We start from the raw sequence: 54,284 nt of genomic DNA, 5'->3' as shown, positions 1-54,284 counted from the left end.
AGCGGCCTCGAACCGTCGAACGGCCGGAATGTCGGCGATTGCGAACTTATCCGTCGCGCCACGCTGTGGCTACCAGCTCTTCGAGAACCTGCAGGTCCAAGTCCTCGAGCCGCTTGATATAAAGGCAACCGACACCGCGTTCGTGCTTTCCAAGCCGGTCAAGGATCGGTCGATGGCGGTCGAGGTCGCAGGAAAGGTAAAGAACTGTCGCTGCCTTGCGCGGGCTAAAACCGACGCGACAGATGTCGCCCTCGCGCCCGCTCGCATAGCGATAATGGTGGATGCCGAAGCCGACGATCGAACTGCCCCACATCACCGGCGGTTGACAGGTGACCTTGGCAATCAAATGGCAAATGCGCTGGGCATCGTTGCGCCTTGCGGCGGGGACGACACCTTCGAGAAAGTCGGCGACAGACGCCTCGGTCGGCTTGGTTTTATTCTCGGCCATGGTGCGTTTTTTATCAAATCGCGGACAGCCCGAAAATCCCCGGAATCATCAGAGTGGCCTTACCGCCGGCTTGTTTTATCTCTGCGTAGGCAGGCCAATGCTTTCCGTATCTGCGTCAGCCCATTTCCGCCAAGCCCGGTATTCGGCCGTGGCGGACGTTCTCTCGTCTTCTGACTTTCGACCAACTCGAGATATGGATGGGCGGCCGCTTTTCGCAGACGCCAAGAGCGCCTTGTCGGCTCGAACGCCATGACCGCGACCATACCGTTCGCTCACTCAGTCCCGCTCGCCGTTCTCTTCCTCACGGACAGCGACAGCGCGGCAGCCGAGATCGCGAAATACACCGCGCCCACCGCAGCATAGCCCGCAACGCTCGTCACGCTCGGTCGCGTCGCAGCGTCGAACCCCATTTTGACGAAGAACGCTCCGGCGAGCGCAGACTGAGCACCGCTGAGAATCATCGGCCACTGCGCGCCGGCAGTCTTCCATCGGCGCAGGGCGGTCGCAAGTTGCAGGATGCCCGTGAGCGACGCCCAGATGCCAATTATGCCGATCACCGCGTGAAAATCGCGGGCGACCGTGGCGCCGACAGCGACGGTAACCAGGGCGCTGACGAAGACATTCAAGCGCTGCGAAGGGTTGGCCCGCAAGCCGCCGCTACGCATGGCATCGAAGTAGTTGGCGAGACAGTCCCAGGCTGGATAGACCACGATCAGCACGGCCGAGACCGCCGGATGGGCACTCCCCACCGTATAGGCCAGAAGGACCCACAGTAGCGAGAATACGGCGCGTCCAGCATAGTAGTTCCGAAGCCAGGTGTCGTTCGTGCGTTCAGCGGCAGTGGCAGGGCTCATTGTGGTCTCTCTTCATCAATTGGACGGGGAATGCGGCTGCCGTGCCCGCTCGCGGGCAAGCATCGTGCAACGTCTTGTGGAGCGGGATGAGGCGGCCTCGACGCCGCCGGGCGCGGCGCGCTGTTAGAGGCGGAACCTTCGGGGCAAGAGCCACCGCGCCGCCGCGGTCACCGCACCGCATCCCACGAGGTACCAGACGGCGATATAGAGGGGATCGTTCATGGGACAGCAGGAGGCGAAGATCAGCGCGCCGCAGCTTGCGGCTGCGAGCCCGGAAGCCAGTGCGCTGCGTTTCGGATGAATTGGCGCGGCGCGTCGCATCATGGCGCCCAGCAAGGCCATCAGGGGCAATGACAGGACGACAATGGCCGTCGCGCAGATAAGTCCATGTTCCGGCATCAAGCGGTCGAAGAGGGCCCCGGCGTCTTCGGGCATGCGAACGAGGAACAATCCTGCGATCAAGGCTGCTGCCACGAGAGCGAACGCACCGGTCAGTCCGCGCCGCGGCCATCCCATCGGTGCGAAAGAGCGCAGCGCGATGGCACCGCAAGCAGCGGCAAGCACCACCAGGCTCCCGAGTTTCCAGACCATGAAGCCAGAACCGATCACCTGGGGCATGTCGGGGCGTATCAGACCCAAGGCGAGGAGCACGCCAAATTCCGCCAGGACGAGCGACACCAGCAAGGCAGCCTCGCGCAATAGGCTCCGCCGCCGCACCGGAACGAGATCGGCCGACAGGCTGAGAATCAGGGTGTCATTCGACGTCATGGCTCTGCTCGATTGTCTTGGTGAGGCGGGCGAGACCGCGGTGGACGTTCATCTTGGCGGCGGAGGGCGACTGACCGGTCTGGCGGCACGCCTCTTCGATGCTGTAACCCTGCAGCTTGACGAGCATGATCATACGCGCCTGAGCGGGGCGAAGCTCCACTAGGAGGCCGGTTAGGACAGAAGCGCTGATCACCGCCGTCTCGTGGTCGCCGGTGGCGATTTCGTCCGTCAGCGGATCGGACGAATGACGGCCGAGCATGCGCAGCTGGTCGATCCACTTGTATTTCGCGATCGCGGCCAACCAGGGTCCGAACGGTTGGCGCGGATCGTAGGTGTGCCGTCGCCGATGAATGGCGAGCAGGGTTTCCTGAACCGCATCGTCGACTTCGCCGCTGGGGAGCCGGCGGGCGAAATAACGCTTCAGCCAGCCTGAGACCTCGGCCAGCAACCGCTGATATGCGCCGCCGTTGCCATCCTGAGCAGCCGCCATCAGCCCGGCCCATTCGCCGGACGACTCTTCCCGGTGCACGGACCTTGTACCGCCTCGGCTTGGCCGGCTCACCAGGGAAGGAATCGAATGCAGACGCATGATTCCTTATTCGCCGAGCGCGCCACTTTGGTCACCAGGGCGAGCAGAATATTTGCCGCGGTCACTCACCAGCGATGGACGGGTCGCTGCACGCGGAGCCGATGGTTCGAGCCCAAAGACGCCGGATACTGGAGACTGCTGAGACCCATTCGACCGGCCGCTATGCCGGCGAAATCCCCTGGCCCATCGGTGGTGTAGCCAGGGGACCTTAGATACCCTTGACCCAGGTCGCTAATGACCAAGGACGTCGAGCGCTCAGCAGCAACGAGATTCCTATTCGAGAAAGGCGCGCATGGCTCGCGACCGGCTCGGGTGCTTGAGCTTGCGCAGCGCCTTGGCCTCGATCTGGCGGATGCGTTCGCGCGTGACCGAGAACTGCTGGCCGACTTCCTCGAGCGTGTGATCGGTGTTCATGCCGATGCCGAAGCGCATGCGCAGCACACGCTCCTCGCGCGGGGTCAGCGAAGCCAGGACGCGCGTAATCATCTCCTTGAGGTTCGCGTGGATCGCCGCGTCGACCGGGATGATGGCATTGGCATCCTGGATGAACTGGCCAAGATTGCTGTCCTCCTCGTCGCCGACCGGCGTCTCGAGGCTGATCGGCTCCTTGGCGATCTTCAGAACCCGCTGCACCTTCTCGAGCGGCATCGACAGACGCTCGGCCATTTCCTCGGGCGTGGCCTCGCGGCCCTCTTCGTGAAGGAACTTGCGGCTCGTGCGGACCAGCTTGTTGATCGTCTCGATCATGTGGACCGGAATACGGATCGTGCGCGCCTGATCGGCGATCGAGCGGGTGATCGCCTGACGGATCCACCAGGTGGCATAGGTCGAGAACTTGTAGCCGCGGCGGTACTGGAACTTGTCGACCGCCTTCATCAGGCCGATGTTGCCCTCCTGGATGAGATCCAGGAACTGCAGGCCGCGGTTCGTGTACTTCTTGGCGATCGAGATCACGAGGCGCAGGTTGGCCTCGACCATCTCCTTCTTCGCGATACGCGCCTCGCGCTCGCCCTTCTGCACCATGTTGACGATGCGGCGGAACTCGGGAAGCGACATGCCCGTGGCCGAGGCGATGTCCGACACTTCCGCGCGGATGCGCTCGACGGCCTCGGCCTCGTTGTCGGCGAAGGCGCCCCACTTCTTGTCCTTCCTGGACATGTCCTTGAGCCAGTTGTCGTCGAGCTCGCGCCCGAGGTAGCTGTCGAGGAAGTCCTTGCGGTTGACCTTGTGGCGTTCGGCGAGGCGCAGCATCTGGCCGCCAAGCGTGGTCAGGCGCCGGTTGAAGGCATAGAGGTTGTCGACCAGGAATTCGATCTTGGTCGCGTGGAACTGCACGGACTCGACCTGCGCGGTGAGGTCTTCGCGCAGCTGCTGGTACGACTTTTCCTTGGCCGCGGGGAAATCGTTGCCCAGGCCCATCGCGTCGAGGCGATCGCCCTGGATCTTCTCGAACTTGCGGAACAGGTCGGTGATGCTGGCGAACTTCTCGAGCGCTTCGGGCTTGAGCTGCGCTTCCATCTGCGCGAGGCTGAGGGTGTTGTCCTCTTCCTCTTCCTCGACCGGGCGACGCGCGCGGCGTTCGATGCCGTCCTCGTCCTCGTCGGCGGCGGGCTCTTCCTCGGGCTCTTCCTCTTCCTTGTAGGACGGGCCGGCCGTGGCTTCGCTGATCTCGCCGTTGTCTTCCTCGCCGTCCTCGGTGAGGTTCTCGGGCTTAGGCTCCTTCGAGAGCATCGCGTCGAGATCGAGGATCTCGCGCAGCTGCATCTCGCCGTTGTTGAGCGCTTCGGACCACTGGATGATCGCGTGGAACGTGATCGGGCTCTCGCAGAGGCCCAGGATCATCGTGTCGCGACCGCACTCGATGCGCTTGGCTATCGCTGCCTCACCCTCGCGGCTGAGCACCTCGGCCGCGCCCATCTCCTGCAGGTACATGCGTACTGGATCGTCGGAACGGCCAGCAGTCTCCGCCTTCTTGCTGCCCCCACGCGCCGCGATCGCCTCGTCGTCAGCTCCACCGCGATCCTGCTCCGCATCATCATCGGAATCACTGTCACCGGACGGATCAGCATCGGGATCTGTCTCATCGTCATTCTCGACGATGTTGATGCCCATCTCGGAAATCGCCGCCATCACGTCTTCGATTTGGTCGGTCGACATCTGCTCACGTGGCAGCGCAGCATCGAGCTCTTTGGCCGATATAACGCCGCGGTGCTTCGCACGCGCGATCAGCCGCTGAATCGAGCCCTTGTCGAGATCGATAACCGGCATGTCCTCATCCGCACCGTAATCGTTGCTAGTCATAAGCCCGCTATTTTCCTGAAACGTGTCGTATGGCGGCGAGGCCGCAACGACAAAAACGCGATTTCGGCGGCCCCTTGCCCGACCAAGCTCCCAAGCGCCAGCAAACTATGATGCTACGCCCACTTCCATCGAAGGTACGGCGTCGCTGTTCGGCGACTGGACGTCGGACGACGGAGGCGTCGCTTGCAGCCGTCGGGCGAAAATCAAGGCCTTCGGGTCTGTCAGACCTGGCCTCGATTTCGTCCTGCAAACCTCAGGAAGTCTGCGGTCCGAAAACCGTCGAGAAACTGCTGATCCGGTCCTGCCGCCAACAGATCCCGATCGAGCGCACCTTTGAGCAGCGTGATACTCTCTCCTGAATTCGCCGCGATCTTCTGGGCAAGGTCCTGGCAGCGCGCCGCGACATCGTCATCGAGAAGATCGACCAGGCCGATACGCGCCGCCTCCTGGGCATCGATGGTTTCTGCGCTGTACAACAGACGAGCGGCCTGCCCTGGACCCACGAGCCTGGCGAGTCGGCGAATGTCACCGCTCGGATGGGAGATTCCGAATTTTGCAGGTGGGATCGAGAATGTCGCGCGCGGACCTGCTACCCGAATATCGCAAGCCATAGCGATCGCAACGCCGGCGCCATGGCAAGGTCCCGCAATGGCGGCCAAGGTAACCATCGGTCCCGCGCCGAGTTGCTGCATCACCCGCTGCATCGCGATCGCAAAAGGAGCGGCATCGCCTGGCTCTTTGCTAAAAGCTTCGACTTCGACGAGATCCGAACCAGCAGAGAAAACCTCCGGGTCCAACGACTCGATAATCAACGCTTGGACTCCCGCCTTCGAGATCACCTCGAGCATGTCGGACAGCTTTGCCCAGTCCGTCATCCGCAGCGCATTACGCTTGCTAGATCGACAGAACGCGAGATGGCCAACCTTGTCCGACCGCCTCCAGCGCACCGCGTGATCCATAATTCCTCGACTCCCACTCGACTTCAGCACGTCTCTCGCCCAGCGACGGCTAACAATCGCCAGTCGATGAAGCGCTCGCGGCCAATCGTGTAAGTCAGTGAGTGCCTTGGCTTCCACAGAAAACAAGAAAAGCTTCTGGGATCATGTCAGGGATCGAACGCGACGTCGGACGCCAACTTCAAGCGATCAAACCATCCGCCGGACGCCGGGATTCTACATTGCCCCCTCTCCGACGTGCGGTCCTAATGGGGTGGAGCGACCCAAGCGCCCATCGCGTGTGAACGCTATGCCGATCGTGTCGGCCGCGGCAGATCGCGGAGAGACATCGTCACGGTCAGGCCCGGACGATTGTCGTCGAGCTCGACCGTGCCGCCGTGGAGATGCGCGACGGCGCTCACCAGCGAAAGGCCCAATCCGGAACCGGGCAGATGGCGCGCAGGATCGAGTCGACCGAAGCGGGTCAGGGCCTCTTCGCGCTGTTCGGGCGCGATTCCCGGGCCGTCGTCGGCCACTTCCAGCAGCAAGGTGCCGCGCCGCTCGCGCGCGGTCAGGACGATTCGCCTGCCACCCGCGGCATATTTGAGCGCATTCTCGATCAGGTTGCCCAGCGCCTGGCTGACGAATTCGCGATGCAGCATGACCTGCAGACCTGCCGGCGCTTCCGCCGCCAGCGTGAAGCCTTCGTCCTCGGCCAGCGGCCCGTAGATTTCGACGAGATCCTCGAGCAGGCCGGGGAGGTCGACCGCGGTGAACCGCTCGCGGCCGATACCGGCCTCGGCGCGGCTGATCTGAAGCGCGGTGGAGAGCATCGCCAGCAGCGCTTCGGCCTCCTGCGCTACGCGATCGAGCGAGACCAGCGCCTCGGGATCGCGGGTATCGACGATCGCCCGCTCGATCAGCGACTTCATGCGTGTGACGGGCGAGCGCAGATCGTGGGCAAGGCCATCGGTGATCAGGCGCAGCTGCGAAACCAGCGCCTCGATGCGATCGAGCATGGCGTTGATCGAATTACCGAGGACGTCGAAGGCGTCGCCACTGCCGCTGGTTTCCACTCGCGCGGCCAGAGCGCCCTCGCCGACCGCATGAGCGGTGGCGGCGATCGTCTCGATCCGGCGCGACAGCGCGCGGCCGATGATCAGCGCGCCGAGCAGCGCCATGACCAGGCTGGCCGCGAGCGCGGCCAGCATCGCCTCGCGATTGACCCGCGCGATCAGCAGGTTGGCTTCGATGACGTGGCCGGTCAGCAAACGGCTGCCGTCAGCCAGGCGGATCGCGGTCACGCCCATGCGTTCGGGCTGGTCGCTGCCGGTGCGGTAAAGGTCGATCGTGCGCCAAGACGTCGTCGGCGCGATCACCGTGGGCCAGGCGCTGAGATTGCCGGCGATCGGCGTGCCGTCGGCCCGGGCATAGAGGATCACCGCGACCGCGCCGTGGGTGGCTTCGAGGCGGTCCTCGATCAGGCCGCGCAGTTCGGCACTTCCACCAACACGCCAAGCGGCTGCGAGTTCATCGCGCAGTTCGTCGATCGACTCGCGCTGCTCGGCCGCGAGCGCACGCTGGCTCGCCTGCTGGACGAAAACGAGCACCCCACCCGTGACCGTGAACTGCAGCGCGAAAGCCAGCAGGATGATACGCGCGGTGATCGACCGGATCGGAATGCCCCAGCGCACGATGGTCAGGCCGAACTGCCAAGGCGATAGCCGGCACCGCGCACCGTATGAAGAAGCGGATGGTCGGCGCCGTCATCGATCTTGCGGCGCAGGCGGCTGATATGGACGTCGATCACGTTGGTTCCGGGATCGAAATGATAGTCCCACACGCCCTCGAGCAGCATGGTGCGGGTGACGACCTGGTCGACGTGGCGCAACAGGTATTCGAGCAGGCGAAACTCGCGCGGCTGCAATTCGACCGGTTTGCCGCTGCGGCGAACCTTGCGCGAGAGCAAGTCCATCTCGAGATCGTCGCACGAGAGCGTAGTGATAACCGCCGGTCCCGGCCCGCGCTTGCGCATGAGCAGGCGGACACGCGCCAGGAGCTCGGCGAAGGCGAAAGGTTTGGTGAGATAGTCGTCCGATCCCGCCGTAAGACCGGCGACGCGATCGTCGGGCGTGCCGAGCGCTGAGAGAATGATCACTGGCGTCTCGATGCCCGCGGCGCGCAATGCGGCCAGCACGGCCATGCCATCCATGCCCGGCAGCATGCGATCGAGCACGATGGCGTCGTAGGCGCCATCGGTCGCGAGGAACAGGCCGTCGCGGCCGTTGTCGGCATGGTCTACCGAGAAGCCTTCCTCGGTCATGCCCTTGGCGATGTAAGTCGCGGTGGCCGCGTCGTCTTCGACCACCAGCAGCTTATGACCCATGCCCGTCTCCTTGGCGTCCCCGATCAGAGGGCCAGCCGAACCTCACGAAGTTCGCGACCGTGAAGTATCCGCAGCGCCACCGTGCCGGCCTTGTCCTTTTGCAGGCTGCGCCGCGCCTGATCCAGCGAGAAGATGGGCTCACCGTCGATCGCCACCACGGCATCGCCCACGGCCACGCCGCGACCCGTCGCCGGGCTGTTCGAGCGAATGCTGGTGACGACGAGCGGGCCGCGCAGGGATGAAGCGGCCTCGACGGTGAGCCCCGGCAAGATCGCGGCACCCTTGGGATGGGCAGCGCCGCGATCGAGCCAAAGGCTGCCGGCATGCGAGAGAAGCAGGAGCAACGCGACAATGGGGGAGAGGAACAACGCGAGCCATGGGGTCAAGCTCGGGCGATGGCGCTGGGGTCGGCGCAGGGGTCCTCTGGTACCGCGCATCCTTCCTCGCACGACTGGAACCATTGCGGGGGCGCAAGGGGACGCCCCCGCAAGAGGTAGGGACGGGATCAGCTGCGCTTGCTGGCCTTGGGCTTGGCGACCGCGGCGTGGTGAACCGGCGCGGCGTGGCTGTGTGCCTTGGGCGCCTTGGCCGGAGCGGCAGGTGTCGTGGTCGCGGCATTGGCGGTCGCGGCGCCACCCAGGGTCAGCGCGGCGATGAGCATCAGCGTCTTCTTGTTCATGACGATTCCTTTGTTCTTTCAGCGGCGGGTCCGACCGGAATTGGCTCCCTGCCGCTGACTTCGAAAATCGTCGGAAAGGCCGCCGCGTTCAACTTAACCTTTGGTCATGCGGCGGCCACCTTGACCGCCGCGACACAGCCCAATCACCCGCGTTTCATACGAAAAGATGATGGCGCCCGGCCGCGCGAAGGATGAACGATCGGTCATGTGCGGAGCTTGGGAGAAGGCTGTAGGATCTCTTGCCATGACGCGAAAAGGAAGAACCCGTCTCGCCCTCGCCGCGGCCGTGCTGGCCGGCTTCTCCGGCTGGCTCGGCCATATCGGCTATTTCGGCGGCGGCACCTATTTCGAGGTCCCTGCTGGACGAGCCGCGGTCGCGCTCGCTCCACCGCGTACCGTCGCCGTGCTGTTCTCGGGCGACATGGGCTTCCGCGTCGGCATGGGACCGAAAATCGCTGACCGGCTCGCCGCCGACGGGGTTCCCGTGCTCGGCGTCAGCTCGCTGGTCGAATTCCGTCGCAAGCACAGCCCGGGCGAAGTCCAGGCCTTCATCGCCCGCTCTATCCGGCGGGGCCTCGCCTTTGCGCAAGCCGATCGCGTGATCCTGATCGGGCAGTCGTTCGGCGCCGACATGCTGCAGGTGGGCGCCACCGGCCTGCCCGAAGATCTGCGCCGGCGCGTGCAGATGGTCGCCCTGGTCGTGCCCGGTGATACCGTGATCTTCCGCGCCTCGCCCGCCGAGCTGTTCAACTGGGCCAGGCCCGACGCGCAGGCGCTGCCGACGGCGCGCCAGCTCACCTGGGCGCCGGTGATCTGCATCCAGGGCCGCGAGGAGGAAGACAGCCTCTGCCCGCACCTGCGCCAGGCCAATGTCGAGCGCGTGGCCCTGCCCGGTGGCCATCCGCTGCACTGGGACGCCGATGCGCTCTATGCCGCCCTGCGCCGCAAGATCGCGGAGACCGGTCCGCAGCCTGCCGACATTACCAAAAGTTCGCGATCGAGCCATCGGGGCGAAAGCCTGCGTGCAGCACAGGCCGGTCCAGACCGGACTGGAGGATAGCGATGACCCGGACGTTTCCGACCTTGGCCGCGGCGGCCATGACCCTGCTTGCGACCAACGGCGAGGCCACGCCAATGCCGACGGTCGGCTTCGAGGCGATCGGCACCTGGATCAATCCGCACGGTTCGGTGAAGGTCCAGACCGGCCCATGCCCCGCAGGCGCCATCGGCCAACTCTGCGGCTGGGTGGTCTGGGCCGCGCCACAGGCCGAGGCCGACGCCCGCGATGGCGGCACCGGGCGGCTGATCGGAACCGAACTGCTGCGCGGCTATCGCGCGACCGGCCGCGGGCTCTACCGCGGCGAGGTCTATGTGCCCGACATGGGCCGGACCTTCGTCTCGACGATCGAGCAGCGCGGCGCGAACGACCTCAAGATCAGCGGCTGCATCCTCGGTGGCATCATCTGCAAATCGCAGGACTGGCACCGCGTGTGAGCGGGCGCGCGAAAGGACCAAGATGACCTTCCTGACCCGGCATCGCCGTTCGCTCGAACTGCTCGCGGTGCTCGCGGTCGGGCTGCTGACACTCGCCGCGCTGCACGCGCTCGTCGAGGAGGTCCACCTCGCCGACATCCGTCGCGCCTTGGCCGCGCTCGCCGGCTGGCAGATCGCCGCGGCCCTCGCACTCACCGCGACGAGCTATTTCCTGCTGACGCTCTACGACGTGCTGGCGCTGCGCATGATCGGCCGCCCCCTGCCCTATCGCACCGCCGCGCTCGCCTCGCTGACCTCCTATACGCTCAGCCACAACCTGGGCTTCGCGCTGCTGACCGGCGGCTCGGCGCGCTATCGCGTCTACACGGCCGCAGGGCTCGAACCTGCCGACATCTTGCGCGTGATCGCGATCACCAGCCTGACCTTCTGGAGCGGCGTGATCGCCATGGCCGCGACCGCGCTGCTGATCCACCCGACTGCGCTGGAAATGGCGGGCTGGTCGCTCGATCCCGCAGTGCAGCGTGCGATCGGCGGCCTATTGCTGGCGCTACTCGCTGGTGCGATCGTCTGGATTGGGCGCCGCGGCGGCGGCACGATCACGCTCTGGCGCTGGAGCTTCCCGCGCCCCAGCCCGCGCCAGGCGGCGGTGCAGCCGCTGCTCGCCGCGCTCGATCTCGCCGCCGCCAGCGCCGCGCTCTACGTGCTGGTCGGCGGGGCTACGCCCGATCAGTTCCCCGCCTTCTTCCTAGGTTATGCGCTGGCGATGATCGTCGCGCTGCTCTCGCACCTGCCAGGCGGCCTGGGCGTGTTCGAGGCGGTCATGGTCGCCGCGCTGCCGGGGATCGAACCGGCCCGACTGCTGGCCGCGCTGATCCTCTATCGCGTGATCTACTACCTGCTGCCGCTGGCGATCGCCGCGGTATTGCTGGGGCTGCACGAACGACGCCGGCTGCGCGCGCCGCTCGATGCGATGCATATGGTCCTGCGCGGCATCTCGCCTGCCTTCCTCGCGGCGATGGCCTTCCTCGGCGGCGGCGTGCTGCTGATCTCGGGCTCGCTGCCCGCCATTCCCACACGCCTGCACGCCTTGCGCCATGTCCTGCCACTGCCGTTCGTCGAAGCCTCGCACATCGCCGCAAGCCTGGCCGGCACCGGCCTGCTGCTGCTTGCCCCCGCGCTGTTCCGCCGCGTCGACGCCGCCTTCGTGCTGACCCGCGCGCTGCTCCTGGCCGGCGCCGGCTTCTCGCTGGCCAAGGGCTTCGACTATGAGGAAGCGACAATCCTGCTGGTCATGGCCGGGGTGCTGCAGATGGCGCGGCCAGCGTTCTATCGTCGCACCGTGCTCTCGGCCGCGCTGCGCTATCCTGGGCCGATCGCCGCGGTCGCGACCTGCCTCGCGCTGACCGTCTGGATCGGCTTCTTCGCCTATCGCCATGTCGACTATCAGAACGACCTCTGGTGGGAATTCGCCTGGAACGGCGACGCCTCGCGCTTCCTGCGCGCGACCTTCGGCATCGCGGTCATGCTCGTCTGCTTCGGCGCGACCTGGCTGTTCGGCCACGCGCGGCCGCAGGCGCTGGCGGGCGACATGGACGTCGCCGCCAGCGCCGCGGCGATCGCGCGCAGTCCGCGCAGCGAGGCGCTGCTGGCGCTGACCGGCGACAAGCGCTTCCTGCGCTCGCCTTCGGGCGAGGCGGTGCTGATGTACCAGATCCAGGGGCAGAGCTGGATCGTCATGGGCGATCCGCTGGGCCCCAGGGACGAATGGGCCGACCTGCTCTGGCGCATCCGCGAGATGGCCGACCAGGCGCAGGGGCGGCTGCTGCTCTACCAGATCGGCATCGAGGCCATGCCGATCGCCGTCGACCTCGGCCTGCAGCTGCTCAAGTACGGCGAGGAGGCGCGCGTGCCGCTGGCCGGCTTCTCGCTCGATGGACCGGGGATGAAGGACCTGCGCCACGCCGAGCGGCGTGCCGAGCGGGAGGGCGGCAGCTTCGCCATCGTCGCCGCGGCCGAGGTGCCGCTGCTGATGGACGAATTGCGCGCGCTGTCCGACGGCTGGCTGGCGATCAAGGGCCAGACCGAGAAAGCCTTTTCGGTCGGCCGCTTCGATCCCGCCTATATCGCGCGCTTCGACTGCGCGGTGGTGCGGCAGCAGGGACGCATCGTCGCTTTCGCCAACATCTGGGCCACGAGCGACCGCGAGGAACTGTCGGTCGACCTGATGCGCCATGCCGAGGCCATGCCCTATGGGACGATGGACTATCTGTTCGTCCAGCTGATGAAATGGGGCAAGGACCAGGGTTTCCACTGGTTCAACCTGGGCCTCGCGCCGCTGTCGGGACTCGAGGCGCGCCGCCTGGCGCCGATCTGGGCGCGGCTCGGCGGGCTGATCTACCGCCATGCCGGCGGGCTCTACCGCTTCGAGGGGCTGCGCGCCTACAAGGAGAAATTCGCACCCGTCTGGCAGCCGCGCTACATCGCCGCGCCCTATGGCCTGGGCCTGGCGCGCGCGCTGATCGACCTGCAGACCCTGGTCGGCGGCGGCCGGATGAGTGCGGCCCGCCCACGCAAATTGCCGCGTCCGCTGGCGGTCGCCTGATCAGACCAGGCCGCGCCGCACCGCCTCGCGCGTGGCTTCGGCACGGCTCGATATGCCCAGCTTCTGGTAGATCAGCTTGACGTAGCCGGCGACGGTATTGGTCGAGAGGCCGAGCTTGCCCGCCGCCTCGGACACGGTCAGCCCGCGCGCGATCAGCGCCAGGGTCTCGGTCTCGCGCGCGCTGAGGCCCGCCTCGTTGGCGCTCGGCGCTGCCGGCGCGCGGAACAGCGCGAGGATGCGCTGGGCGATCGAGGGCGAAAGCGGCGGCTCGCCGCGCTCGATCCGCTGGAGCGTCGCGACGATCTGATCGCGGTTCTCTTCCTTCAGGATGTAGCCCTGCGCACCCGCGGTGATCGCCTCGATCAGGTGTGCGTCATCGCCGTAGATGGTCGCGACGACGCATTGGGTCGCAGGCGACGTCGCGATCACGGCCCTGACGATCTCGATGCCGCGGCCATCGGGCAGGCCGAGATCGACGATCGCCAGCCAGGGGGCCCTTCGCGTGCGCTCGGGCGCGTGGAGCCATTGCAGCGCGCCTTTCACCGTAACCTGCTCAACCACGGTCACCGGGGTAAAGGCCAGCTCGATGGCTTCTCTCAGCCAGGCGCGCGTCGCCGCCTGATCCTCGACCAGCAAGCACAGCCGCGCGTCGATCTGTTCCCCCATCGCGCCAGATTAGCACATCCAACATATTGAACATCCCCGATTTGGGGGGTTTCTCTCGGCGGATTACGGCGTAGCCTCCGAGACGGGCAAGAACACGCATGGGGGTGCGGGTGATACGGAGATTGACACCAGGCGACCGCATGATCGGCGTGGTCGCGATAGGACTACTGTGCGCCTGCGCGGTGCTCTATTTCGCGGTCTCGCAACCCTGGCTCGGGCTCAAGCTGGCCGTCGACGGGCATGGGTCCACCGTCGCGGCACGCGTCCAAGGGCCTTCGCGCGCAGTGCCACTCGGCGCCCACCTGACAGCGATCGGTGACGGCACCAGCCGGATCGATCTGACCGCCGGCGACCTGCTGATCGAGCCCGACGGCAACCTGCCGCGCTTTGCCGATTACGAGACCTTCCTTGCCCGGCAGGACGCGTTGGCGGCGGTGATGCGCGCGCCGCGGGTGGAGCTGTTCGGGGCGCAAGAGGGCATCTGGGCGGTGACACCGCTGCCCCAGCGACCGATCGGCGACCTGCCCACCGAATTCTGGGTGGCGCTCTTCGTCGGGCTCGTTGCCTGGCTGATCGCGGGGTCGATCTGGGTCTTCCGCAGCGAGCTGCGCAGCGCGCGCTACCTGCTGCTCAGCGGTGCTAGCACCTTGGTCTTCTCCCCCTTCGCCGCGGTCTACGGCACGCGCGAACTGGCCATGGCTTCCGCGCCGTTCCGCTTCTTCAGCGACATGAACTTCTTCGGCGGCAGCCTGTTCATCGCCGCGCTCGTCGCGCTGATGCTCTACTACCCGCGCGCGATCGCCCCAGCCTGGATCGGCCGCGCGGTGGTGGCGCTGTTCGTCGGCTGGTTCGTGGCGCAACAGGTCGGTCTGTTCGATTCGATGGTCTTCGCACGCCGCGCGCTCGTCTTCGTCGGCCTGATCGCGACCTTCGCGCTCGCCGCCGTACAATGGCGCGGAACCCGTTTCGATCCGGTCGCGCGCGCCGCGCTGCAATGGTTCCTGCTGTCCTGGCTGGTCGGCTGTTCGGCCTTCGCGGCACTGATCTTCGTGCCGCAGATGTTCGGCATCGACACCTCGAAGATGCAGGCCTTCGGCTTCCTGCTGTTCGTGCCGGTCTATGCCGGCCTCGCCTTCGGCATCATCCGCTATCGCTTGTTCGACCTCGGCGAGTGGTGGGCGCGGACGATGACCTGGATGCTGTCGCTGGTCATGCTGGTGGTGCTCGACATGCTGTTCCTGCTGGTGCTGCACCTGTCGCCGGGGCTGTCGATCGGCCTGGCGCTGCTCGTCTGCGGCCTGGTCTGGCTGCCCTTGCGCGGCCTGCTCTGGGGGCGGCTCGTGGTCCGCCGCCCGCTGGACACGCGCGGGCGGTTCCAGCGGCTCGCCGACGCGGCCTTCCAGGACGGCGCCGAGGCGCGCGGCGAGGCCTGGACCAGGTTGCTGCAAAGCATCTACGATCCGCTCGAAAGCACACTGCAAGCGGACTGTAGCGAGACTGCCGAAGCCCGCCTCGCCCAGGACGGCCTGGTCCTGATCGTTCCCGCCGCGGGCGATGTGCCGCCGCTGCGCCTGGCCAATGCCCAACGCGGCCGACACCTGTTCAATCGCGCCGATGTCGATCTTGCCAACGACCTCGCGGCGATGTTCGATCACCTCGTGCGCAACCGCGGCGCCTTCGACGCGGGGGCGGCGACCGAGCGCAAGCGCATCGCGCAGGACATCCACGATCACGTCGGCGCGACCTTGCTCGATGCGCTGCATAGCCCGCGCTCGGATCGCAAGGACCGCCTTATCCGCGACACGCTCTCGGACCTGCGCGGGATCATCAACGGTACTGGTCAGCAGGACCTGCCGATCGGCGAGGCACTTGTCCCTATCCGCCGTGAGACCGCCGAGCGGCTCGAGACCAAGGGCATCCGGCTCGACTGGCAGGCACCCTCGGCCGAAGCGGTGCTCGACGCGGCGCGACTGCACACGGTCCGCTCGATCGTGCGCGAGGCGGTGAGCAATGCGATCAAGCATGCCGAGTGCAGCCTGCTGCGGGTCTCGATCACGCTCGAGGCCGGCGAACTGTCGTTGGTAATCGAGGACGACGGCAAGGGCTTCGACCCGCACGGCCCGGCGACCGGCGCAGGGCTCGTCAACATCCGCGATCGTGCGACCGTTGCGGGCGGAGACTTCTCATGGCTGGCACCTGCAGGCGGCTTCGTCTCGCGCCTGCACGTACAATTGCCCGTCCCGGCAGGCACTTAATTGCCCACAGACCCCCTGAACGCGGGGTGACGAAGCGCGCGCGCGCGGCAAATCTGCTCTCGCGCCGGTGAACGAACCGGCGAGCGGATCGGACCGCGGGGGCAAGAACGGGCAGATCACAGGGGTATGGGCATCGCCTGCCGCGAACACTCGCGAGCGGCGCACCCGCTGTGACGGCCGAGCGAAGCCACGTCATCCATGCGGTGACGACCCGGGATTTCCACCGCGATCGTCGCTGAACGGGCGCAGCGACGGGCCGGCACCTGCGGGATCGCCGGACTTCGTACCGGACGCAAGACGCGCGTCCCTTCGCAGTTCAACAGGGGAATGACATCATGAACAGTGGCTCGCTGAGAGCGTCGATAATCGCCATGACCGTGGCGCTGGGCGCCTGCAACAACGACGGCATCAACTCCACGCCCGTTCCGACGCCGGCGCCCACGCCGGCTCCGACACCTGCGCCGACTCCGGCGCCGACGCCTACTCCGACCCCGGCACCGACGCCCACTCCGACCCCGGCACCGACGCCCACTCCGACACCAACGCCAACGCCAACGCCAACCCCTACGCCGACACCCACGCCCACGCCCACGCCGATGGCATCGGGTTCGGCCGCCATGCGGCTAGGGGCGACGGCCAACACGAGCTACAGCGCCGCGACCGCGCAATTCGCTTCGGGCGGTACGACGATCTACGGCGACCAGAAGGCCGAACGCTTCGGTGCCGGCACGACGATCGACTACAACGCCGCGAGCGACAGCTACACGTTCAAGCGCAGCGACGGCCTGAGCATCACGATGGCGCCGTCGAACATCAACCGCACGGGCACCTTCGACGGCTCGGGCGGGATTTTCGGCCAGACCATGGGTACCGGCTACGAAAAGGAAGAGGCCGGCCGCAAGCATACGATCTCGATCGTCGGCCCGGGCACCTACCAGGGCATCAAGATGTCCTACATGACGATCTCGATCTGGAACGTGCTCAGCGGCAGCGGTATCTCCACGCGCAACGAGTTGCAGTGGCAGCTCTGGGGCAACCGCACGCAGACCATGCCGACGACGGGCTCCGCGACCTACAAGCTCGACGGCGGCATCGGCGCCAACGGCTTCGAGGCCTCGGGCTTTGCGGGCACCGCCTACGATTTCCTCAAAGGGGAATCGACGGGCAACCTTTCGGTCAACTTCGGCTCGGGCAGCCTCAACCTGCTGATGAACCTGATCGGCTATGACTACGTCGCCAACAAGTCGAAGGATTTCGGCAACTTCAACGGCTCGGGCTCTATCACCAGCGGCAGTCCGAACTACAGCGGAACCTTCACGCAAGGCGGCGACTTCCACGGCGCCTTCTTCGGGCCCGCGGCGGAAGAGACCGGCTTCACCTTCTTCATCAACACGTCGACGATCGATATCACCGGTGTGGCGGTGGGCTTCAAGCAACCGTGACGGTGTGGGGTGGCCGGCCTTCGGGTCGGCCGCCCCCGCCCCGGCGTCCGAACTCTGTCCAAGGTGATCCGCCCATCGTGACCTGCGTGGCCCGCCCCGCGCTCCGTGCCCTGCGCGCCTGCTGCCTGGCCGGCGCGCTGCTGCTTCCCGTGTCCGCGGCTCGCGCGCAGGAGAGGCCTGCGAGCGCCGCTGTCGTCGGCCTGTCGCCCGCCGAACTGTTCGACTTTGCCGACCAGGCGCGCGACGCCGGCGATTTCGTCACTGCCGAAGCGGCCTATCGTGCGCTCGCCAGGCATCGCGATGTCGAAATCCGCACCGAAGCGCGGTTCCGCCTGGGGCGGATGCTGGCCGATGGCCAGCGCAAGTATCGCGAAGCCGCGATCGAATTCCGACGCATCCTCGACGAAAAGCCCGACCTGCCCGCCGTCAGGCTCGAACTCGCGCGGATGCACGCGCAGCTCGGCAACCTGCGCGCGGCCGAACGCGAATTCCGCGCGGCCTCGGCCGCCGGACTGCCACCAGAGGTCGAACAGATCGTGCGCTTCTATGCCAACGCGCTGAGCTCGCGAAAGCCGTTCGGCGGTTCGATCGAGATCGCGCTGGCGCCCGATAGCAACATCAACCGCGCCACGCGCGCGGACTCGCTCGGCACGGTTATCGGCAATTTCGCGATCAACGAGGACGCCAAGGCGCGCTCGGGGCTCGGCCTCAACCTGCGCGGCCAGACCTATTATCGCCACCGCCTCGGCGCGCGCACCGATCTGCTGGCGCGCCTGTCGGCAAGCGGCAATCTCTATCGCGACGCCGCGTTCAACGACATTATCGTGAGCGCGCAGTTCGGCCCCGAATATGCGATCGGCACCGATCGTGTCGCGCTGTCCATGGGTCCTGTCTGGCGCTGGTACGGGCAGCAGCCTTTCTCGACCGCCTGGAGCGCCGGCGCCACCTGGCAGCATCCCACGGGCAAGCGCTCGCAACTGCGCGCCGAGGGCACAGTCGCGCGCATCGACAACAAGTTCAACGACCTGCAGGATTCGCGCAGCTTCTCGCTCTCGGCCGCGCTCGACCGCGCGCTGACCCCGAAGTTCGGCGCCGGCCTGCAAATCCAGGCGACGCGCGAGACGGCGCGCGACCCCGGCTATTCGAACGTCACCGCGGGCGTTTCCGCTTATCTGTTCCGTGAGATCGGTCGCACGACGCTGGTCGCCAGCGCCGGCTACAGCCGGCTCGAAGCAGACCGGCGCCTGTCGCTGTTCCCGCGCCGTCGCGCCGAAGATCGCTACAGCGCCAGTCTCGCGGCAACCTTGCGAACGCTCCAGGTCGGTTCCTTCGCGCCTTTGGTCCGGCTTCGCTGGGAGCGCAACGTGTCGCCCGTGGAGATCTACGACTATCGGCGCGTCGCGGCGGAATTCGGCGTGACCTCGGCCTTCTAGCGCTCCTGCGAACCCCTATCCAGGTCCCACCCGAAGCGTCGCGGCGGGGCGATCAGTTGGGCGAGCGTCAGCCAGGTGTCGCGACGATCGAGCAGTTCCCGGCGCTTTGCAGGATCGTCCACGTCTGCGGCAGCGCGCTCGCAGACCTGTGCCTGCTCGAGGTAGAACTGTCGTTGGGCCTCCGACATCGCGCGCCACCTTGCGCCGCCCCGCCCGAGAGCGGAGCGGCAATCGCCTCAGACCAGGTCGGGCGAGGACTGGACCGCGGCCCGCTTGCTGAGCGGACCGCCCGCCAGCCGGACCTCGCCGGCACCGACCTTCCGCTGTTCGATATAGCGATAGGCAGCATAACCCAGGGCACCGAGAGTGAGAAGCTTGAGCATGAAATCGTCCTTTCGTTTGCTAGGGAACGGTCGATCGCCGCGGAGGCTCCCGACAAACGGCCCTAACGCCGCCTTCCCGATGTGTTGGATGTCATCGGATCGGGCTTGCGTGGCGGCTTCCAGCCCGGAGGCCGGACCGGCTTCGGCTGGCTGGTGCCGATCCCCATCGCGCCGGCCTGCTGTCGTTTGAGCCCTGACGTATCCGCCTGCGCGGCCTCTGCCGCGGTGGCGCCGCCGCGTAGCAGATTGATCTCGTCGCGCAGGCGGCGGGCTTCCTCGAAATCCTGGGCTTCTGCCGCCGCGGTCATCCGCTGCACGAGTACGTCGATTCGCCTGTCCATCCTGCTGCAACGGCGTGTCGCGTCTTGCGGTTCCGCACGCCTGCTTCCTTCTCGCTTTCTGAAGGACGCACAACGAAGCGCCCAGACAGCGTTCAACAACAAGGGCTTAGCGTGCAAGGGTCGCGGTTCTGCGTCAAACGGTGCCCCGACGTGGAACCGCGGCAACCGGATCGCCATGGAAGCCGGTTTCCGCCCCGGTCATCCGATCATAACCTCAACGCGATATGGCTGGAGCCGGTATGTCCGAATGGGTATGATGTGGGCGTGAACCTGCGTCGCCTCCGCTACTTCCTCGGCACCGCCGCCGAAGGCTCGATCAGCCGCGCGGCGCAGTCCTATGGCATCGCGCAGCCAGCACTGACCCGGCAGATTCAGTTGCTCGAAGCCGACATCGGCGCGCAACTGTTCGAACGATCGCCGCGCGGCCTGCGACTGACCGACACCGGGCAGTTCCTCAAGGACGCGCTCGAACTGCCGCTGAGCGAGATCGAAACCGCGCTGCGCAGCGCCCGATCCTACTCGACCCAGATCAAGGCCTCGCTGACGATCGGCATGCCGCCGTCGATTTCAGAACTGTTCGGTCAGCGCGTTATTGCCCGCCTGCGCGCCGAACTGCCCAACATCGCGCTGCGGATCGTCGAGGCGGATTCGAGCAAGCTCGCGCTCGATCTCTCGCGACGGCTGATCGACACGGCAGTGCTGGTTTCGATCATTCCCGAACAGCGCGTATCGCGCGCGCAAGTGCTGACGGAACCACTGATGCTCGTCGGCGCGCCGAACTCGCAGCCGTTCGCCAAAAGCGAGGTGACGGTGCAGGATCTCGAGAACACGCCGCTGATCCTGCCCTCGGGTCCGTCGGGCCTGCGGATCAATCTCGAACGCGCGGCCGAGGCCGCGGGAATCAAGATCGCACCGGTAATGGAAGTCGATTCGATCGAACTGACCAAGCGGCTCGTCGCCGAGGGGGCGGTCTGCACGATCCTGCCCGAACGCGCCTATCGCAGTGAAGCGGAACGCGGGGAACTGACCGGCATTCCAGTGATAGAACCTCGGCTGACGCAACCGGTGCTCTGGGCGGTCAAACCCGACTGGCGCCTGCCCCGCGCCGTCTACAACGCGGTCGAGCGCGTCGTGATCGAAGAGTGGTACGAGGCGGTGACCTCGGGCGCCTGGCCCGCGGAATGGGTGTTCGATTTCTCGATCCTGTCGATCCCTTTCGCGAAGGCGATCGTGAAGGGCTGAATGCGGCCGGTCCTGTCGCCTATCCGCGCGGTCCGCTCAGACCGGCCGCGCCGGGCAGGATCTTCGGGCCGAGGTCGCTCCACGGGCGTTCACCCCGCACGGCGAAGGTCCGCGGTCGCGTCGAGCTCGGCGCCGGACCGATGCGCCGCGCGCCACCGGCCGCCGCAAGCACGGCGGCGATCTCCGATCCGGTCATGGCCGCGATCATCGCGGGAACGTGGTTCGCCGCGACGGCCCGGGAAAACAGGAAACCCTGGCCGAACTGGCAATTCATCCGCTGCAGCGCCAGCGCCTGCGAAGCGGTCTCGATGCCCTCGGCGACGACCTCGATCTTCAGGCTCCGGGCGAGGTTGAGCACGGCCTCGATGATCGCGGCGTCGTCGGCGTCGGTTTCCATGTTCTGAACGAAGCTGCGATCGATCTTGATCACGTCGACCGGGAATTGCTTGAGGTGGCGCAGCGACGCATAGCCGGTGCCGAAGTCGTCGAGCGCGATGCTCACGCCGGCGTCGCTGAGCATCTTCAGCGCACGCTGCACGAAGTCGGACCCGCGGCCGAGGAACACGGTTTCGGTGACTTCGAGATGGAAGTGGTGCGGCGGCACGCCGGCGCGTTCGAGCCTTTCGAGCACGCTTTCGGCAAAGCCGTCGCTGCGGAATTCCGCCGCCGCCGCATTGACCGCGACGTGGCCGAAAGGAACTCCGCGATCGAGCCAGTCGCGCATGTCGACGATGACGCGATCGATCATGCTGTCACTGATCGTCGCGGCGAGTTCAAGGTCCTCGAAGGCCGCGCTGATGGTACCGGGCAATTGGATGCCGCGCGTATCGTGCCGCCAGCGCAGCAGGGCCTCGAAGCCGTAGACCGAAAGATCGTCGAGCCGCACCTTGGGCTGATAGAACGGCAGGACGCGATCCTCGCGCAGCGCGGTGCGCGCGAGGTTGATCATCGACAGCCGCTCCTGCAGTTCGGCGCGATGCTCGGGCTGGAAGGTCATGGCGCGACCGCGCCGTGAAGATTTCGCGGCGTAGAGCGCGATGTCCGCGCTCTTGAGCAGGTCTTCCTGCTGATCGCCATGATCGGGGAACAGCGCGGCGCCTATCGTCGTATGGCAATCGAGCAGGCGACCGGCATGGGTGACCGGCTGGCGCAGTTCGTCGAGCAACTCGGACGCGCGCGCGTCGAGTTCGGCCACGTCGGCGATATCGTCGAAGATCACGGCGAACTCGTCGCCGCCCAGGCGCGCCGCGAGCGCGGTATCGCCCGGCAGGTTCACGCAGAATGCCTCGAGCCGGGTCGCGACGGTCTGCAGCAGCGCGTCGCCCGCATCGTGGCCCAGGGTGTCGTTGACCTGCTTGAAATGGTCGAGATCGAGCACCAGCAGGCCGATCTTGCTCTCGCTCTCACGCGCCTTCGCGACGGCATCGTGGAGCGTGCGCTGGAACAGCGAGCGGTTGGGCAGTTGCGTGAGCGGATCGCGCGTCGCGCTCCAGCGCAGGCGCTCCTCGGCCTCGCGCCGGTCGGTGATGTCGCGCGAGATCGCCACGAGCTTGACGGGAACGCCGTCCTCCCCGAGCACCGGCGATATCACGACCTCGCCCCAGCGCGTGTCGCCCGAAACGGTTTGCCCCGCCGCGGTGAACCGTCCGATGCCGCCGCCCCGCGCCTTCGCCAGCGCCTTGCGCACGAGCGCTCGGTTCTGCGAAGGCCACAACTGGTCCCAGGGCCGGCCATAGAGCGTGGCGACCTCGCTCACTTCCATGCCGCTGGCCCCCGCGCCGTTCATGAACTGGAGCGAGCCGTCGAGCGCGAGCAACATGACGCAGTCGATGCTGGCCTCGACGATGCTGCGATTGGTCGCCTCGCTTTCGCGCAGGGCCGCATCGGACAGCTTGAGTTCGCTAAGGTCCATGAGCGAGCCCACCAAGCGGATGGGCCGTCCGGCCGGATCACGCATGACCTGGCAACGCGTGTAGATGTCGGCATAGGTGCCGTCGCCGCGCCGGAAGCGATGCTCTCCGACATAGCGTCCGTCGCTGCCGGCCACGAGATCGCCCAGCGCCGTGGAGACGCGCTCGTAATCGTCGGGATGGACCTGATCGCGCCACCACTGCGCCGTATGCCGCACATCCTCGGGCCGGTGGCGCAGGACCGCGGTGATCGCCTCGTTGAAGGTCATCTCCTGCGTCGCGAGATCGAGGTCCCAGATGACCTCCATCGCCGCCTGGCTGACCAGCCGGTAGCGCTCTTCCGTCTCGCGAAGCTTGCGTTCCGCGATGACCTGCTGATGGACGTCCCGGATGAAGCCGTCGAGGTACAGCGGCTCGCCATCGGCGGAATAGGCCGCGCGCCCGCGCTCGTGCACCCAGAGGACATCGCCATCGCCACGGACGAGGCGGTACTTGAGTTCGAACGGCAGCCTGCTCTCGATCGCAGCGGTCACCGCCCCGGTCAGGTCCTCGACGTCCTCGGGATGAACCAGCGTCATCCAGTCGCGCCCGCCGTCGAGGAATTCCTCCGCGGTATGACCGGTCAATTGTTCGACCGCACCGCCGATGAAAGCCATCGACCAAGGCGGTTCGAGCGAGCAGCGATAGGCCACGCCCGGCAGGCTCGCGACGATCGCACGCTGGTGCTTTTCCCGTTCGCGCAGCGCGGTCTGGTCATCCTTGCGCTGGGTCACGTCGTAAACGATACCGCCGAGATACCGGTCGTGCCGGCCCTCCCCGGCGGCGTGGCGCGACAGGCTGTAGAGCCAGCGCACCACCCCATCGGGCGTGCGGACGCGGAACTCGACCTCATGCGGAACGCCTTGTGCGATCGCCTGGCCGGCGCTCTGCCAGATCCGCTCGCGATCCTCCTCCAACACCCAATCGAAGGCCGTGTTGCCCGAATAAGGGACGGGATCGAAACCGAGCAGGCTGCTCGCGGTCGCGTCCATGGCGAAGAGGCCGCTGACGGTATCGAGTTGCCAGGTACCGACGCCGGCCGAGGCCAGCGCAAAGGTCAGGAAAGGCGCCGTGCCCAGCGGCGGCATGCCGGCAGCGTCGCCGGCAACGTAGCCCGCAACGGGGACGCGTGCGACTTCCTCGCTGCCGCGCCAGAAGGTCCTCTCACCCCCCGTGCCTAGATCCACCGCCCCATTCTCCCAGAACCGTTCGTTCGTGAAGCGATCTCGATACGCGATTTGGGTTAATGGCTCCTATCCGAGCTGACCGGTGCTGCCCCGAGTGGAATCCCGTGCTCGTGATCGCGCGTCATCGCGGCAAACTGCCGCCTGGAAACCAACCATTCCGATGGAAAGATCCGATAGGGAGTGAATTGAGTTCTGGCTAAACTCCCATCGATTGGAATAGCTTCTGCCGTCAAACACAGGAGTGCAAGATGTCCGCGCCGCCAGGTCAAGAGCCCGACGATACAGATGCCTCCGAACGCAATGCCGAGCGCGCCGAGCTCCATTTCCTCGCCGCGCTAACCGACGAATTGATGCGCGCCCTGCTGACGTCGGGGGTCCTCACCCAGGCGCAGCTCAACGAGATCGAGGCGGAAACCGCCAAGAAGATCGGGTCGATCCCCCGCGCCTGGTGAGCGCTGGTGACGGCGCACGGGATGATTTGAAACCCCGTATCGACTGAAACCAGGCCGGCCAGCCAGCCAAGAGGACCGGGCCGGAATCCCCTCGGCTCGCTATGCCACGATCGCGGAATCAACCTGTTCGATTCGGCACCTCACCCAAAGGTGCCGAAGGTCGAGACTCCATGGTCGATAGCCGCGGTCGCCAGGTCGAGCTCGAGCGACAGCGCCGCGCTCGCCGGCGCGACGGCGCCTGGCGTGGTGCCGATACCCTGCGTTCCGACCTGGATCACGCCGTTCTTGATCGTCACGCCGAAGCTCTGCCCGGCGAAGGAGAACTGCGTGCCGTCGGCATCGCCCTGGACCGGCAGGCTCAGCAAGCGCAGGTCGCCCTGGGCAGTGTAGACGTTGATCACATTGCCCGTCTGCTGGAACCTGTAGGCTCCGATCGCTTCGGACAGGCGCACCGCGTCGACGCCCTGATCCGCAACGATGCCCGCAGCGCCGGGCAGGATGACGAGCGTCTCGCCGCCGCCCGTTCCATAGACCTTGGTACCGCTGGTGGCGGCGGTAACCTGTCCATCCTGCGCAAGGAACACCTGTGCCCCGCTCTCGCCCGTCGGCGCGGGCTCGACAGCGCCGAGCGTCGGCACCACCGCCCCCGGGGCGACCGTGGAGACGGCCGTTCCGCCCACTCGTATCTCGCCACCGCTGATCAGGACCGAAGCCGTGCCGTTGGCGAAGACGATCTGGGTGCCGTCGGCATCGCCCTGCACGGCCGTCTTGAACACCAGTTCCCCGCCGCTGAAGACGTTGATCTGGTTGCCGGTCTGCTGGAACTGGTAGGCACTGGCCGGGCCGCTGAGATAGACCCGATCGACATTCTGATCGAGCGTCACCCCGCTGACGCCCGCCGACAGCACGACGGCTTCCTGGCCCTGGCCGCCGAACACCTGGACGTTGCCCGAGACCAGCACCGTGTGGCCGCCGCTGGCGAGGTAGAACCCGGTCTGCGGCGCGCCGGGAGGTGGCGGCGTGACGGCCACACCCTCGATCGCGACGTTGATCGTCTGCGTCGCGGTTCCGCCCTTGCCGTCCGACGCCGTGACGACGACCGCATCGGTACCCGCGGTCGTGCCGCTCGGCGTATAGGTCAGCGCGCCATTGGCGATCGCGACCGTCCCCTTGCCGCTCGTCGCGCTGTAGGTGAGCGGGTCGCCGTCGGGATCGGTCGCTCCCAGCGCCAAGGTGATCGGCTTGCCTGCGACCGCAGCGGCGAAGATCGCCGAATTGGCGAAGACCGGGACCTTGTTGGCCGTCGGCGTCGGCGAACCCGAGCCGCCGGACGACGACGGCGGCGCCGCGACGTTGACCGTGACATGGGCCAGGGCATTGCCGCCCTTCCCGTCCGACACCGCGTAGTCGAAGCCCGCTGCGCCCGAGAAACCGGAGGTGGGCGTGAACACGATCTGCCCGTTGTTGAGCGTCACCGTGCCGTTCGTCGCCTTGGTCACGAACGAGAGCGTGAGCGCGTCGGCGTCGGGATCGGTATCGTTGGCGAGGAGCGACGTGGCGGCCCCCGTCCATTGCGCGTTCGCGGCGATGCTGAACGTCTCGCCGACGAGGACCGGATCCTTGTTGCTCTGCGCGGTCGATACGGCGGTGACGCTGGTGGCCGCATCGATCGCCTGGGTCACTGTCTTGGTCTCGGTGACGAGCTGGGCGATCTCTTGCGAAGAGACCGTCGGCAGGCCGGCGGTGAGCACGGCACTGATCACGGTGCTGTCGGTCAGGCTGACCGAGGTATTGTTGGTCACCGCGTTTTTGGCGGCCGTGGCCAGGGCGTCGGCCGCACCGGCCGTGTCACCTCCCACGCCGGCGACCGAACCGAGCACCTCGGCGATGGCGGCCGCGATCTTCTGAGCCGCCAGAGCATCGGCGCCGGCGGCGCCTCCGGTCTGCGCCACGGCGATGAGGTCCAGGCTCAACGGATCGGCCAGGCCCGTCAGACCGAAGGCATCGAGTGTGGTCTGCGTCGCGCTCTGGACGGTTTCGCCCTTCTCTACGAGCGTCTGGATCACCGAGGTCAGCGGATTGACCACGGTCGCCCCTTCGGGCGCCGAGAACTGAACCGTATTCGGCTTGTTGGTATCGAGGTTGGTGCCGCCGAAAGCGCGCAACGGCCCCTGAACGTGGCTGTTGAGGACGAAGTCGCCCTTGCTGTCGGTGATCGCGAAAGGCTCGCTGGCGTCGAGTTGGTTGTTCTTGTTGGCGTCGATGTAGACCGTCGCGCCGGCGATATAGCCGTCGGCCACGAGGCCTTCGTTCTTCGCCGAGACGAAGGCCGCACCGTCCCAGAAGAAGGTGCCGTCGCTGAACTCGTAGAGTTCGACATTGCTGACCGTGGTCGTGCCGATCTGCAGCGCGCCACCGTTGCCGACCACCGGGGTGACGCTCGTCGAGGCGCCCGCGAAGACGACGGTATCGACGCTGTCGCCGCCGTCTACCACGTTGGTGCCCGCCCCCGGCGTCAGCCGGTCGCGCCCACCGCCGCCGTTGAGCGTATCGTTGCCAACCGTGCCTACGATCGCGTTGTCGCCCGAGCCGCCGTTGATCGTGAAGGTTACGCTCGATCCGTTCTCGAAGACATAGCCGGCGCCGTCGAAGTTCCCGCCCGTCGCCAGATTGACGACGATACGGCCCGTGCCGTCGAGCAGCAGGCCACTCGGCAGCCCCGCCATGGTCGCGCCGCTGACCGTCAGGACGCTGGCCAATTGCGAGCTGGCATTGGCCTGGTTCGTGGTGAAGGCCGCGCTGAGGTGGATGCCCTCGATCGAAACCAGCGTGCCCTGGAAATTGACGTTGCCGCCGATCGACAGGAAGTCGGTGCCGTCGCCGCCGTCGAACAGCGTGCCCGCGCCGGTCAGCGTCGTTTCCACACCGGTCGACTGGCCGTTGGCGTCGTTCATGACGACGTTGCCGATCGCCAACGTATCGTTGCCGCCCTTGCCATAGAGCTGATCGGTGCCGCCACCGCCGGCGGCGATGTATTCCATGCCGTCGGTGCCGTTGATCGTGTCATTGCCCGCGCCGGTGCTCAGGTGCTGCACGCCGACATGGGTCGAGGCGTTGAGCGTGACGTTGCCGCTGCCCGCCGCGATCACGAAGACGCGGTCGCTCTCCTGATAAGCGCGCGTCGCGGTAGACCAGTTGGTGTAGGTGAAGCTGGGCGCGGTGAAGGTGTAAGGCTTTCCCGCCTCGGTCTGGGCGATCAGCACCAGCCCATCGCGGCCCGCGCCGCCGATCAATTCCGCCGTCGCCGAGAGGCCCGCGCCGATCTGGTTGGGGAACGGAACCGAATTCCCCTGCTGGAGGATCGTTCCCCCGAAGAACAGTTGCGCGCTGATCGCCGTGCCGGTGGTCGAGCGGAAATCGAGCCGTTCGATCGAGGTCAAGTTCGCTGACCGCAGCTCGAGGTTCGAGGTTGGCGTGGGGATCGAAAGATAATAGCCCGTCGGCACATTATCCAAGGTGCGCAGTTCGATCGTGTCGGTGCCGTCACCGCCGTTGAACTCGCTGTTGGCCAAGACCGGCGCATCGACGATCAGTATATCGTTGCCCGCCTCGCCAAACAGGCGATTGGCCCCATCGTTGCCGTTCAGCGTATCGTTGCCATCGCCGCCGTTGAGGGTGTCGTTGCCACCCTTGCCCACCAGCACGTCGTCGCCGGTGCCGCCGAACAGGCTGTTGTCGGCAGAGGTGCCGATCAGCGTGTCGCTGCCGAAATTGCCCGTGGCGTTGTTGATGCCCGAATAGCCGGCCAGGTCGATCGTATCGTCGAAGATTGTCCCCGCCACCGCCGGGTTGGACGGCGTGATGATCCCGCGCGTCAGGAAGACGACGCTGGCCGACTGGCCGGAGATCTGGAACGAGAGGCTGTCGATGCTGGTGAGGGTATCGGTGCCGAGGAAAGACGCCGAACCGAGCGCTTTCACGGTCGCCGAAGCCGATCCGGCATTGGTCGGCGTGACTTCGAACACGGTCTCGACGAAAGTCCCGTCGACGAGGCGGTTGACGAGCACCTTGCCGTCCGCACCCTGAGCCAATTGCAGGGCGCCCGTCGTGTCGGCCGGCAGCACGAACTGCGCCTGATCGCGGTCCCCCGCGCCACCGTCGATGCTGTCGTCGCCGGCCCCCCCGATCAAGATGTCGTTGCCGTCGGCACCGTAGAGCGTGTCGTTGCCGCCGTTGCCCACCAGCGTGTCGTTCCCGGCACCGCCGTAGAGCGTATTGGCATCGTCGCGGCCGATCAGCGTGTCGTTGCCGAAATTGCCCGCCACCACCGCGTAGCCCGGATAGTCGGCCAGGTTGATCGTGTCGCCGAGGAAGGAACCGACGATGGGCTGGTTCTGACCTGGCACGGCGAAGGGCGTCGCGAACATCGCGATGCTCTCGTTCTGACGTCCGAAGACCTGGAAGATCAGGTCTTCGATGTTCGTGACCGTGTCGGTACCCAGGAAGGCCGCCGAATTGAGGCCAGTCACCGTCGCCGCGCCGGCGCCGGTCGGGGTGATCTCGAACACGGTCTCGGCGAAAGTGCCGCCGGTCACCAGGCCGTTGCTGAAAGTGCCGCCGACGATGCGATTGACGAGGATCTTGCCGTCCGCGCCCTCGGCGAACTGCAATGCGCCCTCTGTTTCGGGCAGGACGAACAGCGCGCGATCGCGGTCGCTGCCATTCGCGCCGCCATCGACGGTGTCGTTGCCCCCGCCACCGATCAGCGTATCGGCACCGTCGCCGCCGTTGAGCACGTCGTCGCCACCATTGCCGACGAGCAGGTCGTTGCCGGCGCCGCCGAACAGGCTGTTGGCATCGTCGCGGCCGAGGATCGTGTCATTGCCGAAACTGCCCGCGACCAGGGAGAAGGTCGGGTAGTCGGCGAGGTTGATCGTGTCGTCACGGATCGACCCGAGCACGAGCGGATTGCCCGAAGTGACCGTCAGCGGCGTGAGCTGCGCCGCGATCGTCTGCTTGCCCTGGATCTGGAAGTTCAGGTCATCGATGTTGGTGACGGTATCGGTGCCCAGGAAGGCCGCCGAGCCGAGCCCGACGACGGTCGCCGCGCCGGCACCGGTGGGGGTGATCTCGAACAGTGTCTCGGCGAAAGTGCCGCCCGTGACGATGCCGTTGTTGGGATCGACCGTCCCACCCGTCACCCGATTGACCAGCACCTTGCCGTTCGCGCCTTCGGCGAGCTGCAGCGCACCGACCGTGGTCGACGGCAGGACGAACAATGCGCGGTCGCGATCGTTGCCGCCGGCGCCACCATCGAGCGTGTCGTTGCCCGCGCCGCCGGCCAGGGTGTCGGCCCCGCCGCCACCGTTGAGCGTGTCGTTGCCGGCATCGCCCGAGAGGAAGTTGGCGCCGCCATTGCCGGTGATCGTGTCGTTGCCCTCGCCGCCGTTGGCGCTGATGTTCACCGCGGCGTCGACGCCCGGATAGAGCGTGGCCAGATCGATCACGTCGTTGGCCAGCGAACCGCTGACGTTGGCGCTATTGTTGGTCACCGCGCCTACACGCGGGACGAGGTCGACGACGAGGATCTGGTTGGCCGGTATCTCGGCCGGGTAGTGCTCGACGAGGAAATGCAGTTGCTCGACCGCGTTGACCGTATCGGTGCCGAGGCTCGCCATGCGGTTGAGACCCGTCACGAGCGCCGCGCCAGTGCCGCCAACCGTGATGCTGAACAGATCTTCGTAGCTCGCGTCGGTCTGCGTCAGACGCGCACGGAACTCGCCGGGCGCGATCGCGACCAACGACAGACTTCCCTCGGTGCCGCGCGGGATGACGAAAGCCGCGACGTCCGAGCCGCTGCCGCCATTGATCGTGTCATTGCCGGCACCGCCGGTCAGATAGTCATCGCCATCGCCGCCGTTGAGCGTGTCGTTGCCGGCATCGCCCCAAAGGAAATTACGCCCGGCGTTGCCGGTGATCGCATCGTTGCCGGCGTTACCGTTGGCGTTGAGTTCGACGGTCGCGGCCACGCCGGGATAGAGCGCAGCAAGGTCGATCGCGTCGTTGGTGATCGAACCGCTCACCGTCGCCCGGCCATCGACCACGGCCGACACGATGGGCGCGAGATTCAGGCCGAGGAACTGTTCGGGCGGCACGTTATCCGGGTAGTGCTCGACGAGGAAATGGAGTTGCTCGATACTGGTCACGGTGTCCGTGCCGAGCCCCGCCATGCTGCCCAGACCCTGCACTGTCGCTGCACCGGTCCCGGTCACGGTGACGCGGAACAGGTCCTCGAAGCTGCCGCCCGCCTGGGTCAGGCGCACGAAGAACAGACCCGGGGTAGCGTCCTCGACCAGGCTCAAGGTACCGGTCGTGTCGCGCGGAATGACGAAGGAGGCGGTGTCCGAGCCCGGACCGCCGTCGATGGCATCGTCGCCTCCGCCGCCGCTCAGATAGTCGTTGCCGAGATCGCCGAACAACTGGTCGGCGCCGGAAGTGCCGAATACGCTGTCATTGCCCGAATTGCCGCGGGCGAGGTGAAGGTTCGGATAGGCGCCGAGATTGATGTTGTCGTCGAGCACCGAGCCGAGAACGAAAGGATCGTTCCCGCCGACCACGCCCTGACCGATCGCGAGCGTGACGATCTTGTCGTTCGGCAGCGGGTCCGGATAATGCTCGATGAAGACGTGGATCTGCTCGATGTTGGTTATCGTGTCGGTGCCGAAGCTGGCCTGGGAATTGAGGCCGACCACCGTCGCGGCACCGAGGCCGTTCACGGTGATGCGGAACACGTCTTCGGTGCTTCCGCCCGAGGTCAATTTCACCGTGAACTGGCTCGGCGTGTCCTGGACCATGCTCAGCGTGCCCGCGAGCCCCTTGGGCATGACGAAGGCCGCGGTGTCCGAGCCCGTGCCGCCGTCGATCGTGTCGTCGCCGTCGCCGCCGCGGATGTAGTCGTCGCCCCCCGCGCCGTTGAGTGTGTCGTTGCCGGCATCGCCCCAGAGCGCGTTGCGTCCTTCGTGACCGGTGATCACGTCGTTGCCGATGTCGCCGTTGGCGTTCAGTTCGACGGTCGTCGCCGCGCCGGGATAGAGCGCGGCCAGGTCTATCGTGTCGTTGCCGATCGAGCCGCTGACATGCGCGACATTGTTGACGACCGCAGGGACGAAGGGCGCGAGGTTCAGCACGACGATCTTGTCGGGCGGAATCTGGGCGCCGTTCTGATCGATCAGGATATGGATCTGCTCGACGTTGGTGATGGTGTCGGTGCCGAATTCCGTCGCCGGGCCGATCCCCTGGACCGTGACCGCACCGTTGCCGGCACTCGTGATGCGGAACACGTCCACACCGGTGCTCCCTCCCGTCGGGATGAGCTTGACGAGGAACTGGCCGGGGCCATCGGCGACGAGGCTCAAGGTGCCCTGGACGCTGTTGGGGATCACGAAGGACGCGATGTCAGAGCCGGCCCCACCGTCGAGCGTATCGTTGCCGTCGCCGCCGGACATGTAGTCGTTGCCCGCGCCGCCATTCAGCGTGTCGTTGCCGTCCCCGGCGAACATCGTGTCGTTGCCGTCGTTGCCGTTGAGCACGTCGATGCCGTCGCCGGCATTGAGCTGGTCGTTCCCCGCGCCGCCGATCAGGTAGACGGTGCCTGGGTGATTGCTGCCCGCGTTGAGTTTGTAATCGGCCTGGCTCCCCGCCGCGCTGAAGATCACCGCGTCGTTCGCGCTCCAGGTCTCGAAAGTGAGATTGGGCAGGAAGAATTCGCCGCCGCCTTGGGGCGCGGCCACGATCAGGCTGTCAGCCCCATCGCCGCCGGCGACGTTCAGCACGCCGTTAAGCTGAGATCGCGCGATTATCGCGCGCAGCGTCTCGCCCGCCTGCGATCCGAAGGCGATGCGCTCAATCCCTGAGATCGTGCTGGGCGGGAGTTGGATGAAGGTATCCATCCCGCCGCTGGGAAGCGGCGCCATGGCCCCGCCGCGCAGTTCGAGCGTATCGAAGCCGTCACCGCCGTTGAACGTGCTGCCCGCAACCACGGGCGTATCGATGATCAGTGTGTCTTCGCCCGGCCCACCGTCGAGCTGGTCCTTGCCGCCACCGCCGTTGAGCGTGTCGTTGCCGCTATTGCCCTGGAGAATGTCATCTCCGGCTCCACCGTATAGACCGTTGTCCTCGCCGGTGCCGATCAGCGTGTCGTTGCCGAAATTGCCCGCTGCGACCTTGATACCCTGCCCGAGGTAGTTCGCCAGGTTGATCGTATCATTGGCGAAGGAGCCGACGACCACCGGATTGGGTCCCGTCGGCACCGCCAGAGGGGTAGCGAAAAGAACGACCGCTTTCTGGTCCTGAAGCTGGAACACCAGATTGTCGATGTTGGTCAGGGTGTCCGTGCCGAGATAGGCAGCCGAATTGCGCCCGGTGACCGTGGCGGCACCAAGACCGTTCGGCGTGACTTCGAACAATTCTTCGACCACCGTGCCGCCGGTTGTGATGCCGTTGGCATCGACCGCACCGCCCACGACTCGGTTTACGAGGATCTTGCCGTTCTGCCCTTGCGCGAACTGCAGAGTGCCCGCCGGTCCGGCCGGCAGGAAGAACACGGCCGCGTCGCGATCTCCTCCACCCGCGCCGCCGTCGATCGTGTCGTTGCCCGCCCCGCCGATCAGAGTGTCGGATCCACCGGATCCCAGAAGGATGTCGTTGCGTGCCGTGCCCCGGATCTGCTCGCCGCTGGAACTGCCATTGACCGTGAACGTAACGTCGGAGTCCGGCTCGAAGGAGTACCCGGCACCATCGAAGGTCTCTCCCGGCGCGAGATTTACGACGATCTGCCCCTGACCGTCGAGGATGAGATTGGCCGGCAGTCCGGCTATGCCAGCGCCGCCGATCGTCAGGACCGTCGCCAGCTGCGAACCGCCGTTGGGTAGGTTGGTGGTATAGGCAGGGCTCAGGTGGATGCCCTCGATCGAGGCGAGCGTCCCCTGGAAATCGACGTTGCCGCCAATGGAAAGGAAGTCGGTGCCGTCGCCGCCGTCGAACAGCGAGCCCGCGCCGGTCAGCGTCGTTTCGGGCCCGCTCGGCGATCCGTTGGCACCATTCGGAATGACATTCGCGAGCGCAAGCGTATCGTTGCCACCGTTACCATGGAGCGTGTCGGCACCGCCATTGCCGCCCGACAGGTATTCCATGTCGTCGCTGCCGTTGATCGTGTCGTTGCCCGCGCCGCCGCTGAGATGCTGCACGCCTGCGTGCGCCGAGGCGTTGAGCGTGGCGTTTCCGGTGCCCGTGGCGATCACGAAGACGCGGTCGCTCTCCTGATAAGCACGGCTGGCGGTCGACCAGTTCGAATAGGCGAAGCTCGGGGCGGTGAAGGTCAGATTCTGACCCGTTACGGTCTGGACGATCAACACCACCGCGTCGCGCCCGGTGCCGCCAACGAGCGTCGCCGTCGCCGACAATCCTCCGCCGATCTGGTTGGGGAAGGGAACCGTGTTGCCCTGATTGAGAGTCGAGCCGCCGAACAGGAACTGCGCACTGATGCCGGTGCCCGCATCCGAGCGGAAATCGAGCCGCTCGATCGAGTTCAATTGCGCCGTAGTGAAAGCGAAGCTGGTCGTCGGCCGGGCGATCGAGAGATAGTAGCCGGTCGGCACGTCGGACAGGCTGTGGAGTTCGATCGTGTCGACGCCGTCACCGCCAAACAGCTTGGTTCCCGCGAGCAGGGGGTCGTTGAGGACGATCGTGTCGTTGTCGGCACCGCCGTCGATCGTATCGACCCCGCCACCGCCGTTGATCCGGTCGTCGCCGCCGAGCCCGTTGATGGTGTCGTTGCCCGAAGTGCCATCGAGGACGTCATTGCCCGAAGTGCCGTCAGCCATGTGTATTCCCCCTGTCGCGAGATGCCCGCGATCGTCTGCCCCATGCCGTTTGAGCCGCGCCTTGCCCGCGCGGCCTGTTGTGAGATTGTTTTCGGCAGGGAAGGCGACCGGCACGGACAGCCGCGTCACAAGTCGGGTGGTCCAGACCCGACTTGGAGCGGCCGATCGACGGCGACTGCGCTATTCCACTGCTTTTTGTGGCGAACCCGTCGTTAAGACCTAGGTAAGGCTCAAGAACCGGTCATCACCCATATGGGGTGTGGCCGGGGAAATGGTCCGGATCGGGACACCCGCTCCGGCGCCGCTCAGGACAGGTCCTTGAGCAGGACGGCCAGCGCGGCCTGGTGGTCGGTCTGGGTCTTCTGGAATATGCGCTTGAGTTGGCTGCGCACCGTTTCGACCGATACGTTGGCCTCGCGCGCGACCTCCTTGGGACGCGTACCGTGGGCGACCGACCGCGCCACGCGTGCCTCGGCCGGGGTGAGGTCGAAGAGCGCGGCGATGATGTCGCTGGTGGGCAGCAGGCGATTGCCCGGCTTGGCCAGCACGGCAATGGTCCAGATGTTGCTGAAGAGATCGCGCGCGTCGCGCAGCGCGGGAACCAGATGCAGGATCGCGCGCCCTTCCCCGCCCCGGCCGCGCACCGGGATCGACACGCCCTCGCGGACGGTACGCATTTCCGCCAGGGCGCTCGCCAAGCGCTCGTCGCTGCGCGGCTCGACGATGCGCAGGCGATGCTTCGAATCCTGCAGCAGTTCGTCGAAGGCTTCGGCGAAGAGCGGCGTGGCGGCTAGCACGCGTCCCTGAGAGTCGAGCACGGCGACCGAGGCGCCGAGCGCGGAGAACACATCGGACAGCGTCTGCGCGCGCGCCTGTGCGACCTGGCTGCTCAGCGCGGCCGCTCTCGCCAGATGCGGGCGATAGGCATCGAGCATCGGCACGGCGGCGCGCGAGGCAGCGTGGCTGCCGAAAGCCTCGAAGGCGATGGCGACGACGTCGTCCTGCGCGCCCTGGACGATCGTCGCGGCGCCGGCATCGGCACCGCGTGGCGTCAGGAACTCGGTGTACATCGGCATCTGCCGCATTTCCTCGGCCGAATGCGTGTCGCTGTCGGTCAGAAAACCCGCGTGGTCGGCGCGCGCAATCAACCGGCGCACGCGACTGTTGTCGCGATTCCAGCCTTGCAGGTCGAAATCTCGCGAGATTTGGACCACCGACGGCGAGGAGATGACCGAAATCCCGGCGCCGTTGTTGAGAATGAAATTGCCGCCCTGCGCCCCGACGATCTTGGCGATGTTTTCGAGCACGGCGAGCCAGCGGTCGGGAAAGGCTCCGGCTTCGTAGATGTCCGCAATCGTGTCAGCGTGCATGCCATCCCCCAATGGCTGTATCACGGCGGATCATGCTACAAGCGCGCTCCCATGTATATCTTTGTATTCACTCCCGAACTGACACAGCACTCAAAGACCTTGCCCCGATCAATCGTAGTGTTCGATCCCGTCGCCGACAACGGCGACCCATGCGTGTTTGCGCTCTTCGTAGACTGAATATTGCGGCGCCGGGAAAAGCGGATCGGCGAAGGCGCCGATCGCGATGGCCACCAGACCAGGCAAGCCCTCGCTCACATAGGCCACGGTCGAGCCACAGCGCGGGCAGAACCGGAAAGTCGCGCGGTTCCCCTCGTCACCGATACGAGACCATTCGTCGAACGTGCCGGTGATAGCGACATCGGCTTCGGGCCAACGCGCCTGCGCGGCGAAAGAACTGCCCGAGCGTTTCTGGCACTCCAGGCAATGGCAAACCGATATCCGCACCGGCTCGCCCGCGCAGTGCGCTCGCAATTGCCCGCAGGCACAGGATGCGACTCGCTCGCCCATGAAACGCCTTCTAATCCGGCAAGGCTGCGGCCGCCACATCTGGCGGCCGTGCGGAGATACCTCCAGTCTGGAGTAGGTTCCAAGCCTTGAACGTGCAGAACTGACCACAGAAGTAATGGGGAGTTAACTGCCTTCCCGGGATATACCTATCCAGGAGGCATCATGCAGAACAGTTACCGGGAAGAGACGATCATTTGGGCGGACGTGGCCAAATGCATCTGTGTTTTTCTCGTCGTCATATTACACATGGAAGACCACATCGCCGTGTCCGGCTGGACCGACGATGGCGTCATCACGCAGGCATGGCATTGGATCAACATGTTCCTGCGTCCGATAAGGCTTCCCATGCTGTTCCTGGTATCGGGAATGCTATCCGCCAAATCCATTCTTCACGATGACAAGGATACGGTCCGCAAGTATCTGATAAAACCCATCTATCTATACGGGCTGTGGAGCGCGATATTCGTCACGCTCATTCCGCTCTACCCCAGCAGCGCCAATATAGATCTCGGGCCAATCGAGCGGATGAGGCTCGTCCTGCTCATGGTCTCGCCTGCCTGGTACCTGCTGGCCCTGGCCGGATTCTACTGCATAGCGACTGTGACACGGCGTTGCGACCTACGCTGGCTGCTGCTGGTCTGCGCGCTGATCTCCCTGTGCGGAAGCTTCATCGAACCTACGTTGAGCACGCAAACGCACAAGCTGGCTCGCTGTCTCGTGTTCTTCATCGCTGGCGTGCGCCTGCGCGATGCACTGCTGGCCTATACCGCCGCAGCGACACCGCGGCTGCTCGTCGTGAGCGGGCTTTTCTTTCTCGGCGCTGGCACGATGAGCGTCGCGGTGGGACGCTATCTCCTGCCGGTAGACCTCGTCGCCGCCGCCTTCTCGCTGCAACTGGCCGGACTCATCGCCACACGCTGCCAGGCGCTGCACCCGCCCGCCCGGTGGCTCGGCCAGCGCACGCTCTACATCTACCTGCTGCACTTTCCACTGGAGGTGCTGCTGAGCGACGCGGTTCGCCACAACGCCGGCCCGCGGCTGCTCGGCAATGCAATGGCGGGCATGCTCTATCCGCTCGCCGCGGCCGTCGTCGTCGTGCCCGCGGCGCTGGTGCTCGGCGAGACGATGCGGCGTTGCGGGTTCGCCTGGATGTTCGACCTTCCGCGCTGGCAAGGCTTCGAACGGAAACCCGCCACGGCCCGCCCCTGACGCTGTCGCAGTTTGGGACGGCTCCGGCCCTAGCGATTGCCAAGCCACGCGGTTCTGGCATGCTTGCCCCCTGGATTCGCAAGGGAGCAGGACCGATGACGCCGCCGATCGCGCACCGTGCGTTGACTGCCCTGCAATGCGCGGTCACCCTCGTCGCGATCCTGGGCGGGATCGGCATGATCGCCTGGCTCGCCGGTCTCGTCGCGATCGCTGACCTGCCCTATGCGTTGAGCGGGGTCTTCGGCGGCTCCTTCATCATGGGCCTGATCAAACAGCGCCAGCCACCGCGCACCGTCTACCGGGCCTGACGCAGCCGCTCGACCGCCAGCCGGAACGCGAAGCGACGCCGGATCTGCACGACCTCGGGCGCCACGCCCGCCTCGCGGAGGATTGCCCGCCACTCGTCCGGTCGAAACGACCGTGCGATCGACAGTCGGCCGTCCTCGCGCACGATGCGATGGACGCGTAACAGTCGCGCGAGGAGCGGATAGCCCCAATGAGCAAAGCCGTGGCGGTGCAGGTCGCAGATCAGCCAGCCGGTTTGCGCGTGCTGTTCCATGTGTCCGATGAAGGTCTGGAGTTGGAGATCGGTCATATGATGCGCGACCTGGCTCGAGATGATGAGATCGAAGGGTCCCGCCTGATCACGGTAGTCGCCGATACGATAGTCGATCGCCATGTCCGGCGGCGTCGCCGCGCGGGCCGCGACCAGACTGTTCGCGTTGAGATCGACGCCGACGAGATCGACCGCGATTTCCCGCCTCTCCGCCCAGCGATGGATCGTGCGCAGGACGTCGCCGTCACCGAAGCCGACATCGAGCAGGCGGAAGCGCTTCTGCTCGCCCACTGCGCGCGCGAGGAAGGCGAGCGCCGGCCAGGCCGTGAAGGTCCAGCGGTTCACCCGCGCGAGATCGTGCAGCACTTGCGCATAGACTGCCGGATCGAGGTCCGGCGAGTCCATCTGCTCTTCCTGTCGCGCACGGATCGAGAGGTCGGCCATGCGCAGGCTATAACCGGTTTGCGGCTCCGACGAAGGCCTTACGCGCCCCAGGGCTTGCTGCGCGCATGTTCGGAGATCGTAGCCTCGACCGACATCCGCCCGACACGCGGGATCTCGATCGTCATCGTCTCGCCGGGCAGCACGGGGCCGACGTCGGCCGCGCCCGACATGAAGATGTCGCCCGGATAGAGCGTCATCTGGGTCGAGGCGAAGGCGATCATCTCGGCCGGGCTGCCCGTGAGATCGGCGAAGCTCCGCTCGCCGCGCAGGTCGTCGTCGATCCAGAACCTGTAGCCGAGCTCGGACGGGTTCGGGATCTCGTCGGCGGTGACCAGCCAGGGGCCGATCGTGCCGTAGGTGTCGAACGACTTGCAGAAGGCCCAGTCCTCGCGCTCGGGCTTGAGCGTCGTGTCGAAGGCGCAGGCATAGCCGGCAACGTAGCTCAGCGCCTCGTCGGCGCGGACCGGGCAGTCGATCGTCCTGCCGATGACGAAGGCCAGTTCGGGCTCGTGCACCGTCGTGCGGTCGGGCCAGCGGATCTGCAGACCCTGGCTCGGCCCGGCCAACGCGGTCACCACCTTGCCCATGAAGCCGATCATGCCGAAGGGCGCGCCCATGTGCTTCCAGTTGCCCGCGCCGCAGACGAACTTGGCCGGGTTGGCGACGGGGGACAGCAGGTTCACCGTGTCGAGCGGGATCGCCGGCTCGCTTTTCGCCAAGTCCGCCATGCGCGGGCGCAGTTCGACGAGATTGGCGATGAGTTGGTCGCCCAGCGGCAAGGGCCATCGCAGCGGCGGCAACGCCTCGGTGACTTGGGTAACGTCGTGGACGCCATCGTCGGTCACCACACCCAGGCGCGGCGTGGCGGCGCTGTCGGCCTTCAAGGTGAAGCGGCAGATCTTCATGCGGTTGTTTCCCTGGCTATCCTGTCCCGATCGCCTCGAGGCATATCAGGCCCTTCACGCCCGACGCCAGCGGCGGCAGTGATTATCGGACGCTGGGCAGGTAGGCGTGGATGGCCTGCGTGGCGACGGCCGGCAGCCTCAATCCCCATTGTCCACATGGATTTCTATGATCCACTAAGTATCATAAAATTTGACAGCCTCTCAGCTTTGACGCAAACAAGGCGTATTGGCGAGCCCAAAGGGCCGAGGGGAGAAACCATGCGCGACTACGCCGACGTCGATTTCTACACCGACACCTCGCTCGTCGAGGACCCGCATTCCTATTTCGACTTCCTGCGCGCGCAGAACCCCGTGACCAAGCTGCCCCATCGCAACGTCGTGGCGGTGACCGGTTACGAGGAGACCATTCAGGTCATGCTCGATGCCGAGCACTTTTCCAGCGTCAATGCGGTCAACGGCCCGATCCCCGACCTGCCTTTCGAGCCCAAGGGCGACGACATCACCGAAGAGGTGCGCAACGCGCGCAGCAAGATCGCCTATTCGGACCAGGTCGTCACCGAGGACGGCAAGCGCCATGCCGACCTGCGCTCGATCCTGGCCATGCTGTTCACGCCGAGCCGGCTCAAGGCGCTCGAACCGAACCTGCGTTTGACGGCCGACACGATGATCGCCGAGTTCGCGAACGACGGCCGGGTCGATCTCGTCGCGCAGTACGGCGGGCCTTACGCGACGCTCGTCATCGCCGACCTGCTCGGCGTGCCGGAAAAGGACCGGCCGCTGTTCCGCAAGTATCTCGAGAATGCGATCCCCGCCGAAGTCGGCGGCGAGGTCGACATGGCCAACAGCGGTTTCGCCAAGGTCGGCAAGCACATTTTCGGCTACATGACCAAGCGCCGCCTGCTCAACAAGCCGGGCATCAAGCAGCTGCGCGGATTGTTCGGCAGCGACGACAGCGGCGAGATCCTCACCGAAGTGGCGCTGGCGAAGTTCCCCGACGGCTCGCAGCCCTCGCTGGTCGATGTCACGAGCCTGGGCGCCTTCCTGTTCGGCGCCGGCCAGGACACGACCAACCGCCTGCTGTCGAACGGTTTCCGCATCATCGCCGAGCGCCCCGACGTCCAGGAAGAGCTGCGGGCCGATCCCAAGCGCATCGGTGCCTTCCTCGAGGAATTGCTACGCTTCGAAGGCTCGGTGAAGAGCGGTGGACGGCTCTGTGTAAAGACCACGACGGTCGGCGGGGTCGAGATCAAGGCGGGGACGACCCTGCTGCTCTCGCACATGGCGGCGAACCGCGATCCCAAGCGCTTCGACAACCCGCACGAATTCGATATGAACCGCCCCAAGGCCAAGGAACACCTCGCCTTCGGCCGTGGCGCGCACACCTGTATCGGCGCGCCGCTCGCGCGCAAGGAAGTGACCGTCTCGATCGAACGCCTGCTCGCACGGATGGGCAACATCCGCCTCGACGAGGAATTCCACGGCCCCGAGGGGAACCGCCGCTTCGACTACGAGCCGACCTATATCCTGCGCGCCCTCAAGAGCCTGCACCTGAAGTTCGACCCGATTTGAGGCAATGTAAGATCCTCCCCCACTGGGGGAGGATCTAGTTCAAACGCTCATATCCGTCTCGCGCTCGACGACCGTCGCGATTCGCATCGTCGGGCGATGGAAGAACTTGAGCTCGTCCTGCACCACCTCGTCGGGCATGACCGTCGTGGTGATGTAGCCGAGCGTGCCCTGGAACGTCGCTTCGTCCTCGAACCACATCTCGCTGATGACGTCGTAGGGCAGTTCCTCGCAGGTGCCGCTCTCGGCGTGCGGCTGCGGCGTGAGGTAGCGGCGGAAATAGCGGGCAATCCCCTGCATGTAGGGCCGGCACAGCGGGACGTGGTGATTCTCGTAATAGTCCTCGAACTGCGCCATCGTCGTGCCGGGCTTGCGCTTCATCAGCAGCAGGATCTTCCAGTAGGTCTTGTCCGCCATGGCCAGGGCCTCCGTCAGCGCAGCAGGCGCGCGCGCAGCCGGCCGATCTGCTCGGGACCGACCTGAAGCTCGCGATCGAGGAAGCCCTCGATCGAGCCGTAATCCTTGCGCAACTGGTCGAAGGCCGCATCGAGATAGACGCCGTCGACCCCGGTCAGCGGCGCGATCACGTCGGCCGGCAGCCGCGCCAGCATCGGCGAGATCGAAGCCGTCAGCGTGTTCATGCCCGGCGCGCCATTGCTCAGCAGGAAGTCCTGGCGCACGGTCTCGTACGGTACGCCGAGCGCGGTCAGAACGAGCGCCGTGGCGATGCCCGTGCGGTCCTTGCCGGCAGTGCAGTTGACCACGACTGGACCGGTTCCGGCGACGAGGCTGGCGAAGAGCTCGCGATAGGCGGGCGCCTGCTCCTTGGGCATCGTGCGATAGGCGCCGGTCATCATCTGGCGCACCGATTCCGCATTGAGCTTGCTCGGATCGGCGAAGACCGAGGCCATGTTGCCCATCGACATGGCATAGTCGCGCGTCCAGTAGACGTCGCCGAAAGCGGCCTGCTGGCTATAGGCGTCGCTTTTGCGCTCCATCGTCGTGCGCAGGTCGACGATGCGGCTGACGTGGAGCTTGGCGAAGTCCGCCTTGCCCTTGTCGCTGAGGCTGCCGAGCGGACCCGAACGGAAGAACAGGCCGCTTTTCACGGTCTTGCCGTCGGCGGTGTGCAGCCCGCCGAGATCGCGGAAATTGCGCGTACCTTCGAGCAGGACGAAACGGCTGTCGTAGGTTGTCGCCGGTGCCTGGGCCGTGACCTGCGCATGATCGTGGGCATGCGCTGCAACGGGCGCGGCGGTTTCGGCAAAGGCCGGCGCGGTCAGTGCGAGGAGCGAGAGAGCGAGGGCGGTACGCAGCATGGGTAGGTCCTTTGGGGTTCAACCGATTTTGGGATAGTCGCGAGCCTTCGGCATCAGCAGGAACAGAGTGCTGCCGATGACGATAGACCCGGCGATGACGAAGAGGAATGGCTCGAAGCTGTCGTAGCGCGCGAGCGTGTAGCTGACGCCGAGCGCGCCGACGGCCGAGGCGAGGAAGGCGGCGATCATGTGCAGGCCCAGCGTGGTATTGTAGATCCGCATCTTGAAATAGCGCGCGACGATGAAAGGCATGATGTCGGTCTCGGCACCGACTGAAAGCCCGACGAGGAACATGGCCACGGCGATCACCGTGAAGGCATCGAACGAAGTGCCGAGGATGACGAAGCCGATCGCCGGAATGATCATCGAGAAGAACGTCACCAAAGGTGTCGAGAACCGGTCGAGCGCAAGCCCGCAGGCGACGCGACCGACGAGCGTGCCCAGCACGTAGATCGAGGCGATGTTCGCCGCGCCCTGTGTGGTGAGCCCTTGGTCGATCAGCATGAGGTTCATCTGCGAGGAGTGCAGCTGGGTCTGCAGCAGGCAGAGGAAGGTCGCGACCAGGATCAGCCAGAACAGTCCCGAGCGCAGGATCAGGCGGTAGTCGTCGCGGCTGGTGCCCGTCGCGACGGTTTCGGCGACCGGTTCGGAAGCGGCTTCGCGATCGATCACCTGCCCCGAGGTTTTGGGCACCAGGGCCACGGCCACGAGCCCGCACAGGCAGCACAGCGCGCCGAGCAGGACGTAGGACAACCGCCAGCCGATGGTCAGGATCAGCATGTTGAGCAGCGGCAGCAGCGGCGCGGCGAGCGCGGCGGGTGCGCAGTTGACGATCGTCAGCGCCAGGCCGCGCGCCTGGGTGAAGTTCTCGGCAACGACGCGCGTATAGACCAGGGTGCCGGTCATCGAACCGATGATCAGAACGAAGGTGAACAGCGCGAAATAGGCATAGAGATTGCCGCCCATCAGACTGTATCCGATGAAGCCCGGCAGGATCAGCAGCGAGCCGATGAGCGCGACGCGGCGCACACCGAAGCGGTCGGTCCAGCGGCCGATGATCGGCAGGAACGGCAGCATGATCAGCATGGTGATCCCGATCAGCGCGAATTCGGCGCGGCTCCAGCCGAAGGCCTTGATCAGGTGCGGCGCGAAGATCGAATTGGTATAGGCGAACAGCGGCAGGCTGGTGCCCACCCCCAGGCTTGCCGCCGCCAGCGGCCGGACGTTCCGGCGCAATTCGCCCAGATAGCTCACGCGGCTCTCTCCCATGTCTCAGCCGCGCACTGGGCCCTTTCGTGCGGTTGTCGGGGAAGAGCGCAGGCTTGTCGAGGGGTCATCCCACCTTCTCGACGTCGCGCGAGCCGGGCAGCAGCAGGAACAGCAGCGCGCCGACCGTCGCCGTGCCCGCCACGAGATAGAGGAACGGCGAAAAGCTGTCGTAGAGCTTGAGCGACAGGCTGATCGTCCCCGCCCCGATCGCCGAGGTCAGGAAGCTGACGACATGGACGAGGCCCAAGGTCGAATTGAAGATGCGCAGCTTGAAATAGCGCGCGACGATGAAAGCCAGGATATCGATCTCGGCACCGATCGACAGCCCGACGAGGAACATCGAGAAGGCGATCACCGGGAAGGTGTTCATGTCCGTCCCGAGCAGGAAAAAGCCGATCGCGGGCAAGCCGAGCGACAGAGCGGTCACCACCGGCGTCGAGAACCGGTCGAGCGCCAGCCCGCAGCTGATCCGGCCGACCAGCGTGCCGACCACATAGATCGAGACGATGTTCGCCGCCCCCTGCGTGGTCAGCCCTTGCTCGATCAGCATGACGTTCATCTGCGAGGCGTGGAGCGGCGTGTAGAGCAGGCACAGGAACATGCCCGCGACGATGATCCAGAAGGTCCCGCTTCGCGTGATCACGCGATAGTCCTCGCGCGCCGATCGCGGAGCCTCCGCATCGGGCGCTTCCGAGTGAGCGGGACGCAGCGCGGCAGTCCTAGCGCCCTTCGGTGGCTTGATCAGGCTCAGCGCCACGGCCCCGCCCAGCCCCGCGACCAGGCCCATGCCGAGATAGGCCTCGCGCCAGCCGTAGTGTTCGATCACCCAGTTGAGCAGCGGCACGCAGCCCACCGCGTGGACCGCCGGCGTACAGTTGATGATCGTCAGCGCGAGCCCTTGCGCCTTCTCGAAATTCTCGGCGACGAGGCGCGAATAGACGAGCGGCCCGGTCATGCTGCCCACGGCCATCACCAAGGTGGAGCAGAGCGCGAAGTAGTAGAAATTGCCCCATTGCAGCGCATAGCCGACGAAGCACAGCGGCACGAGCACGGTGCCGAGCAGCGCCACGCGCCAGACGCCGAGCTTGTCGGTGAAGCGGCCGACGAATGGCAGGATGAAGACCGTGGTCAGCATGGTCAGCCCGATCAGCGCGAACTGCGCGCGGCTCCAGCCGAACTCCTTGATCAGGTGCGGCGCGAAGACGCTGCTGGTATAGGCGAACAGCGGCAGGCTGGTGCCGCAGCCAAGGCTGGCCGCCAGCAATGGCTTCGCGTTTTCGCGCAATTCACCCAGATAACCCATGCGGCATCCCCACCTGTCCAGCCGCATTCCGGGCCTTGTCGGCGCACTGTGTCAGGCAAGACCCGACGTTGTCGAGAGGGTGGTTTTGCTCGATAGCGCACAAACCGACCGGGGAGACGAAACTTGGCCAGCGACCTGATCCTCACCGAAGCCGATGGCGGCGTATTCACGATCACGCTCAACCGACCCGACAAGCTCAATGCGCTGCTGCCCGAGATGCACGGAGAGCTCGAAGCCGCCTTCGATCGCTTCGCAGCCGACGACGCGCTTCACGTCTGCGTCGTGCGCGGCGCCGGCGAGCGGGCCTTCTGCGCGGGCAGCGACCTTGCCGCGTTCCAGGCCGAGGGCGGCGCGCCCTACCCCCAGACCGGCTATGCCGGCCTCGCCCAGCGTTATGACCTGACCAAGCCGGTGATCGCCGCGGTGAACGGGATCTGCCTCGGCGGCGGCTTCGAGCTGGCGCTCGCCTGCGACATGATCGTCGCTTCGGACAAGGCGGTGTTCGGCCTGCCCGAGCCCAAGGTCGGCCTGATCGCGATCGGCGGCGGTGTTCACCGGCTGGTCCGCCAGGTCGGTCTCAAGCAGGCGATGGGGCCGCTGCTGACCGGCCGCAACATCGCTGCGGCAGAAGGCAAGGCCATGGGTTTCGTCAGCGAACTGACCACGCCCGAACATCTCGACGCGAAGGTCGCCGAGATCTGCGCGGCGATCGTCGCCAATGCGCCGCTGGCGGTGCGGCTGAGCAAGGAGCTGGCCCTGTGGGGCCTCGATCAGCCCAGCCTGGCCGATGCCCTGGAAGGGCAGACCGAACATCCGTCGTTCCGCCGCTGGCGCGCTTCGGAGGATGCGGTCGAGGGACCCAAGGCCTTTGCCGAGAAACGCAAGCCAGCGTGGACGGGGCGCTAGCCCAGCCCCAGCTTGCGGTGATCCCAGCTCATCACCCTATCGGGCGTGACCGCGACGACAACGCGCTTTTCGGCCATCGACTCCGCGATCACCGCGACCTCGTTGTCGTCGAGACCCTTGTGATTGCGCGCGACGAGCAGCTTCATCAACCGCAGCAGTTCCGCGCCGCCATCTATGACCTCCGCATGTCCCTTGATCGAAACACCACGCAACTCGCTGTATTCACTGCCCTGCTCGATCAACAGCGCCACCCGCGGATCGCGGCGCAGGTTCACCACCTTCTGCGACTTGCCGTAGGTCTCGAACAGCCATGCGGCACCCTCGCGCGCGAACCAGACGGTGGTCAGATGCGGCGCGCCATCGGGATCGAGCGTTGCCACCTGCAGGCTCTTGCATTCATCGACCAGGGCGGCGATCCCGGCCTCGTTCATCCGGATCGCGTCGCGCATCTTGGCCATGGGAGTCCGCCCTAGCTGATCGCCTTGAGGAAGTTCAGGCGTCCTGCGCGCCCCTCGTCGCGCAACGAGACGAGGTCAAGCTGGAACTCGATCTCCTCCATCGGCGTCTGCACGCGTGGATTGCCCGTCCAGTAGACGACGCGGCAGACGCGCTTGGCAATGCGCCAGCCCTCCGCCGTGCGCCGCCACGCGTCGTCGTAATAGCCGGTGCCGTCCCAGACCGGCGGATCGCCCGCGGCGTGGCGGATCAGTCGCCAGGCGCCGTAGGTATGCGAGCTTGCGCGATCGCCAGCGACCTTGACCAGATGATTGGTCATGGCGTGCTGGGTGGCGTCGAACAGCTCGTGGAACGCGCCGAAGTCCGCCTTGAACCGCGCGCGGTCGGTCCAGTGAGAGGTGGCGCCGTAGTCGGCGTCGACGTCCTCGGTGAAAATCTGGTCGAACAGGTCCCAGCGTTGGGTGTCCATGGCGAGGCCATAGAGGTTGATCCGCTCGATGATGTCCTCGCGATCGGGCATCTTCTTCTCCCTGCCCCCTTCCCGCTTGCGGGAGGGGGACCTTGTCACACCGGCAGGCTGACCTCGGCCGTGCCCTTGAGGATCGTGTCGCCGTTCTGCGTGGTCATCTTGGTCTGCACCTTGACCACCGGCCCGCCATAGGGCGAACGGTCGATCTTCTCGATCACCTCGCCATCGACATAGGTCACGTCGCCCTCGAAGGCGGGGCTGCGGAACTGGGTGACCGAGTGCCAGATGTAGCCTTCGTGGCCGGCCCAGTAGGCGACCGTGTCGAGGTGCCAGGCGTTCATCGACGAGCCGTAGCCGTAGACGCCGCCCATGCCGACCTTCTCGCCCTTGTCGGCGTTGATGTGACCCGACGAGGGACCGGCGTGGAGGCCGTCGCCCTCGCGCGGGTCGATCTTCCGCGCCTCGTGGTCATAGGTCATGTCCGAGGAGAAGCCGGCGTCTTCCTTGGCCGGATCGTGCACGCCCTCGGGCACGTTCCAGCGCCAGGTGCCCCAGATGTTCTGGCGATGCGCGCGGCATTCGAGCGCGAAGGTCACCCGGCTGTGCGGACCGATCACGCGGCGCGGCAACTTGTCGCCGACCTTGACGTCGGCATAGCGCGGCGAGACGCCGTCGCGGTTCGACTTGATCCAGGCCAGGCGCACGCGCTCGACCTCCTCGAGCTCGCTGCGCGTCCAGAGCTTGGGCGGCACGTTGCCTTTGTCGTAGACCTTACGCTTGGCCGCCTCTTCCACCAGATAGCGGATCGAGGTCGCGCGCTCCTTGGCGACGAGCGCGCCGTGCTGGTTGCGGTGGACCGTGTCGCCGTCGGCGAACATCGTCGGGCCGGCAAAGGCCGTGTCGCTGACCTTGTAGCCGGCGAAGCTGCGCTCCTGCGTGAGCTTGTCGCCCGGACGGATCGGGTTGCCGTAGAACCACCATTCCTCACCCGCGAAGATCAGGTGGCTGCCGGGAATCTTGCCGACGCACGAGGGGTGGCAGCCGTGGCCGTAGTCCATCGCGACGGTGAAGCTCTGGGGCGCGACGATGCCACCAAACCGCGAGTTTGCCGCGAAGGTCTGGTCCCAGTGCAGCGGGTTGGCATAGTCCATCGCCTGGACCCAGCGGCGGATGTCGGTGGCGTTGCAGGGATCCCACATCTCGGCGAAGACGATCGGCTTGCCGATCCACTTGTCGACGTCGCTCGTATCCAGCGTGACGGTGCCTTCAGCCATGGACTATCCTTCCTCCCAAATCGTGCGCGCGCTTGGCGTCTTCCATGCGGCGTGCCAAACTGCACGGCAGTTCATGCAGGCCCATCGGCAATAGGCGCGGCCCCAAACCCGGCACGGCTTATAGGAGAGGAACATGGCCACGGCAGCCCGGAACGATGCCATTGCCGCTGGCGACAAGCCGAGTGGCGACCACGTCTGGCGCATGCGCTGCGAACTGGCCGCCGCCTATCGCCTGGTCGCGCTGTTCGGCTGGGACGATCACGTCGCCACCCACCTGTCGGTACGGCTCCCCGACGGCTCGTTCCTGCTCAACCCCTTCGGGCTGATGTTCGACGAGATCACCGCGTCGAGCCTGATGCGGCTCGACCTCGACGGCAATCTCGTCGAGCCCTGCGAGCATCCGCTCAATCCGGCGGGGTTCAACATCCACGCGGGCCTGCTCGGCGCGCGGACCGATGCGAACAGCGTCATGCACCTGCACACGCGCGACGGGGTCGCGGTCTCGGCGCTCGCCGAGGGCCTGCTGCCGCTGAGCCAGAACGCGCTCAACGTCTGGCACGACATCGCCTATCACGAGTTCGAGGGCGTCGCATCGGCGCAGGACGAGCGCGCCCGACTTGCGGCGGACATCGGCGACAAGCACCTGATGATCCTGCGCAATCACGGCACCCTGACTCTGGGCCGCTCGATCGGTGCGGCTTTCACCCGACTCTACATGCTCGAATGGGCCTGCTCCGCGCAGGTACGCACCCTGTCGATGGGCCGCGAGTTGCAGCTTCCCAACGAGGCGGTCATCGCCAGGCAGGGCGCAATGATGAGCGGTGACTGGGTCGAGGCTTTCGCCGAGACGCAGTTCTGGCCGGCCATGTTGCGCAAGGCGATAAGGGAATGTCCGGGTTTCGACATCTAGCGTCCCAACCCTATATCGGCGGCATGGCCCGCCATTCGCATCACGAGAACCCGAACCCGACACCCGCCGAAATCCAGGCCCACGCCGCTGCCGCGCGTGAGCGCAAGCGCGCCGAGGCCGAAGCGATCGGCATCGACGCCGACTATGTCTCGCGATTGGTCGACACGTTCTATGACCGCATCCGCGCCGACGACCTGCTCGGCCCGATCTTCGCCGAGCGGATCGCCGACTGGCCGCCCCACCTCGACCGGATGAAGAGCTTCTGGCGCTCGGTGCTGCACAACAGCGGCGAGTTCTCGGGCAATCCGATGGCCAAGCACCTCGCCATGCCCGAGCTCGAGACACACCACTTCGCGCGCTGGCTCGATCTGTTCTACGCGACCTTGCGCGATCTCGAGACGCATCCGGCGGCGACGCGGCTGGTCGGCACGCGCGCGCGGATGATCGCCGAGAGCCTGCTTACCGGCATCGCCATGCGCGCGCACGGCATGGGCGCGATGAAGGCGGGAGCGGACCTGCCGGAGGTCTGATCCTGGCGTTCGATCTTGCACTGGCCCGTGGCGCCGGGCATAAAGCGCTGAACACCTGTTCAGGAGAGGAAGTTCATGGATCTCGAAATCGCGACGCTACAGGCCAAGGACGGCGATGCGGCCGGCCTCATCAATGCCATGCGCAACGGCGGCGGCAGCGACGCACTCCTCTCCGCTCCCGGTTGCCGCTCGGTCAAGGTCCTGCCCGGCGTCGAGAATCCCGGCACCGTCGCCTTCCTCGTCGAATGGGATTCGGCCGAAGCCCACGCGGCCTCCAAGTCGAGCCCCGGCTTCGCCAAGTTCATCGAGATCGCCAGCCCCTGGTTCGGCGGCGGCGGATCGATGCAGCACTTCAGCCTGGATTGAGCCGGCTTACGAGGCTTCGCGCGCCAAGGTACGGCGCGCGGACTCGTTGACATTGGCGAAACGCGGCATCGTGAAGCTGCCCGAAGCAGTCTGCGGGCCGAGCGGGTATTGTCCGGGCGGCAGCGCGCTGAGCGGCATGCCCGCGGTCGCCAGCATGTAGGGCGAGATGCGGTTGCGCGTGACGAGGCCGCCGGCGCCGTCGTCGACCAGAGTCTGCTCGAATTCGAGACCTTGCATGGTCCCCCGTGAACGCCGCACGGTCGCCACCGCGAGCTGGCCTTCGCCGAAGTCGACGACGAACAGCGTGCCGACGGGCACTTCGAGCAGGCCTTCGATCATGCAGCCCGAATTCGACATGTTGCGCATCGTCGCTTCGTAGCGGTGATCCTCGTGGATCAGGCCGATCTTGCGGAACACGGTCTTGCGGTCCGAACGCGCGTTGCTCGGCCCTTCGGGCCTGATGATCCACTCGCCGCTGCCCATCGCCGCGAGCACGTCCTCACCCGGAATCGGCTTTGAATAGATGTAGCCCTGGATCTGGCCGACCTTGAGCTCGCGCATCAGGTCGAGTTCGTCGTGCGCCTCGATGCCTTCGGCGGTCGTGTCCATGTCGAGCGCTTCGGCCAGGCTGACGATCGCCTTGATGATCGCGACGTTGCGGCAACCGGGCTCGGTGACGCCGCGGATGAAGCTCTGGTCGATCTTGATCTTGTCGAACGGCGCCTTGCGCAGGTAGCCGAGCGACGAATAGCCGGTGCCGAAATCGTCGAGCGCCAGCCGCACCCCGATCGCCTTGAGCGCGGCGAACATGTCATCGGTCGCATCGCGGTCGTTGAGGAAGATCGATTCGGTCAGCTCGAGCTCGAGCAGCTCGGGCGCCAAGCCCGAATTGGCCAGCGCCTGGGTGACGAGCACCGGCAGGTTGACGTTGGCGAACTGCGCGGGCGAGACATTGACCGAGACCTTGACGTTGCCCGGCCACTGCGCGGCTTCCGCGCAGGCGCGACGCAAGGCCCATTCGCCGAGCTGGCCGATCTGGTTGCTTTCCTCGGCAACGGGAATGAACAGCGCCGGGCTGATCGGACCGAGCTCGGGATGCGTCCAGCGCATCACCGCCTCCATCGCCACGACGGCATTGGTCTTCGCGTCGACCAGCGGCTGATAGGCGAGGTGGATCTGGTTCTCGACCAGCGCGTCGCGCAGGTCTTCCTCGATCCGGCGGCGGGTCTCGGCTTCGTTGTGGAGGTCGGTCGAATAGAAGCGGAACTGGCCGCGCCCGCCGCCCTTGGCGGCATAGAGCGCAAGGTCGACGTTGCGGATCAGCTCTTCGCTGGTCACGCCGTCGTAAGGCGCGATGGCGATGCCCACCGACACGCCGATGACGCAGCGCGCGCCTTCGAGCGAATAGGGCTGCGAAACGATGTCGATGATCTTCTTGGCGATTTCGCCCAGCCGGCCGCGATCGTCCATGTCGGGCAGGATCACCTCGAACTCGTCGCCGCCGAGGCGGCCGAGCTCGCAGCCGTATTCCACGACGCGGCCGAGCCGCTCGCCGACCTGCTTGAGCAGCTCGTCGCCGGCCGGATGGCCCAGCGTGTCGTTGACCTGCTTGAAGCGGTCGAGATCGAGCATCATCACCGCGCAGGAGCGCTTGGCCTGCTTGAACGCGGCCAGCGTGTTCTCGAGCTGGTTCGACATGCGCAGGCGGTTCGACAGCCCGGTGAGCGAATCGTACATCGCCAGCTTCTCGGCATCGTGCTGGCTGCGGCGACGCTCGGTCACATCCGCGCCGTTGCCGCGAAAGCCGATGAAGTTGCCCGCCGCATCATGGTGTGGCCGACCCGAGATCGACCACCAGAGCTCATCGCCGTTCGATGCGGCAGGCGCCGAGAAATCGACGAATGTCTTGCGCTTGCCGAGCAGCACCGGGAGCGAGCGCTCGACGAGATCGGTCTTGCCGGTTTCGAGCCGGAACAGCCCGGAGAACGGCTGACCGATGAGTTCCTCGCTGCCCTTGCCGAGGCGCTGGGCGACGGAAGCGGAAATGTAGTCGATCTTGCCGCCCGCGTCGGTAGACCAGAACCAGCCAAGCCCCGACTGTTCGTAGTCGCGCAGGATTTGCAGGGCCTGCTGATCACTTCGGCCCGCACGACCATCGCCGGCGCCCGCGCCACTGCGCAGCCTGGACAGGCCGAGTTTTCCCAATGCAGCCAAGACAAATGATCCCGTATCAGCGAGCCCCCGTTCTACGGAGGCAATGGTTGAGGAACGGCTAACCGCGATTCGAATTCCCCACGGGACGTCGAGGCCCTCATCCACCCTTCCCTCGCGCAGATAAGTGCTGCAAGCTCAGGCCAACCGGCAGAAACCGGACCTGACGAACGGAAATTGGGAGATGGCTCGGTGCGGCACATTGCGATCATCGGCTCGGGGCCCGCGGGCTATTACACCGCAGAAGCGGCGCAGAAGCAGTGGGGCGACGAGGTTCGCGTCGACATCTTCGATTCGCTACCCGTACCCTTCGGCCTGATCCGCTTCGGCGTCGCACCCGACCACCAGTCGATCAAGGGCGTGTCGCGCCGCTACGAGACGACTTCGCTGTCGGACAACGTCCGTTTCGTCGGCAACGTCATGGTCGGCCGCGACGTGACGATTCCCGAGCTCCAGGATCTCTACGACGCGGTCGTGCTCGCCACCGGCGCGCCGCACGACAAGAAGACGGGCATCGCCGGCGAGGACCTACGCGGCGTCCACGGCAGCGCCGCCTTCGTCGGCTGGTACAACGGCCATCCGCAGTTCGCAGCGCTCGATCCCGACGTTTCGGGTCAGCATGCGGTGGTGATCGGCAATGGCAACGTCGCGCTCGACGTCGTGCGTATCCTCGCCAAGACCCGCGCCGAATTCCACGGCAGCGACATCGTCAACCACGCGCTCGACCAGCTCGACCATTCGCAGGTGCGCAAGATCACCGTGCTCGGCCGGCGCGGCCCGCACCAGATCGCGATGACCCCCAAGGAGCTCGGCGAGCTCGGCCATCTCGAGCGAGCCAACCCTCATGTCGATCCCGCCGACCTGCCACCAGTTGCCGACGATGCGGCGCTCGATCCCGGCCAGCGCAAGTCGGTGACGCTGCTGCGCGGCTTCACCGAAATCCCCGATGCGGACCGCGAGGGGAAGACGATCGACGTCGCGTTCGACTTCTTCGCCGCGCCAAGAGCCATCCTCGGGGCCGACGGCAAGGCCACCGGCGTCGAGATCGAGCGTACGAGGCTCGAGGGCGGGAAGGCGATCGGTACCGGCGAGATCTATACCGTGCCCGCCGAACTCGTGGTGATCTGCATCGGCTATCAGACATCGCCGATCCCCGACGTGCCTTTCGACGAGAAGAACGGCCGCTTCGCCAATGAGGAAGGCCGCATCCGTCCCGGCCTCTACTGCGTCGGCTGGGCACGCCGTGGGCCGACGGGCACGATCGGCACCAACCGCCCCGACGGCTTCGCAGTCATCGAGAAGATCGCAGAGGACGTCGGCGACGGTGGCAGGAAAGCCGGCGGGGAAGGCTTCGACCGGCTCGCGAGCGAACGCGCACTGGCCGTGGTGACCTTCGACGACTGGCACAAGATCGACGAAGCGGAGGAGGCACGGGCACGTGACGGCTCCCCGCGGGAGAAGTTCGTCGCGGTCCAGGACATGATCGACGCCGCCAAGTCCTGAGCGGATTGTCACGCGCATAGAGAAGGGCGGACTTTCGCCCGCCCTTTTCCATCAGCGACCTGAAATTTATTGGGTCGGCGCAGCAGCCGAGGGGCTGCTTGGTGCTGCCGGGTCGCTCGGCGGCGAGGCTGCCGGCGGAGCACCGGCCGTGCTGTCGCTGCCGCTCGAGCTGTCGGGTGCCGCTGCGTTCGGGCTGGCTGCGGAATCGCGGTTACGGCGGCTCTTGCGGTCCTTGTTCGCGCTGGTGTCGCTCGTGCTCGAAGCACTCGGATCAGCCGTGGTCGACTGCGCGCTGGGGTCGGCCGTGGTAGCGGCCGGATCGCTGGGACTTGCCGCCGAGCCCGCTGCCTGAGCAAATGCGGGCACTGCCGTAAGACTGAGGGCAGCAATCGAAGCGATCATGATCTTTCGCATTGGGGACTCTCCTTATGAAGCCCCTTCAAGCTAGAGATAAATCGAGGCGATGCAGCCATGCGCGGGTCGGCCCGCCCCTCCAAAAAGCTCCGCCCATCCCGTCTTTCTGCAGGATTAACAACTCGTTGCCTGAGGTTCAGGAAGCGTGCTCGCTTCGCCGTTGAGAGCGATCGGGCTGTCGCACGACGCAAAACGCCCCGCAAGACATCTTGCGGGGCGATGATCGAGTCGCGTGGAAAAATTCGATTCCGAGGCCCTGAAAAGGAGCGCTCAGACCCGCATTGGCATCAGAACATAGAGCGCGGGGCTCTTGTCGTTCTGACGGATCAGCGTCGGCGCGCCGGCATCGGCGAGATGCAGTTCGACCGTATCGCCGTCGATCTGCCCCAGGATATCCTTGAGATAGCCGGCGTTAAAGCCGATCTCGAAACCCGCCGCGGCGTAGTCGGCGGGCAGTTCCTCGGCAGCGGTGCCGTTGTCGGGCGACGTCACCGACAGGGTCACGCGGTC

Annotated in this window: 46 protein-coding genes (1 of these 46 running past the window's edge); 17 read left to right on the top strand and 29 right to left on the bottom strand. The window is 66.0% G+C overall.

Annotated elements, in window-relative coordinates:
- Positions 1-46: 46 nt before the first annotated feature.
- From WG901_RS17705 to WG901_RS17660, 10 genes are all read right to left on the bottom strand, one after another.
- A complete protein-coding gene (locus tag WG901_RS17705; RefSeq protein WP_339588412.1) occupies positions 47-448 on the bottom strand; it encodes a DUF1801 domain-containing protein in 402 nt (133 codons plus the stop codon).
- A 272-nt stretch (positions 449-720) separates the two neighbouring features.
- The gene (locus tag WG901_RS17700; RefSeq protein WP_339588411.1) at positions 721-1,302 is read right to left on the bottom strand and encodes a DUF308 domain-containing protein; all 582 of its coding nucleotides are present in this window, start codon (positions 1,300-1,302) and stop codon (positions 721-723) included.
- Positions 1,303-1,425: 123 nt separating this feature from the next.
- A complete protein-coding gene (locus WG901_RS17695) occupies positions 1,426-2,070 on the bottom strand; it encodes a DUF1109 domain-containing protein (RefSeq protein WP_339588410.1) in 645 nt (214 codons plus the stop codon).
- Complete coding sequence (locus WG901_RS17690) at positions 2,057-2,599, bottom strand: sigma-70 family RNA polymerase sigma factor (RefSeq protein WP_339588409.1); 543 nt, start codon at positions 2,597-2,599, stop codon at positions 2,057-2,059. The genes WG901_RS17695 and WG901_RS17690 overlap by 14 nt, the downstream gene beginning before the upstream one ends.
- Before the next feature lie 333 nt (positions 2,600-2,932).
- Complete coding sequence (rpoD, locus tag WG901_RS17685) at positions 2,933-4,960, bottom strand: RNA polymerase sigma factor RpoD (RefSeq protein ID WP_339588408.1); 2,028 nt, start codon at positions 4,958-4,960, stop codon at positions 2,933-2,935.
- Between the two features lie 221 nt (positions 4,961-5,181).
- Positions 5,182-5,919 carry an enoyl-CoA hydratase/isomerase family protein gene (locus WG901_RS17680; protein WP_339588407.1) on the bottom strand — a complete coding sequence of 246 codons (738 nt, stop codon included), beginning with the start codon at positions 5,917-5,919 and terminating at the stop codon, positions 5,182-5,184.
- Positions 5,920-6,203: 284 nt separating this feature from the next.
- Positions 6,204-7,589, bottom strand: a complete 1,386-nt coding sequence (locus WG901_RS17675; protein WP_339588406.1) for a sensor histidine kinase — start codon at positions 7,587-7,589, stop codon at positions 6,204-6,206.
- Between the two features lie 5 nt (positions 7,590-7,594).
- The gene (locus WG901_RS17670) at positions 7,595-8,281 is read right to left on the bottom strand and encodes a response regulator transcription factor (protein ID WP_339588405.1); all 687 of its coding nucleotides are present in this window, start codon (positions 8,279-8,281) and stop codon (positions 7,595-7,597) included.
- 23 nt (positions 8,282-8,304) lie between these two features.
- Positions 8,305-8,625, bottom strand: a complete 321-nt coding sequence (locus tag WG901_RS17665) for a PDZ domain-containing protein (RefSeq protein WP_339588404.1) — start codon at positions 8,623-8,625, stop codon at positions 8,305-8,307.
- Positions 8,626-8,786: 161 nt separating this feature from the next.
- Complete coding sequence (locus tag WG901_RS17660; RefSeq protein WP_339588403.1) at positions 8,787-8,960, bottom strand: hypothetical protein; 174 nt, start codon at positions 8,958-8,960, stop codon at positions 8,787-8,789.
- 244 nt (positions 8,961-9,204) lie between these two features.
- Here WG901_RS17660 and WG901_RS17655 point away from each other — a divergent pair, with 244 nt between their 5' ends.
- From WG901_RS17655 to mprF, 3 genes are read left to right on the top strand one after another with little or no spacing between them, the layout of a single operon-like run.
- Positions 9,205-10,020 (top strand): AcvB/VirJ family lysyl-phosphatidylglycerol hydrolase, encoded by an 816-nt coding sequence (locus tag WG901_RS17655; protein WP_339588402.1) that lies wholly within the window; start codon positions 9,205-9,207, stop codon positions 10,018-10,020.
- A 2-nt stretch (positions 10,021-10,022) separates the two neighbouring features.
- Positions 10,023-10,454: a DUF2147 domain-containing protein gene (locus WG901_RS17650; RefSeq protein WP_339588401.1), complete on the top strand. Its 432-nt coding sequence runs from the start codon at positions 10,023-10,025 to the stop codon at positions 10,452-10,454.
- 22 nt (positions 10,455-10,476) lie between these two features.
- On the top strand, positions 10,477-13,056 hold the full coding sequence (gene mprF, locus WG901_RS17645; RefSeq protein WP_339588400.1) for a bifunctional lysylphosphatidylglycerol flippase/synthetase MprF: 2,580 nt from the start codon (positions 10,477-10,479) through the stop codon (positions 13,054-13,056).
- On the opposite strand, the gene WG901_RS17640 is transcribed toward mprF, so the two are convergent.
- Entirely contained in the window at positions 13,057-13,722 is a 666-nt protein-coding gene (locus WG901_RS17640; RefSeq protein ID WP_339588399.1) for a response regulator transcription factor, read from the bottom strand. It lies immediately after the preceding gene.
- A 140-nt stretch (positions 13,723-13,862) separates the two neighbouring features.
- On the opposite strand from WG901_RS17640, the gene WG901_RS17635 reads away from it, so the two are divergent.
- From WG901_RS17635 to WG901_RS17625, 3 genes are all read left to right on the top strand, one after another.
- Positions 13,863-15,977 carry an ATP-binding protein gene (locus tag WG901_RS17635; protein WP_339588398.1) on the top strand — a complete coding sequence of 705 codons (2,115 nt, stop codon included), beginning with the start codon at positions 13,863-13,865 and terminating at the stop codon, positions 15,975-15,977.
- A gap of 335 nt (positions 15,978-16,312) precedes the next feature.
- Positions 16,313-17,419 carry a HupA family protein gene (locus WG901_RS17630; protein ID WP_339588397.1) on the top strand — a complete coding sequence of 369 codons (1,107 nt, stop codon included), beginning with the start codon at positions 16,313-16,315 and terminating at the stop codon, positions 17,417-17,419.
- Positions 17,420-17,496: 77 nt separating this feature from the next.
- Positions 17,497-18,852, top strand: coding sequence for a surface lipoprotein assembly modifier (locus tag WG901_RS17625; protein ID WP_339588396.1), 1,356 nt, complete (start codon positions 17,497-17,499; stop codon positions 18,850-18,852).
- Here WG901_RS17625 and WG901_RS17620 read toward each other — a convergent pair.
- The 3 genes from WG901_RS17620 to WG901_RS17610 form a co-directional block, all read right to left on the bottom strand.
- Complete coding sequence (locus WG901_RS17620) at positions 18,849-19,040, bottom strand: hypothetical protein (protein ID WP_339588395.1); 192 nt, start codon at positions 19,038-19,040, stop codon at positions 18,849-18,851. The two genes, WG901_RS17625 and WG901_RS17620, sit on opposite strands and share 4 nt — an antisense overlap.
- Positions 19,041-19,088: 48 nt before the next feature.
- A complete protein-coding gene (locus WG901_RS17615) occupies positions 19,089-19,235 on the bottom strand; it encodes a hypothetical protein (RefSeq protein WP_339588394.1) in 147 nt (48 codons plus the stop codon).
- A 62-nt stretch (positions 19,236-19,297) separates the two neighbouring features.
- A complete protein-coding gene (locus WG901_RS17610) occupies positions 19,298-19,576 on the bottom strand; it encodes a UvrB/UvrC motif-containing protein (RefSeq protein WP_339588393.1) in 279 nt (92 codons plus the stop codon).
- A 264-nt stretch (positions 19,577-19,840) separates the two neighbouring features.
- Between WG901_RS17610 and WG901_RS17605 the strand changes: the two genes are divergently transcribed.
- The gene (locus tag WG901_RS17605) at positions 19,841-20,818 is read left to right on the top strand and encodes a LysR family transcriptional regulator (RefSeq protein ID WP_339588392.1); all 978 of its coding nucleotides are present in this window, start codon (positions 19,841-19,843) and stop codon (positions 20,816-20,818) included.
- 19 nt (positions 20,819-20,837) lie between these two features.
- Here WG901_RS17605 and WG901_RS17600 read toward each other — a convergent pair whose 3' ends face one another.
- Positions 20,838-23,954: an EAL domain-containing protein gene (locus tag WG901_RS17600; RefSeq protein WP_339588391.1), complete on the bottom strand. Its 3,117-nt coding sequence runs from the start codon at positions 23,952-23,954 to the stop codon at positions 20,838-20,840.
- Between the two features lie 248 nt (positions 23,955-24,202).
- Between WG901_RS17600 and WG901_RS17595 the strand changes: the two genes are divergently transcribed.
- Positions 24,203-24,406 carry a hypothetical protein gene (locus tag WG901_RS17595; RefSeq protein ID WP_339588390.1) on the top strand — a complete coding sequence of 68 codons (204 nt, stop codon included), beginning with the start codon at positions 24,203-24,205 and terminating at the stop codon, positions 24,404-24,406.
- A gap of 140 nt (positions 24,407-24,546) precedes the next feature.
- On the opposite strand, the gene WG901_RS17590 is transcribed toward WG901_RS17595, so the two are convergent.
- The 3 genes from WG901_RS17590 to WG901_RS17580 all read right to left on the bottom strand — a co-directional run bounded on the left by WG901_RS17590 (position 24,547) and on the right by WG901_RS17580 (position 36,164).
- On the bottom strand, positions 24,547-34,287 hold the full coding sequence (locus WG901_RS17590; protein WP_339588389.1) for an Ig-like domain-containing protein: 9,741 nt from the start codon (positions 34,285-34,287) through the stop codon (positions 24,547-24,549).
- A gap of 305 nt (positions 34,288-34,592) precedes the next feature.
- The gene (locus WG901_RS17585) at positions 34,593-35,657 is read right to left on the bottom strand and encodes a helix-turn-helix transcriptional regulator (protein ID WP_339588388.1); all 1,065 of its coding nucleotides are present in this window, start codon (positions 35,655-35,657) and stop codon (positions 34,593-34,595) included.
- A gap of 108 nt (positions 35,658-35,765) precedes the next feature.
- Positions 35,766-36,164, bottom strand: coding sequence for a GFA family protein (locus tag WG901_RS17580; protein ID WP_339588387.1), 399 nt, complete (start codon positions 36,162-36,164; stop codon positions 35,766-35,768).
- Between the two features lie 162 nt (positions 36,165-36,326).
- On the opposite strand from WG901_RS17580, the gene WG901_RS17575 reads away from it, so the two are divergent.
- Entirely contained in the window at positions 36,327-37,373 is a 1,047-nt protein-coding gene (locus tag WG901_RS17575; RefSeq protein WP_339588386.1) for an acyltransferase, read from the top strand.
- A 95-nt stretch (positions 37,374-37,468) separates the two neighbouring features.
- Positions 37,469-37,681 carry a hypothetical protein gene (locus WG901_RS17570; RefSeq protein ID WP_339588385.1) on the top strand — a complete coding sequence of 71 codons (213 nt, stop codon included), beginning with the start codon at positions 37,469-37,471 and terminating at the stop codon, positions 37,679-37,681.
- Here WG901_RS17570 and WG901_RS17565 read toward each other — a convergent pair.
- Both WG901_RS17565 and WG901_RS17560 read right to left on the bottom strand, forming a co-directional pair.
- Positions 37,669-38,373, bottom strand: a complete 705-nt coding sequence (locus WG901_RS17565) for a methyltransferase domain-containing protein (RefSeq protein WP_339588384.1) — start codon at positions 38,371-38,373, stop codon at positions 37,669-37,671. The genes WG901_RS17570 and WG901_RS17565 overlap by 13 nt on opposite strands.
- A 38-nt stretch (positions 38,374-38,411) precedes the next feature.
- Positions 38,412-39,278, bottom strand: coding sequence for a fumarylacetoacetate hydrolase family protein (locus WG901_RS17560; protein WP_339588383.1), 867 nt, complete (start codon positions 39,276-39,278; stop codon positions 38,412-38,414).
- A gap of 258 nt (positions 39,279-39,536) precedes the next feature.
- On the opposite strand from WG901_RS17560, the gene WG901_RS17555 reads away from it, so the two are divergent.
- Positions 39,537-40,847: a cytochrome P450 gene (locus WG901_RS17555; RefSeq protein ID WP_339588382.1), complete on the top strand. Its 1,311-nt coding sequence runs from the start codon at positions 39,537-39,539 to the stop codon at positions 40,845-40,847.
- A 39-nt stretch (positions 40,848-40,886) separates the two neighbouring features.
- Here the strand turns inward: WG901_RS17555 and WG901_RS17550 are convergent, their stop codons facing one another.
- The 4 genes from WG901_RS17550 to WG901_RS17535 all read right to left on the bottom strand — a co-directional run bounded on the left by WG901_RS17550 (position 40,887) and on the right by WG901_RS17535 (position 44,735).
- Entirely contained in the window at positions 40,887-41,261 is a 375-nt protein-coding gene (locus WG901_RS17550; RefSeq protein ID WP_339588381.1) for an EthD domain-containing protein, read from the bottom strand.
- A gap of 14 nt (positions 41,262-41,275) precedes the next feature.
- Positions 41,276-42,163 carry a tyrosine-protein phosphatase gene (locus tag WG901_RS17545; protein ID WP_339588380.1) on the bottom strand — a complete coding sequence of 296 codons (888 nt, stop codon included), beginning with the start codon at positions 42,161-42,163 and terminating at the stop codon, positions 41,276-41,278.
- Between the two features lie 18 nt (positions 42,164-42,181).
- Positions 42,182-43,417 carry an MFS transporter gene (locus WG901_RS17540; protein ID WP_339588379.1) on the bottom strand — a complete coding sequence of 412 codons (1,236 nt, stop codon included), beginning with the start codon at positions 43,415-43,417 and terminating at the stop codon, positions 42,182-42,184.
- Between the two features lie 79 nt (positions 43,418-43,496).
- Complete coding sequence (locus tag WG901_RS17535; protein WP_339588378.1) at positions 43,497-44,735, bottom strand: MFS transporter; 1,239 nt, start codon at positions 44,733-44,735, stop codon at positions 43,497-43,499.
- 123 nt (positions 44,736-44,858) lie between these two features.
- Between WG901_RS17535 and WG901_RS17530 the strand changes: the two genes are divergently transcribed.
- The gene (locus tag WG901_RS17530) at positions 44,859-45,641 is read left to right on the top strand and encodes an enoyl-CoA hydratase-related protein (protein ID WP_339588377.1); all 783 of its coding nucleotides are present in this window, start codon (positions 44,859-44,861) and stop codon (positions 45,639-45,641) included.
- Here the strand turns inward: WG901_RS17530 and WG901_RS17525 are convergent.
- The 3 genes from WG901_RS17525 to WG901_RS17515 are packed head-to-tail and all read right to left on the bottom strand — an operon-like array spanning position 45,638 to position 47,840.
- Complete coding sequence (locus WG901_RS17525; RefSeq protein ID WP_339588376.1) at positions 45,638-46,099, bottom strand: pyridoxamine 5'-phosphate oxidase family protein; 462 nt, start codon at positions 46,097-46,099, stop codon at positions 45,638-45,640. The genes WG901_RS17530 and WG901_RS17525 overlap by 4 nt on opposite strands.
- A gap of 11 nt (positions 46,100-46,110) precedes the next feature.
- Positions 46,111-46,617, bottom strand: coding sequence for a nuclear transport factor 2 family protein (locus WG901_RS17520; protein ID WP_339588375.1), 507 nt, complete (start codon positions 46,615-46,617; stop codon positions 46,111-46,113).
- Between the two features lie 44 nt (positions 46,618-46,661).
- Positions 46,662-47,840 (bottom strand): FAS1-like dehydratase domain-containing protein, encoded by a 1,179-nt coding sequence (locus WG901_RS17515; RefSeq protein WP_339588374.1) that lies wholly within the window; start codon positions 47,838-47,840, stop codon positions 46,662-46,664.
- A gap of 133 nt (positions 47,841-47,973) precedes the next feature.
- Between WG901_RS17515 and WG901_RS17510 the strand changes: the two genes are divergently transcribed.
- From WG901_RS17510 to WG901_RS17500, 3 genes are all read left to right on the top strand, one after another.
- Positions 47,974-48,750: a class II aldolase/adducin family protein gene (locus tag WG901_RS17510; protein ID WP_339588373.1), complete on the top strand. Its 777-nt coding sequence runs from the start codon at positions 47,974-47,976 to the stop codon at positions 48,748-48,750.
- Positions 48,751-48,773: 23 nt separating this feature from the next.
- Positions 48,774-49,280 carry a group III truncated hemoglobin gene (locus WG901_RS17505; protein ID WP_339588372.1) on the top strand — a complete coding sequence of 169 codons (507 nt, stop codon included), beginning with the start codon at positions 48,774-48,776 and terminating at the stop codon, positions 49,278-49,280.
- 75 nt (positions 49,281-49,355) lie between these two features.
- The gene (locus WG901_RS17500) at positions 49,356-49,646 is read left to right on the top strand and encodes a putative quinol monooxygenase (RefSeq protein ID WP_339588371.1); all 291 of its coding nucleotides are present in this window, start codon (positions 49,356-49,358) and stop codon (positions 49,644-49,646) included.
- Positions 49,647-49,652: 6 nt separating this feature from the next.
- Here WG901_RS17500 and WG901_RS17495 read toward each other — a convergent pair whose 3' ends face one another.
- The gene (locus WG901_RS17495) at positions 49,653-51,860 is read right to left on the bottom strand and encodes a putative bifunctional diguanylate cyclase/phosphodiesterase (RefSeq protein ID WP_339588370.1); all 2,208 of its coding nucleotides are present in this window, start codon (positions 51,858-51,860) and stop codon (positions 49,653-49,655) included.
- Between the two features lie 189 nt (positions 51,861-52,049).
- Between WG901_RS17495 and WG901_RS17490 the strand changes: the two genes are divergently transcribed.
- Together WG901_RS17490 and WG901_RS17485 are read left to right on the top strand one after the other, a co-directional pair.
- Positions 52,050-53,360, top strand: coding sequence for an FAD-dependent oxidoreductase (locus tag WG901_RS17490; protein WP_339588369.1), 1,311 nt, complete (start codon positions 52,050-52,052; stop codon positions 53,358-53,360).
- A 148-nt stretch (positions 53,361-53,508) separates the two neighbouring features.
- Positions 53,509-53,712 (top strand): hypothetical protein, encoded by a 204-nt coding sequence (locus tag WG901_RS17485; RefSeq protein ID WP_339588368.1) that lies wholly within the window; start codon positions 53,509-53,511, stop codon positions 53,710-53,712.
- Positions 53,713-54,044: 332 nt separating this feature from the next.
- Here the strand turns inward: WG901_RS17485 and dnaN are convergent, their stop codons facing one another.
- Positions 54,045-54,284, bottom strand: the 3' end of a protein-coding gene (dnaN, locus tag WG901_RS17480) for a DNA polymerase III subunit beta (RefSeq protein ID WP_339588367.1). Its footprint extends 879 nt past the window's final position; 240 of the gene's 1,119 nt are visible here — the last part of the coding sequence; the start codon falls outside the window, past its right edge; it ends in the stop codon at positions 54,045-54,047.

It is taken from the genome of Novosphingobium anseongense (genome assembly GCF_037482895.1).
In the GTDB taxonomy this organism is placed as follows: domain Bacteria; phylum Pseudomonadota; class Alphaproteobacteria; order Sphingomonadales; family Sphingomonadaceae; genus Novosphingobium; species Novosphingobium anseongense.
Note: the sequence above shows the minus strand (reverse complement) of the source record. Positions and strands in the feature narration are given on the sequence as shown.

Bases quoted from the DNA above. Each gene is read 5' to 3' on its own strand.
- WG901_RS17550 (WP_339588381.1), bottom strand. From the start codon at position 41,261: ATGGCGGACAAGACCTACTGGAAGATCCTGCTGCTGATGAAGCGCAAG.
- WG901_RS17695 (WP_339588410.1), bottom strand. From the start codon at position 2,070: ATGACGTCGAATGACACCCTGATTCTCAGCCTGTCGGCCGATCTCGTT.
- WG901_RS17620 (WP_339588395.1), bottom strand. From the start codon at position 19,040: ATGTCGGAGGCCCAACGACAGTTCTACCTCGAGCAGGCACAGGTCTGC.
- WG901_RS17560 (WP_339588383.1), bottom strand. From the start codon at position 39,278: ATGAAGATCTGCCGCTTCACCTTGAAGGCCGACAGCGCCGCCACGCCG.
- WG901_RS17670 (WP_339588405.1), bottom strand. From the start codon at position 8,281: ATGGGTCATAAGCTGCTGGTGGTCGAAGACGACGCGGCCACCGCGACT.
- WG901_RS17520 (WP_339588375.1), bottom strand. From the start codon at position 46,617: ATGCCCGATCGCGAGGACATCATCGAGCGGATCAACCTCTATGGCCTC.
- WG901_RS17500 (WP_339588371.1), top strand. From the start codon at position 49,356: ATGGATCTCGAAATCGCGACGCTACAGGCCAAGGACGGCGATGCGGCC.
- WG901_RS17510 (WP_339588373.1), top strand. From the start codon at position 47,974: ATGGCCACGGCAGCCCGGAACGATGCCATTGCCGCTGGCGACAAGCCG.
- WG901_RS17700 (WP_339588411.1), bottom strand. From the start codon at position 1,302: ATGAGCCCTGCCACTGCCGCTGAACGCACGAACGACACCTGGCTTCGG.
- WG901_RS17555 (WP_339588382.1), top strand. From the start codon at position 39,537: ATGCGCGACTACGCCGACGTCGATTTCTACACCGACACCTCGCTCGTC.
- WG901_RS17610 (WP_339588393.1), bottom strand. From the start codon at position 19,576: ATGGACAGGCGAATCGACGTACTCGTGCAGCGGATGACCGCGGCGGCA.
- WG901_RS17525 (WP_339588376.1), bottom strand. From the start codon at position 46,099: ATGGCCAAGATGCGCGACGCGATCCGGATGAACGAGGCCGGGATCGCC.
- WG901_RS17535 (WP_339588378.1), bottom strand. From the start codon at position 44,735: ATGGGTTATCTGGGTGAATTGCGCGAAAACGCGAAGCCATTGCTGGCG.
- WG901_RS17585 (WP_339588388.1), bottom strand. From the start codon at position 35,657: ATGCACGCTGACACGATTGCGGACATCTACGAAGCCGGAGCCTTTCCC.
- WG901_RS17580 (WP_339588387.1), bottom strand. From the start codon at position 36,164: ATGGGCGAGCGAGTCGCATCCTGTGCCTGCGGGCAATTGCGAGCGCAC.
- WG901_RS17595 (WP_339588390.1), top strand. From the start codon at position 24,203: ATGTCCGCGCCGCCAGGTCAAGAGCCCGACGATACAGATGCCTCCGAA.
- WG901_RS17640 (WP_339588399.1), bottom strand. From the start codon at position 13,722: ATGGGGGAACAGATCGACGCGCGGCTGTGCTTGCTGGTCGAGGATCAG.
- WG901_RS17705 (WP_339588412.1), bottom strand. From the start codon at position 448: ATGGCCGAGAATAAAACCAAGCCGACCGAGGCGTCTGTCGCCGACTTT.
- WG901_RS17650 (WP_339588401.1), top strand. From the start codon at position 10,023: ATGACCCGGACGTTTCCGACCTTGGCCGCGGCGGCCATGACCCTGCTT.
- WG901_RS17565 (WP_339588384.1), bottom strand. From the start codon at position 38,373: ATGGCCGACCTCTCGATCCGTGCGCGACAGGAAGAGCAGATGGACTCG.
- WG901_RS17660 (WP_339588403.1), bottom strand. From the start codon at position 8,960: ATGAACAAGAAGACGCTGATGCTCATCGCCGCGCTGACCCTGGGTGGC.
- mprF (WP_339588400.1), top strand. From the start codon at position 10,477: ATGACCTTCCTGACCCGGCATCGCCGTTCGCTCGAACTGCTCGCGGTG.
- WG901_RS17590 (WP_339588389.1), bottom strand. From the start codon at position 34,287: ATGGCTGACGGCACTTCGGGCAATGACGTCCTCGATGGCACTTCGGGC.
- WG901_RS17680 (WP_339588407.1), bottom strand. From the start codon at position 5,919: ATGGATCACGCGGTGCGCTGGAGGCGGTCGGACAAGGTTGGCCATCTC.
- rpoD (WP_339588408.1), bottom strand. From the start codon at position 4,960: ATGACTAGCAACGATTACGGTGCGGATGAGGACATGCCGGTTATCGAT.
- WG901_RS17505 (WP_339588372.1), top strand. From the start codon at position 48,774: ATGGCCCGCCATTCGCATCACGAGAACCCGAACCCGACACCCGCCGAA.
- WG901_RS17575 (WP_339588386.1), top strand. From the start codon at position 36,327: ATGCAGAACAGTTACCGGGAAGAGACGATCATTTGGGCGGACGTGGCC.
- WG901_RS17515 (WP_339588374.1), bottom strand. From the start codon at position 47,840: ATGGCTGAAGGCACCGTCACGCTGGATACGAGCGACGTCGACAAGTGG.
- WG901_RS17635 (WP_339588398.1), top strand. From the start codon at position 13,863: ATGATCGGCGTGGTCGCGATAGGACTACTGTGCGCCTGCGCGGTGCTC.
- WG901_RS17570 (WP_339588385.1), top strand. From the start codon at position 37,469: ATGACGCCGCCGATCGCGCACCGTGCGTTGACTGCCCTGCAATGCGCG.
- WG901_RS17545 (WP_339588380.1), bottom strand. From the start codon at position 42,163: ATGCTGCGTACCGCCCTCGCTCTCTCGCTCCTCGCACTGACCGCGCCG.
- WG901_RS17630 (WP_339588397.1), top strand. From the start codon at position 16,313: ATGAACAGTGGCTCGCTGAGAGCGTCGATAATCGCCATGACCGTGGCG.
- WG901_RS17655 (WP_339588402.1), top strand. From the start codon at position 9,205: ATGACGCGAAAAGGAAGAACCCGTCTCGCCCTCGCCGCGGCCGTGCTG.
- WG901_RS17615 (WP_339588394.1), bottom strand. From the start codon at position 19,235: ATGCTCAAGCTTCTCACTCTCGGTGCCCTGGGTTATGCTGCCTATCGC.